This window comes from Sphingobacterium micropteri (assembly GCF_014692515.1).
GTDB classification, from domain to species: domain Bacteria; phylum Bacteroidota; class Bacteroidia; order Sphingobacteriales; family Sphingobacteriaceae; genus Sphingobacterium; species Sphingobacterium micropteri.
Genome location: NZ_JACOIK010000002.1, coordinates 1 through 57,671 on the forward strand (window position 1 = coordinate 1; position 57,671 = coordinate 57,671).

General features: G+C 43.5%; 49 protein-coding genes (1 of these 49 running past the window's edge). 34 read left to right on the plus strand and 15 right to left on the minus strand.

The annotated features are described in order from the left end of the window. Nucleotides 1-165: 165 nt before the first annotated feature. The gene (locus H8B06_RS02575) at nucleotides 166-549 is read right to left on the minus strand and encodes an SRPBCC domain-containing protein (protein WP_190992729.1); all 384 of its coding nucleotides are present in this window, start codon (nucleotides 547-549) and stop codon (nucleotides 166-168) included. 105 nt (nucleotides 550-654) lie between these two features. On the opposite strand from H8B06_RS02575, the gene H8B06_RS02580 reads away from it, so the two are divergent. Next, nucleotides 655-2,097, plus strand: a complete 1,443-nt coding sequence (locus tag H8B06_RS02580) for a methyltransferase RsmF C-terminal domain-like protein (RefSeq protein ID WP_317170831.1) — start codon at nucleotides 655-657, stop codon at nucleotides 2,095-2,097. Here H8B06_RS02580 and coaBC read toward each other — a convergent pair. Genes coaBC through H8B06_RS02595 form a run of 3 tightly spaced genes read right to left on the minus strand, consistent with a single transcriptional unit; the run spans nucleotide 2,084 to nucleotide 4,600 of the window. Continuing rightward, complete coding sequence (coaBC, locus tag H8B06_RS02585) at nucleotides 2,084-3,295, minus strand: bifunctional phosphopantothenoylcysteine decarboxylase/phosphopantothenate--cysteine ligase CoaBC (RefSeq protein ID WP_190992730.1); 1,212 nt, start codon at nucleotides 3,293-3,295, stop codon at nucleotides 2,084-2,086. The genes H8B06_RS02580 and coaBC overlap by 14 nt on opposite strands. A gap of 10 nt (nucleotides 3,296-3,305) precedes the next feature. After that, a complete protein-coding gene (locus H8B06_RS02590; RefSeq protein WP_130142819.1) occupies nucleotides 3,306-3,635 on the minus strand; it encodes a DNA-directed RNA polymerase subunit omega in 330 nt (109 codons plus the stop codon). Nucleotides 3,636-3,676: 41 nt separating this feature from the next. After that, nucleotides 3,677-4,600 (minus strand): outer membrane protein assembly factor BamD, encoded by a 924-nt coding sequence (locus tag H8B06_RS02595; RefSeq protein WP_190992731.1) that lies wholly within the window; start codon nucleotides 4,598-4,600, stop codon nucleotides 3,677-3,679. 229 nt (nucleotides 4,601-4,829) lie between these two features. Here H8B06_RS02595 and H8B06_RS02600 point away from each other — a divergent pair, with 229 nt between their 5' ends. Continuing rightward, complete coding sequence (locus H8B06_RS02600; RefSeq protein ID WP_130142817.1) at nucleotides 4,830-5,099, plus strand: NifU family protein; 270 nt, start codon at nucleotides 4,830-4,832, stop codon at nucleotides 5,097-5,099. 59 nt (nucleotides 5,100-5,158) lie between these two features. Then, nucleotides 5,159-5,806, plus strand: a complete 648-nt coding sequence (locus tag H8B06_RS02605) for a peptidase associated/transthyretin-like domain-containing protein (protein WP_130142816.1) — start codon at nucleotides 5,159-5,161, stop codon at nucleotides 5,804-5,806. Between the two features lies 1 nt (nucleotide 5,807). Here the strand turns inward: H8B06_RS02605 and H8B06_RS02610 are convergent, their stop codons facing one another. From H8B06_RS02610 to polA, 11 genes are all read right to left on the minus strand, one after another. Further along, complete coding sequence (locus H8B06_RS02610) at nucleotides 5,808-7,049, minus strand: FtsX-like permease family protein (protein WP_190992732.1); 1,242 nt, start codon at nucleotides 7,047-7,049, stop codon at nucleotides 5,808-5,810. Nucleotides 7,050-7,053: 4 nt separating this feature from the next. Beyond that, nucleotides 7,054-7,695: an MBL fold metallo-hydrolase gene (locus tag H8B06_RS02615; RefSeq protein ID WP_190992733.1), complete on the minus strand. Its 642-nt coding sequence runs from the start codon at nucleotides 7,693-7,695 to the stop codon at nucleotides 7,054-7,056. 24 nt (nucleotides 7,696-7,719) lie between these two features. After that, a complete protein-coding gene (locus H8B06_RS02620; protein WP_190992734.1) occupies nucleotides 7,720-8,469 on the minus strand; it encodes a shikimate dehydrogenase family protein in 750 nt (249 codons plus the stop codon). Beyond that, the gene (locus H8B06_RS02625; protein ID WP_190992735.1) at nucleotides 8,466-9,875 is read right to left on the minus strand and encodes a tetratricopeptide repeat protein; all 1,410 of its coding nucleotides are present in this window, start codon (nucleotides 9,873-9,875) and stop codon (nucleotides 8,466-8,468) included. Before H8B06_RS02625 ends, H8B06_RS02620 begins: the two co-directional genes overlap by 4 nt. Nucleotides 9,876-10,068: 193 nt before the next feature. Further along, entirely contained in the window at nucleotides 10,069-11,454 is a 1,386-nt protein-coding gene (locus tag H8B06_RS02630; RefSeq protein ID WP_190993053.1) for an OmpA family protein, read from the minus strand. Between the two features lie 244 nt (nucleotides 11,455-11,698). Next, nucleotides 11,699-12,709: an inorganic phosphate transporter gene (locus H8B06_RS02635; protein WP_130142840.1), complete on the minus strand. Its 1,011-nt coding sequence runs from the start codon at nucleotides 12,707-12,709 to the stop codon at nucleotides 11,699-11,701. A gap of 34 nt (nucleotides 12,710-12,743) precedes the next feature. Then, complete coding sequence (locus H8B06_RS02640) at nucleotides 12,744-13,391, minus strand: DUF47 domain-containing protein (protein ID WP_130142810.1); 648 nt, start codon at nucleotides 13,389-13,391, stop codon at nucleotides 12,744-12,746. Nucleotides 13,392-13,462: 71 nt separating this feature from the next. Further along, complete coding sequence (locus tag H8B06_RS02645) at nucleotides 13,463-14,497, minus strand: sensor histidine kinase (protein WP_190992736.1); 1,035 nt, start codon at nucleotides 14,495-14,497, stop codon at nucleotides 13,463-13,465. After that, complete coding sequence (locus H8B06_RS02650) at nucleotides 14,494-15,147, minus strand: phosphatidylserine decarboxylase family protein (RefSeq protein WP_190992737.1); 654 nt, start codon at nucleotides 15,145-15,147, stop codon at nucleotides 14,494-14,496. Before H8B06_RS02650 ends, H8B06_RS02645 begins: the two co-directional genes overlap by 4 nt. 61 nt (nucleotides 15,148-15,208) lie before the next feature. After that, nucleotides 15,209-16,327, minus strand: a complete 1,119-nt coding sequence (locus H8B06_RS02655; RefSeq protein ID WP_190992738.1) for a toxin-antitoxin system YwqK family antitoxin — start codon at nucleotides 16,325-16,327, stop codon at nucleotides 15,209-15,211. A gap of 4 nt (nucleotides 16,328-16,331) precedes the next feature. Then, nucleotides 16,332-19,133 carry a DNA polymerase I gene (gene polA, locus H8B06_RS02660; protein ID WP_190993054.1) on the minus strand — a complete coding sequence of 934 codons (2,802 nt, stop codon included), beginning with the start codon at nucleotides 19,131-19,133 and terminating at the stop codon, nucleotides 16,332-16,334. Nucleotides 19,134-19,396: 263 nt separating this feature from the next. On the opposite strand from polA, the gene rsgA reads away from it, so the two are divergent. From rsgA to H8B06_RS02820, 31 genes are all read left to right on the plus strand, one after another. Further along, the gene (rsgA, locus tag H8B06_RS02665; protein WP_190992739.1) at nucleotides 19,397-20,317 is read left to right on the plus strand and encodes a ribosome small subunit-dependent GTPase A; all 921 of its coding nucleotides are present in this window, start codon (nucleotides 19,397-19,399) and stop codon (nucleotides 20,315-20,317) included. Nucleotides 20,318-20,497: 180 nt separating this feature from the next. Beyond that, complete coding sequence (locus H8B06_RS02670) at nucleotides 20,498-22,288, plus strand: AsmA family protein (RefSeq protein ID WP_190992740.1); 1,791 nt, start codon at nucleotides 20,498-20,500, stop codon at nucleotides 22,286-22,288. Between the two features lie 37 nt (nucleotides 22,289-22,325). Next, on the plus strand, nucleotides 22,326-24,104 hold the full coding sequence (locus H8B06_RS02675) for a TrkH family potassium uptake protein (RefSeq protein WP_223857438.1): 1,779 nt from the start codon (nucleotides 22,326-22,328) through the stop codon (nucleotides 24,102-24,104). Then, nucleotides 24,104-24,790 (plus strand): potassium channel family protein, encoded by a 687-nt coding sequence (locus H8B06_RS02680; RefSeq protein ID WP_190992741.1) that lies wholly within the window; start codon nucleotides 24,104-24,106, stop codon nucleotides 24,788-24,790. Before H8B06_RS02675 ends, H8B06_RS02680 begins: the two co-directional genes overlap by 1 nt. Nucleotides 24,791-24,866: 76 nt before the next feature. Next, nucleotides 24,867-27,329 carry a YfhO family protein gene (locus tag H8B06_RS02685; RefSeq protein WP_190992742.1) on the plus strand — a complete coding sequence of 821 codons (2,463 nt, stop codon included), beginning with the start codon at nucleotides 24,867-24,869 and terminating at the stop codon, nucleotides 27,327-27,329. A 104-nt stretch (nucleotides 27,330-27,433) separates the two neighbouring features. After that, a complete protein-coding gene (locus H8B06_RS02690; RefSeq protein WP_190992743.1) occupies nucleotides 27,434-28,714 on the plus strand; it encodes a replication-associated recombination protein A in 1,281 nt (426 codons plus the stop codon). Between the two features lie 401 nt (nucleotides 28,715-29,115). Then, nucleotides 29,116-29,667, plus strand: coding sequence for a 3'-5' exonuclease (locus tag H8B06_RS02695; protein ID WP_190992744.1), 552 nt, complete (start codon nucleotides 29,116-29,118; stop codon nucleotides 29,665-29,667). A 20-nt stretch (nucleotides 29,668-29,687) separates the two neighbouring features. Then, nucleotides 29,688-30,680 (plus strand): mannose-1-phosphate guanylyltransferase, encoded by a 993-nt coding sequence (locus H8B06_RS02700; RefSeq protein ID WP_190992745.1) that lies wholly within the window; start codon nucleotides 29,688-29,690, stop codon nucleotides 30,678-30,680. Between the two features lie 140 nt (nucleotides 30,681-30,820). Continuing rightward, nucleotides 30,821-31,600: a tyrosine-protein phosphatase gene (locus H8B06_RS02705; RefSeq protein ID WP_190992746.1), complete on the plus strand. Its 780-nt coding sequence runs from the start codon at nucleotides 30,821-30,823 to the stop codon at nucleotides 31,598-31,600. Nucleotides 31,601-32,054: 454 nt separating this feature from the next. Then, a complete protein-coding gene (rfbB, locus tag H8B06_RS02710; protein ID WP_190992747.1) occupies nucleotides 32,055-33,092 on the plus strand; it encodes a dTDP-glucose 4,6-dehydratase in 1,038 nt (345 codons plus the stop codon). Nucleotides 33,093-33,290: 198 nt separating this feature from the next. Then, entirely contained in the window at nucleotides 33,291-33,641 is a 351-nt protein-coding gene (locus H8B06_RS02715; protein WP_190992748.1) for a four helix bundle protein, read from the plus strand. A gap of 42 nt (nucleotides 33,642-33,683) precedes the next feature. Next, nucleotides 33,684-35,084: a dTDP-4-dehydrorhamnose reductase gene (gene rfbD / locus H8B06_RS20875; RefSeq protein ID WP_317170832.1), complete on the plus strand. Its 1,401-nt coding sequence runs from the start codon at nucleotides 33,684-33,686 to the stop codon at nucleotides 35,082-35,084. Nucleotides 35,085-35,185: 101 nt separating this feature from the next. Continuing rightward, entirely contained in the window at nucleotides 35,186-36,052 is an 867-nt protein-coding gene (gene rfbA, locus H8B06_RS02730; RefSeq protein ID WP_190992749.1) for a glucose-1-phosphate thymidylyltransferase RfbA, read from the plus strand. 12 nt (nucleotides 36,053-36,064) lie between these two features. Further along, a complete protein-coding gene (locus tag H8B06_RS02735; protein ID WP_190992750.1) occupies nucleotides 36,065-37,924 on the plus strand; it encodes an acyltransferase family protein in 1,860 nt (619 codons plus the stop codon). A gap of 69 nt (nucleotides 37,925-37,993) precedes the next feature. Beyond that, on the plus strand, nucleotides 37,994-38,170 hold the full coding sequence (locus H8B06_RS02740; protein WP_190992751.1) for a hypothetical protein: 177 nt from the start codon (nucleotides 37,994-37,996) through the stop codon (nucleotides 38,168-38,170). 9 nt (nucleotides 38,171-38,179) lie between these two features. After that, complete coding sequence (locus H8B06_RS02745; protein ID WP_190992752.1) at nucleotides 38,180-39,127, plus strand: L-histidine N(alpha)-methyltransferase; 948 nt, start codon at nucleotides 38,180-38,182, stop codon at nucleotides 39,125-39,127. A gap of 11 nt (nucleotides 39,128-39,138) precedes the next feature. After that, nucleotides 39,139-40,332, plus strand: coding sequence for an ergothioneine biosynthesis protein EgtB (gene egtB, locus H8B06_RS02750; RefSeq protein ID WP_190992753.1), 1,194 nt, complete (start codon nucleotides 39,139-39,141; stop codon nucleotides 40,330-40,332). 635 nt (nucleotides 40,333-40,967) lie between these two features. After that, complete coding sequence (locus H8B06_RS02755) at nucleotides 40,968-42,386, plus strand: exopolysaccharide biosynthesis polyprenyl glycosylphosphotransferase (protein WP_223857439.1); 1,419 nt, start codon at nucleotides 40,968-40,970, stop codon at nucleotides 42,384-42,386. Nucleotides 42,387-42,425: 39 nt separating this feature from the next. After that, nucleotides 42,426-43,163 carry a hypothetical protein gene (locus H8B06_RS02760; RefSeq protein ID WP_190992755.1) on the plus strand — a complete coding sequence of 246 codons (738 nt, stop codon included), beginning with the start codon at nucleotides 42,426-42,428 and terminating at the stop codon, nucleotides 43,161-43,163. Nucleotides 43,164-43,189: 26 nt separating this feature from the next. Then, nucleotides 43,190-44,809 (plus strand): hypothetical protein, encoded by a 1,620-nt coding sequence (locus tag H8B06_RS02765; protein ID WP_190992756.1) that lies wholly within the window; start codon nucleotides 43,190-43,192, stop codon nucleotides 44,807-44,809. Between the two features lie 134 nt (nucleotides 44,810-44,943). After that, a complete protein-coding gene (locus H8B06_RS02770; RefSeq protein ID WP_190992757.1) occupies nucleotides 44,944-45,690 on the plus strand; it encodes a tyrosine-protein phosphatase in 747 nt (248 codons plus the stop codon). 67 nt (nucleotides 45,691-45,757) lie between these two features. Beyond that, nucleotides 45,758-46,552: a polysaccharide biosynthesis/export family protein gene (locus H8B06_RS02775; RefSeq protein ID WP_190992758.1), complete on the plus strand. Its 795-nt coding sequence runs from the start codon at nucleotides 45,758-45,760 to the stop codon at nucleotides 46,550-46,552. 55 nt (nucleotides 46,553-46,607) lie between these two features. Continuing rightward, on the plus strand, nucleotides 46,608-48,986 hold the full coding sequence (locus H8B06_RS02780; RefSeq protein WP_190992759.1) for a GumC family protein: 2,379 nt from the start codon (nucleotides 46,608-46,610) through the stop codon (nucleotides 48,984-48,986). A 43-nt stretch (nucleotides 48,987-49,029) separates the two neighbouring features. Continuing rightward, nucleotides 49,030-49,980, plus strand: coding sequence for a GDP-L-fucose synthase family protein (locus tag H8B06_RS02785; RefSeq protein WP_190992760.1), 951 nt, complete (start codon nucleotides 49,030-49,032; stop codon nucleotides 49,978-49,980). A 40-nt stretch (nucleotides 49,981-50,020) separates the two neighbouring features. Beyond that, nucleotides 50,021-51,133, plus strand: a complete 1,113-nt coding sequence (gmd, locus tag H8B06_RS02790) for a GDP-mannose 4,6-dehydratase (RefSeq protein WP_190992761.1) — start codon at nucleotides 50,021-50,023, stop codon at nucleotides 51,131-51,133. Between the two features lie 24 nt (nucleotides 51,134-51,157). Continuing rightward, on the plus strand, nucleotides 51,158-52,696 hold the full coding sequence (locus H8B06_RS02795) for an MATE family efflux transporter (RefSeq protein WP_190992762.1): 1,539 nt from the start codon (nucleotides 51,158-51,160) through the stop codon (nucleotides 52,694-52,696). Next, on the plus strand, nucleotides 52,693-53,685 hold the full coding sequence (locus H8B06_RS02800; protein WP_190992763.1) for a hypothetical protein: 993 nt from the start codon (nucleotides 52,693-52,695) through the stop codon (nucleotides 53,683-53,685). Before H8B06_RS02795 ends, H8B06_RS02800 begins: the two co-directional genes overlap by 4 nt. A gap of 20 nt (nucleotides 53,686-53,705) precedes the next feature. Further along, nucleotides 53,706-54,833 (plus strand): polysaccharide pyruvyl transferase family protein, encoded by a 1,128-nt coding sequence (locus H8B06_RS02805; protein ID WP_190992764.1) that lies wholly within the window; start codon nucleotides 53,706-53,708, stop codon nucleotides 54,831-54,833. Between the two features lie 226 nt (nucleotides 54,834-55,059). Continuing rightward, nucleotides 55,060-56,088 (plus strand): hypothetical protein, encoded by a 1,029-nt coding sequence (locus H8B06_RS02810; protein WP_223857440.1) that lies wholly within the window; start codon nucleotides 55,060-55,062, stop codon nucleotides 56,086-56,088. 4 nt (nucleotides 56,089-56,092) lie between these two features. Beyond that, nucleotides 56,093-57,280 carry a glycosyltransferase family 4 protein gene (locus tag H8B06_RS02815; RefSeq protein ID WP_190992766.1) on the plus strand — a complete coding sequence of 396 codons (1,188 nt, stop codon included), beginning with the start codon at nucleotides 56,093-56,095 and terminating at the stop codon, nucleotides 57,278-57,280. Beyond that, nucleotides 57,277-57,671, plus strand: partial view of an acyltransferase gene (locus H8B06_RS02820; protein WP_190992767.1) — the 5' portion only. 211 nt of this gene lie beyond the right edge of the window; only the first 395 of its 606 coding nucleotides appear in the window; its start codon is at nucleotides 57,277-57,279; its stop codon lies beyond the right edge, outside the window. Before H8B06_RS02815 ends, H8B06_RS02820 begins: the two co-directional genes overlap by 4 nt.

Here is a 57,671-nt window from a genome sequence, read left to right on the forward strand (position 1 = left end):
TTCCGAACAGAGCAGTCAAGCCCGCCAGAGCCGATGGTACTGCCGTAAAAGGTGGGAGAGTAGGTCGGTGCCGGTTTTTATACGGAGCCCCTGCAGTATAACTGCAGGGGCTTTTTTGTTTGTCGAGCTTAGATGACTTTTTAGTCAGATCTAGCCTTCTTTTTCTCACTCTTCACTATAAAACTCGATAAGCGATGCCATATAGGTATCATTCCAACCTTCTACAATCTCATCAAACGCTTCATCAGGAATATTGGTATGCTGTAATTCGAAAGAAGTGCCCTTTTTGTCCTCATGAAGTTTGATCGTGACAATAGAATCTTCCGCTTGTTCTCCAAAATACCATTGTTGGACAATCCTTTTATAAGGATCGAGTTGTATAAATTTTCCGGTAATGGCACCATCCCACATCGAGAATTCACCTCCCTCACGTGGATCTATCAAAACTTCATCTCCCGTCCAAAGCCGAATCGTGATTTCCGTGGTCAAGGCTTTATAAATATCCTCAGGAGGAGCGGCTACGATATAATACTTCTTAAAATTCTTCATGTATGTTCATTATCTATTTTGTGATTCCTTACTTATTGTGGTAAATTTACAGAGAAATATCCAGGTTTGATAGCATACAAATACCGGTGAGTATAACTGGGTGTAGTGAGTTCATCAAAGATAACCGAGCGTAGCGAGCTCATCAAAGATAATCTGGATATAAAATTAAGCGATAAAACGATGAGTAATTTTTTGCCGAACGAGCTAGTTAAACGATTGAATGAACAAGAAGGGTTTGATACTGAATCATTCAATAGGGTACATGAACAGGGTGATAAGATTACCTCTATCCGCTTAAATTTATGGAAACAAACGACCGTCCCATTCGAAAATGGAAAGCCTGTGCCTTGGTGTGATACAAGCTATTATCTCCCCGAAAGACCTGTTTTTACCTTAGATCCGCTGTATCATGCCGGATGTTATTATGTACAAGAAGCCTCTTCGATGTTCATTGCCCATATTTTAGCGGAAATTGGACTTAAGAACAGTGCCACAAGGGCGCTAGACCTCTGTGCCGCACCTGGAGGGAAATCGACGCTGTTAGCGAGTTATTTAGGAAGCGAAAGCCTATTGGTATCCAATGAAGTCATCAAGTCAAGAGCTAACATTTTAACCGAGAATATGGTTCGTTGGGGAACATCAAATATTGTTGTAACAAACAATGACCCGTCGGCATTTAGCCGGCTACCCGGATACTTTGATGTAGTAATGGTCGATGCACCATGTTCGGGCTCGGGCATGTTTCGTAAAGATCGAGACGCAATAGATGAATGGTCGTTAGCCAATGTAAAATTATGTAGTGACCGGCAAAAGCGGATTCTTGCTGAATCTTTAGAGACGTTGGTTACCGATGGCTATTTAATATATTCTACCTGTTCCTATTCCAGGGAGGAGAATGAAGATATAGTAGATTGGATACAAACGGAATTTACATTTGAATCGGTTCCGATTGCCCTCGAATCCGATTGGGATATTGAAGAAACAAAATCCAGCAAACATAATGCCTTCGGGTATCGTTTTTATCCCCATAAGGTGAAAGGAGAGGGTTTCTTTGTCGCTGTGCTCCAAAAAAAAGCAAAACAATCTACCTTTAATCGAAAGAAAATAAAGATCGAGAAAAATACCGCTCCTTCAAACATATTGGCAGATTGGACAGAACAGCACGCCGCACACATACCGTTTATGCATGGCGATAATATCCATATCTTCCCAAAGAAATACGAGGAAGACCTTAGGTGGTTTCAGCAAGTTTTATATATCAAACAGGCCGGAACGAATATTGGGAAATGGACTGGCCGCGAGTTATTACCGTCGCATGATTTGGCATGTAGCATACACATTAAGACAGATTTGCCTGCACAGGATGTAACACGAGATGTGGCTCTTCAATTTTTGCGAAAGGAAAGTTTAGCGATAGCAGATTTTCCAGCCGTAAACGCCGGTTGGTGTCTGGTGAGGTATAAAGGAACAAATCTGGGATGGGTTAAGGTGTTGCCCAACAGAATAAATAATTATTATCCTAAGGAAGTCCGAATTATGAATTTATAGCAGCTTGGTGAGCAATAATAACGGCGGCTATATCATTTGCAACATCTTTCTTGCTTTTTAGTTCGAATTGCTGTGTCTCGCCTTTTCTATCGATCATGGTGACTTTGTTCGTGTCTCCCCCAAAGCCCGCACCTTTGTCTTGCATCGAATTTAAAACGATATAATCTAGGTTTTTGCGTTGCAGCTTATCCTGTGCATTTTGAAGTTCGTTTTCCGTTTCCAGCGCAAACCCTACTAAGGTTTGTTTCGTCGTTTTTTTCTTTCCCAGTGTCGCCAGAATATCGGTCGTCTTTTTTAGGGCTATTTCGAGATTAGTATCTTTTTTCTTAATTTTTTGAGATGCTACAGAAACAGGGGTGTAGTCGGCGACAGCAGCACTCATCACGATAATATCTGCCGTCTCAAAATGGGAGGAGCAAGCCTCCAGCATCTCTTGTGCTGACGTGACATCGTGTCGATTAACTTTTGGAGGAGTTGGAAGTTGGGTTGGGCCACTGACGAGTGTTACGGTTGCTCCTAGCGATTGCAAAGCAGATGCAATGGCATATCCCATTTTTCCGCTGGAATGATTTCCGATAAAACGAACAGGATCAATAGCTTCGTGTGTTGGACCAGCAGTTACAAGCGCTCTCTTCCCTTCTAGCGGTAACGAATTGCTAAAGAAATGTTGGATCTGTTGCAGCATTTCCTCGGTTTCGGCAAGTCTTCCTTCGCCAATCAGTCCACTTGCGAGCTCTCCCTTTCCGGGGGCAATTAAAATATTCCCAAAGTTTAAAAGGCGGTGAACATTTTCCTGTGTAGTCGGATGCAACCACATGTCCAAATCCATTGCCGGAGCAAACATAACAGCACATTTGGCCGAAAGATAAGTCGCTAATAACAGATTGTCGCACGCTCCGTGCGCCATTTTACTGAGTGTATTGGCCGTAGCAGGAGCGATAAGTAATAAATCCGCCTGAAGACCTAGCTCTACATGATTATTCCATGTCTCCGTATGGCGATTAATATAATCAGACAGGACTGGACGTTTGGAGAGGGTCGCTAAGGTCAGTGGTGTAATAAACTCCTTGGCATCGGGTGTCATTAAAACCTGTACGTTGGCATTTTCTTTCACCAAAAGGCGGACAAGGGATGCAATTTTGTATGCGGCGATACCCCCGCATACACCAATTGCTATATTTTTGCCCTTTAACGACATTCCCGAACAGTTATTCTTGCTCTTTGGCTGGGTTTCTAAAGTAAACTTTGTCGTTTAAAAACTCGTCTACTGCCACAAGAGAAGGCTTAGGCATACGTTCGTAATGCTTAGAGATCTCGATTTGCTCACGGTTTTCAAAAACCTCCTCTAGGTTATCGCTGGTCGTTGCAAATTCTGCCAATTTCCCATTCAATTCTTCTTTCACGTCCACGGCAATCTGGTTGGCACGCTTCGCAATGACAACGATAGATTCATAAATATTATCCGTGCCTTTGTCCAGTTGTCTCAAATCCCGTGTTACTGTTGATGAAGGAAGAGAAGTGTTTTTATGTTGACTCATTGTTAAAATGTATTATAAATTTCAAACCTAAATAAACGCCATTATTGTACCGCTGGTGTGCTTTCTTGCACAGCTGCTTCTTCTTGGGTAATTCCCAATTCTCGCTCATGTTCTTCACGCATTTTGTTTATTTCGTCCATGCGTCTGACGACATAAGCAATCTGTTTTTCGGCGCCGGATCGTAGATCATCAGCGTCCTTTTTGTATTTACTTTGCGGATAGCTTTCCACAAATGATTGGTAATAGTCGAGCGCCTCATTAAACCGTGCCTCCTGCCGATAAGGCATACTATTTTGTGCAAACAGATACTGTGATTTTAAAATCAAGAACTCAATTTCTTCTGCATATCGTGTATCCGGATATTGTCTAAGCATACTTTCAAAGGCGATTACCGCCGCTCGATAATCATCCGGCTGCCCCATATCATAATACAATTTTGCATTCGCAAAAGCCTTTTGTTCCAACTTATTGCGTAAATTTTGTATTAGCTGTCCAGCCTCCTCCGCTCGCTCTCCTTCCGGGTACAGGTTGATAAATAACTGCAGCTCATCGATCGCTTTCCGTGTATTCTCTTGGTCAAGAGAAGGACGGGGAGAATCGACATAAAAGCAATATGCTGCCATAAAACGACACTCTTCCGCGCGAGGACTGTTTGGATAAGTCGTCGAAAAATTCTTGAAGTGGTACCTTGCCGACGTGTAGTCTCTTAAACGATAGGCCGTATAGGCGGTATAATAATAAAGGTCTTCCGCCTCTGCTTGCCCGCGATACTTGGTTTGTAAGTCTTCAAAAAGAATAATCGCTTTACTATACTTTTTCTTTTCATATAGTTTGACGGCCTCTTGGTATTTCATAGCAATATTATTGCTCGCGCGAAGCTTTTCAAACTTACTCTTACAGCCGCCTGCCAATACAATAAGCAGCAACCCTACCCATAAGGAAAAAATACGTCTATTTAAAAACATTTTACAAAGATACGTCAAATTCAAATAAGATTCAATTAAATTTTAGGCGGGCAATATAGCCCAATTTTGTAGGGAAACCTACTTAAACAAAGGGCTTTAACATTCTTTAACCACATTATTGTGCTCTGTCAACGAAATGTTGAATTCTTATGTATTATTATAGGATAACCACAATAATTTTAATAAATTGCCTATATTTACAACTTAAATAAAGGGTTTAAAAGCAGAAATGACATTACAAGAGCGCGTAGAGCAGGCATTGGATACCATCCGTCCGTATTTGGAAACTGATGGAGGAAACGTCGTTGTAGAAGAAATCACTCCAGACAATGTCGTTAAATTGAAGCTGTTGGGAACCTGTGCGAATTGTTCCATGAGTATTATGACGTTCAAAGCCGGGTTGGAACAAGCCATAAAAAAAGCTGTTCCAGAAATTACCAGCGTAGAAGCCATCAATTTGACGGATATGAATGATCCGAATGCCATCAGTCCAATGTAATAGGAGGAGTTAACAAAAATTAACAGCCTTCGTGGACGAAGATTGTATAAATTTGAAGCATGGCGGGAAGATTTTATTATGTATTCACCTTGATTCTCCTTCTGTCGTGGGTAACGGTATCTGCTCAAGAAAGGAAAATCGTACAATTCAGCGGATTGATAAGTTCGGTGGGAGGTGAGCTTCCTGTGCCTTTCGTTACGGTAACGAACGTCAGTTATAACAACCAAGTACACGCCGCCAACAACGAAGGTTTTTTCTCTTTCGTTGCCCATGTGGGAGATACCATTAAGTTTACATCTGTTGGTTTTGAGCCAGCGGAATTTGTGATTCCCGAAACCGCTTCCGATAAATTTACGGCGAAGATTAATATGAAAAGCTTAGTCATTGAGCTGCCGGCTGTTATGCCTTTTCCTTGGGCAAGTATAGAGGAGTTTAACATGGCATTTATGGCGTTGGACGTCAGTGACGACAATATATCCCGGATTCGGAACAGTCTATCGCCCGAGGCTCTTGCCGCATTATCCCAGGTCGTGCCAAGAAGTGCAGAAGAAATACAGACTTTTAACTCCATGCAGCGCCATATTAACATGTCTAATAAAACGATTAATCAACGTTTTGCCAATCCATTATTTAGTCCGTTTGCATGGGGCTCCTTTATAAATTCCATCGTTAAAGGGGATTATAGCCGAAAGCGGTTGGAGTATTAAGTTAATCTATCGAGCGTAGACCAGTATCTCTTTCCAACTCCCGTACACTCAGCAGAGAAGAGATGTAAGACACCAACAGGGCAACCGCCATTACCGTTACAAATACCAGTATGAAGTCCAAGATACGTATATCAACTGGATAGATATCTAAAATAGGGCTCACACCTTCGCCTGTGCGAATGATACCAAATTTTTCCTGTAATAAACAGAAGATAAACCCAATCCCGATCCCGATCAATCCACCGATAAACGCAATCATTACGCCCTCCAGAAAAAATATCCGCTGAATAAGTGTTTTGTCGGCCCCCAAACTTGCCAATATCGTCATATCCTGTTTTTTATCAATAACCAGCATGGTCAGCGAACCAATAATATTAAATATGGCAATAATGCCGATCACTGTTAAGATAAAAAAGACAATCCATTTTTCGGAGCGTACGGTTTTATAGAGCAGTGGGTTTTGCTGTTCCCGGTTTTTTACCACAAAGTCCTCACCGAGGTTCCGTTGTATCTCTTTTTGAAAGCTTGTTACCCGACTGGAATCTTTCGTATAGATCTCAACCGCCGAAACATATTCATGCTCGTTAAGCAGATCCTTTGCAAATGCAATAGGCGTAATAATAAGATCATTAAATCCGGGCTCATAATGGAGAACGCCGACAGGAGAAAGTTGACGGATGTTGATATCATCCATTGGGTTTATACTCGTCCCAGAAGCTCCTTTTCGAGGCGAGAACAGGTGGATATCGTTATCGTATCCATCAATAGAAACCCGGAGATTAGCCTGTATTTGTGCACCGATTAACGCACGGGGTATACTATCTCGGGCAATCTCCAAACTGCCCGCATAAAGCATACTTTGATGATCGGTCTCGAAGAGACTTTGCGGCTCCACACCTTTGATCTGCGCTACGAATTGTTGATTATCATACTGCACGAGAACTTTGTCTTCCAATATCTCCGAATAACTCTGTATCTTGCTGTTTTTACGTAAATCTTCAAAGACATGCTGCTTCGCATCGAATACTTTGCCCTTTGCCGGTTCTATACGGAGTTCGGGGGCAAATGTACTATATAACGAAAGGATGAGATTCTCCATGCCATTGTAAAAGGACAGAACGATCACCAGTGCCGCGCTGCTCACTAAGACACCAATAACGCTGATCCCCGATATAATATTGATCGCGTTTACCGATTTTTTGGAGAATAAGTACCGTTTTGCAAAAAAGAGAGACAGCTTCATGTTTTTATCCCCGAACAAATGGGTTTGTTTCCTTCTCAAATCCGATGGTAGTAGAAGGTCCGTGCCCCGGATAAACTACCGTTTCATCGGGTAGTGTGTACATTTTCTGCCGGATATTATCGAGCAGCTGTTCGTGATTGCCACCGGGCAGATCTGTCCGTCCTATACTGTTCCGAAAAAGTACGTCTCCGCCGATCACGAATCCTTCCTGGGCGGCATAGAAACATAAGTGTGCCGGCGAATGGCCCGGAACAAATAGGAGGCGAAGGCTGTGTGTACCGACGGTTACCGTTTGTCCTTCCACTAAAAACGTTTCCGGGATAGGTGAGGTTTCATAACGGAAGCCATACATGGGCGCCATGTTTTCTACAGCTACCAAAACAGGCACCTCTCCCTCATGAAATTGAGGAACCAATCCATATTTCTCATAAAGGAAACGATTTCCTAATACGTGATCTATATGACAGTGCGTATTATAGAGGGCAATAGGTTTTAAGCTATTTTGCTCGATAAAGGAAACCAACGTAGCCTCCTCTTTAGGATTGGACATGCCCGGATCAAAGATGGCGCATACGCCGTCCTCGTCGTATACGATATACGTGTTTTCTTGAAAAGCATTAAATACAAAAGAATGTACATGTAACATATCCACAAAAATAGAAAATAATCGCTAGCCTTCCTCGTTCCAGATTTCCCAGTTCTTTTCTGCCTGAAGAACAAGCATCTCATGGCCATTTTTAATAGCAGCACCCTGTTCTTTTCCTCTTTTCAAGAAAGCCGTTTCCTCCGGATTATAGATTAGATCATATAACAGGTGCTCCGCGCCTATCCCCGCATAAGGAATAGCAGGTGCATCCGCTATATGCGGAAATGTTCCGACAGGAGAACAGTTGATGATTAATTTATGCGAAGCGATCAAGTCTTCCGTAAGGTCCGCATACGTAAGGTCACCGTTGTTTCTACTGCGGCTAACTATTTTGAAGGAAATATCCAGCTTACGCAAGACATAAAAAACAGCTTGTGCGGCTCCCCCATTACCCAACACCAGCGCATCTGTATGTTGTGGTTTTAAATGCGGCCGTAACGACTGCTCAAATCCGAAAGCATCTGTATTAAAACCCTTGAGATAAGGTTTTCCACCCTGCCAGCGTACCTGCACACAATTTACCGCATTGATGTCTGCTGCTTCTGGTGAAAACTCATTCAAAAACCGCATCACGTTGCGTTTATGGGGAATGGTGACGTTGAATCCATAGAAACCCGGGTCGCGCTCATATAACAGCGGAAAAGCGGAAATATCCTCCATAGGATAAAGATCATAGTGAAGATCTGTGATGTTTTCGCGTTCAAACTTTTCCCTATAAAACTTTTTTGAAAAAGAATGCCCAAGCGGATAACCAATCAATCCGAGTTTCTTCATGAGTTATTTTTATACTTATTGATGATATCGACAATAATCTTGTTCCCTTGCAATTGCGGCAAATAATCGAACAAGATGTGAAATTTATCTGGATTTGTTGCCAACCCCAATTCCAAGAAGTTTAACGCTTCGTTGTATTTCCCCTGTGCAAACAAGTAGGCCACTAATCGATAATAGAGCTCCGATGCGTCTGGATTTTTCTTGATAGCGTCCGCGATAACGTCAATAGCTTCGTCATATTTACCCTGTTCAAAATAAATAGAAGAAAAGTCCAGCCAAGCTTCCACGTCTGTGGGATTGAGTTCTACCACCTTATTATAAGCAAATTCGGATTCTTCAAATTGCTTAAGTTTATACCGGGCATCTGCGATGGCAAACCAGTAATCCGGGTTACTATCGTCTAGCTCCAATGCTTTTTTATAAAAATGGAGTGACTCAAAATAGCGGTCATCAAAATCTAACGTCACGCCGATTCCAAACCACGCATCTGCCAAAAGAGGATCAAGTTTAACCGCCTTTTTATAATTTTCCCGGGCTTCATCCATCTGCTCGAGCTTCTCATAACATTCGCCTATGGCACAATAAACATCAGCCGTGGGGCGTTCGTACTCAAAAGTCTGTTTATAAACACGGATGGCCTCTGTATATTTCTGTATGTTTACCAGTACATTTCCCTTGTTAAAGTATGCCGGTACAAAAGATTCATTGATAAGGATCGCGTAATCATAAGCGTCTATAGCATCCGCAAAGTTATCCATTCGTTCATATACTAGACCCAAGTTAAACCAGGCAGCATACGAATACGGGTCGTCGTCTATATACGATTTGTAGAACGTCACACTTTCTTCCGGTCGGTCCACGATTTCATAGCAGAATGCCAAGGCATGAAGCGCATCATCATTTTCCATATTCGCCTCGAGCGACTTCTTCAGGTAGACAATGGCTTTTTCATATTCTCCTTTGATTTGATACAGTTCTGCGATCTGGAAATAGGCTTCGGCAGAATCCTCTCCTAATTCAATAGCATACAGAAAAAGTTGTTCACCCTCTTCTACATCGCCCTGCATTAGCGCTATATTTCCCTTTAAAAGGAACGCCTCGCCACTATTAGGTTCCAATATAGTGGCCTTATCTAACTCTTCCAATGCCTTTTCGAATTGACTTGTCCGCACATAAAGCTGTGCCTTCTTCAGTAAGAATGCCGATTCGTAAGGATGTTGGTTTTTGGCATATTCCGCCACTTGGAGTGCCTTTACCGGGTCGTCTTTGTCCGTGTAGTATTCAATAATACTTTCAAAAGCTTTTGCATCAAAGAAATATTGATCTTGGTTGCGAAGCATTTCCTCATATCGATCTACAGACAGTCTTTGTTCCTCAGGGGAGCCAAATTCGAAATCTTCTTCCATATCACTCCTTTCGTTTTCTATAAGTACTGTAGAAGAAATTTATGAAGAAAATGTGAGAACTAATGATTTTGTTTTCCACATTTTCACATAAAGCTCCGCAAAGATAGCGTAAATTATTGATAATAAACAGAAAAGCCGACCCTTAATAGGATCGGCTTTTATCATTGATAATTCTCTATCGAAAAAGAATTACTTATTTTACTTGGATCTCAACACGACGGTTTTTGATACGACCTTCTTCTGTTGCATTAGATGCTACAGGGTTGTCTTCACCGTAACCAGTTGCAGTAATGCTTGAAGCAGATACACCAGCGTTAACTAGGTATTGCTTAACAGCATTCGCACGGTCTTTAGATAAGTTCAAGTTATAAGCTTCAGTACCTTCAGCAGAAGCATAACCATCTAAGTTTGCAGAAGCGTTGTTATCACGCAATTCTTTAGCCAATTTATCTAAAGTAGAGTAAGATTCCGTTTTCAATACAGAGCTATCAAACTCGAATTGAATAGGTGAGTAGTAACCACCTTGAGTAGCGTTATTTTGTGCTACTGGCTCTGGGAATTTGATAGGACATCCAGAACCATCAACTGGCGTACCAGCAGGTGTGTTAGGACATTTATCGAATTTATCAGATACACCGTCACCATCAGAGTCTTTGCTCAATTGATCAACAGTACCTTCTAATGTAGATACACGTTGTTTCAATGCTTCAACTTCGTTACGTAATGAAGGATCTTTCAACTCGTCGTACAATGTAGCAACTGGGTTTGTGAACGTTAAGCTTTCTTTGTCACGAGAACCTAAAGTGAACTCTAGACCACCGTAAACATTAGAGAATTTACCTTTGTAATCCGTTCTAGCTGGTCCGTACAATCTGTTGTCATCAGTAAAGTTCATGGTGTAACCTAAGTTCAACGCAACAACTTCAGACAATTTGAATTTAACACCTAAACCAACTGGAATGAAACCACCTAATTTGTAGTCTCTGTCACCAGTAGCTTCACGATCTCCGAAGATTTCTTCACCCCATTGACCTTTTTGGTTGTAAACTTCGCTACCTGTAAAGTCGTTGTTTGCAAATTGTACAGGGTTACTTGCCATAACACCGAAACCAACTTTAGCGTAGAAGTTAACCGCATTTTCTCTTCTCAAGAAGTCGATAGTACCCAATTGGAATACACCGTTCAAGCTAGCTGCCCAGTTTACATCAACTTCTGCAGAACGAGCGCCTAAAGAGTTCTCTGTAGCAGGACCAGATACGTTGTGGTTGTATGTTTTGATACGACCGCGGTTACCTTCCAATTCTAAACCGAATAAGTGAGAGAATTGTTTACGTACGGTTAAACCGTAGTACTCACCTACTTTGTTTTGGAAATAACCCACTTTCTGACCAAATGGATTTGATCCACCTGTTAGTACGCCAGGTGCAGTAATACCACCTTGTACACCGATAGACCAAGTTCTGTATTGTGATCTTCCACCAAATACAGTTGGAGTTTGCGCTTGTGCGTGCTCAGCGAAGCCTAGTGCGGCTACTAAAGACGCTGCAACAGCTGTTTTTTTAATTGTAGAATAGTTCATACTCTTGTTTTTAAGGTTATTAAAAATTTTAAATTGTTTCCCTTTCAAATTTAACATAACATTAACAAGAACGATGCCAAAAAATCGGGCCTGTTAAAATTTTATGTCTATATTGTAAATTCGTCGTGCAACGACAAATTTGCACGCGTAAAAGTATAGATATTATTTAGAATCGCCAAATTTTTCATTTATTTTTATCCGATTATCAATAAAAGGTTACAATTTGTAGTAAAACCCTTACATCTTAGAGGATAAAGTGGATAATCGCTAGGGCTAAGCCCCCTAATACTGCACTTACCGGAATGGTCAATATCCATGCCCATAATAAGCTAATAGTAACTCCCCAACGTACTGCAGATACCCGTTTTACGACACCAACCCCGATAATCGAACCCGTAATAGTATGAGTAGTCGATACCGGGATTCCAAAATGCTCCGTTATACCGAGCGTGGCAGCACCAGCTGTTTCTGCAGCAACACCTTCCAATGGCGTCACTTTCGTAATTTTGGTACCCATGGTTTTTACGATTTTCCATCCCCCGCTCATTGTTCCCGCGGCGATTGCGGCGTAACAGGATAGTGGTACCCAAGCCGGCATGGCTTCAAAATTCGGGATTACCTGCTCTGCAATCAAGGCAGTAGCAATGATACCCATTACCTTCTGTGCGTCATTCCCCCCATGGGCAAAGCTTAATCCGGCCGAAGATATTAACTGCCCCACCTTAAACCATTTTTCCGCCGTCGCTGGTCGGGCCCTCTTCGCAATATTCATAATAATTAAGGTAATGATAACCGAGATAATCATACCGATGACGGGCGCTAAAACAATAAATGCGGCGATTGTAACGATAGCACTGTGATTTATGGCCGTAATCGGATTAGCACCCATAAACCAGGCGTAGGCCATTCCAGATCCCGCAAATCCGCCAATAAGGGTGTGTGATGAACTAGAGGGTACGCCGTAGTACCAGGTAAAAAGATTCCAAGAAATAGCGGCGACCAATCCCGCGAATATAACTTCTAGCGTAATATACTCTTCCAGGACGGTTTTGGCAATCGTGTTGGCTACTTTATGGTCTGTAAAATAGAAATAGGCGGCGAAATTCCATATCGCGGCCCATAGTACAGCCATAAAAGGTGTTAATACTTTGGTTGATACAACTGTTGCGATGGAGTTGGCTGCATCGTGGAAACCATTGATATAGTCGAATGCGATAGCCAGAATGACAACGACGATCAATAAAGTGGAAATCATCATAATATGTTATGCTTTCTTCATGCTCAGAATACTAAGCATTTTTAACTAAAATACTTTCTAATACGTTTGCTACGTCCTCACATTTGTCGGTTGCATCTTCCATAGCAGAAAGCACCTCTTTCGTTTTAATCAATGTGATGGCATCTTTTTCGTACTCGAAAAGTTCGCTAACCGCTTTATCGAAGATATAATCAGCCTTATTTTCTACACTATTAATCCGTACGCAAGAATCGGTAATGTTGCGGATATTTTTAAGATCTCTCAGCTCATTAAGCGCTTTTGCTACGTGGTCTGTCGCTTCGAGGATTAAGTCTGCAATTTCTTTCATGGCCTGGCTTGGTGTTTCCACCTTATAAAGTTCCATGCGGTTAGATGCCCCTTGAATAAAATCCGCCACGTCGTCCAAAGAACTCGCTAGCGAGTGTATATCTTCGCGGTCAAATGGTGTGATGAAATTTTTCCCCAATTCCAGGTGGATCTGGTGCGTAATATCGTCACCCCTGTGCTCAAGGTCTTCGATCTTCTTGTTCAGTGCTGCGCGTTTCGTCAAATCGGTCGTATAAACAGATTCTTGTAATGCTTTTGCCATCTCGATAAGGTTTGCGCCCGCTTGTTCAAACAAAGGGAAAAACTTTTTATCCTTTGGAACGAAATACTGAAAAATGCTATTTAAAGACATAGTGTTAGAATTTATGCAAAATTATGAATGCAATGTTAAGTTAATGTTAAGTTTGAAAAGTTTATCATATATTAACCGTGTTTGGGTTGTTCCAGCGTAAATCCGAATGTCGTGCCAATACCTTCTGTACTCCGTACGTTAACATTTTGTTCATGTGCCTCAATGATATGCTTCACAATGGCCAAACCAATTCCCGATCCCCCCACTTCGCGCGAACGGCTGGCGTCCGTCCGGAAGAAACGTTCAAACACCCGCGAGAGGTTTTTTTCATCAATACCTACCCCATTATCGGTCACTTCGACCAGCACCTGTTCGAATAGTGAAAAAATCGAAATACTCGTCATTCCACCTTTTTTACCATATTTAATGGAATTGTCTAATAAATTGATAATGACCTGTTGCACCCGTTTGCGGTCCCCTTTAACGAAGATAGGATGGTTTAACTTGCCGGTGTACCGCATGCGGATGTCATGCTGCTTAGCCTTTCCCTCTAAATCTTCCATACAGTCCTTAATCAGTGCTACGATGTCAAAAGTCTCTATCGTTAAGGAAATAATACCCATCTCCAACTTCGATATTTCGTCCAAATCCTGTATTAAATAACTGAGGCGATCCAGGTTACGGGCCGCTTTTTCCAGAAAATTTTTCGCCATTTCCGGATCATCATCGATTAGGCCGTCCTGCAATGTTTCCACATAACCCTGTGTTGCAAACAACGGTGTTTTAAATTCATGCGAAATATTGGAGAGGAACTCTTTCCGGAATTTGGCTTGTTCTCTTAATTTGTCCAGTTCAGACACCCGTTGCCTGGCCCAGTCCCGCACTTCCCGTTCCGCATCCCGGATAGGGTCGTCCGTTATTTGTTCGCCCAAGGCATCTTTAAGACCCTTGTCCAGTTTCAGGTTACGGATAAGCTTGTATACATTTCGAATCCGCTTGTAAATGAACCGTTCAAATAAGTTAAGTAAGATGGCGTAGCAGAGCAGCGCTACCGCGATAAATAGTATAGCGGCTATCGTTAGGCTTTGCCGGTGAAAATAATCGGTAGCCGCAATTAGAAGCCCAATACTGCTTGATATGAGAAGGGTGAATACACTCAGGTTCATATTTTTGCGATGATGGTTTTTCCACCCACCACTTTATCGCCGATATTCACCGTTACTTCCGTGCCCAAGGGTAAAAATAAATCCACACGCGAGCCAAATTTGATGAACCCAAACTCCGCGCCCTGTGTTACCGCATCGTTTTCTTTTACATACCATACGATACGTCGTGCCATCGCACCCGCGATCTGCCGGAATAGCACCTCTACCTGCGATTGGTTTTTGACCACAACGGTTGTTCTTTCGTTATCCGTCGACGATTTTGGGTGCCAAGCCACCAAAAATTTCCCCGGGTGGTACTTAAAATAAGATACGATCCCGCTGATCGGATTACGGTTCACGTGGACATTTATAGGCGACATAAAAATGGATACCTGTATCCGTCGATCCTGGAAGTATTCCGTTTCTTCCGTTTCTTCGATTACCACCACTTTTCCATCCGCGGGGCAAAGCACAATACCCTCATCCGGTGTAACCCGTTTGATCGGACTTCGAAAAAATTGGAGAATGGCAATAAGCAGGAATGCTGAAAGTGCGTATAGAAACCATTTTAGGTAAACGGACGCATCATAATAGTCGGCCAGTGCATTGATGACGAAAACAAACAATACCACGATTGCCAAACTCGTATATCCTTCTTTATGGAATTTCATCTCGTATAGGGTAAACTTTTTACAAACCTAAATAAAATATAGGATACTTCGGCGAAATCAGCTAAGGTTGTTTTTCCCTTACAATCCGAAAGCTATGAAAATAAAACTGTCCCGCGTCGTTAATGCTCAGGTTACCGTGCACCGTTAGGGTATCCGATACGGCATTTCCCGTTTCGTCTAACGAAGGAAAATAAAAAGGAATTTCGGGAAGGACCATTTCCAGATAACGATTTAGCTCTTTGGTCCCTAGCGAATCTTTCAGCGTCACGTCCTTCGGGTTCCCCTCCTCATCCAATGCCACCTCATAGCTAAATTTATCCTCGATGTTCGTTAACGTAGGGCTGCTGCTGAGCATAGCACTAAATTTTTCCGATAAATACGTATTGAATCCACTATGGTCATCAAAAGAGCAAGGTTTAGACAGCAGCCGCTCGGCCAGATAAAAATACGATATCGGCAGGATAGCCATGGGTGTCCGGTACCGCGCATCCAAAAAAAGATTATACCCATTGTCCAGTACACCCATATCGTTAAAAATCTCTTCCGTATACAGTATTTTCTTTTCGTTAGGGTCTATCATGTGTGTTGTCCAATAGCCCCGTGGCACACCATTCCTTATCCGTCCTTTCCGTTCAAAAAAAGGGTAACCATATTCATTATAAAAGGCAAAAGGCATCCGGAACGTATAACTACCATTTCCGTCCTTGATGCGTTGCTGGCCCCTTCTATCCCAAAAAGCCATGATACGGCCCGTCGCTTCGTCATAATTAACCGTCAGCATAGGCTTCCCATCCGGATAATAGTATTTCCAGTCCCCTATCGGTTTATCGTCCTCAAAAGTTACTTCCCACTTCAACGTGCCATCCGGGTGATAAGCCTTAAACGGACCTTCCTTTACCCCTTTATTATGGTAGCCTGTAAGTATAACCGTTCCATTCCGGTCAAAATCCCGAAAATCAGCATGGAACACGTTCTTATCCACGAGAAATTGTGATACCCGTTCAATAGATTTAAACGCACAATCTTTATCGACCAGGTAGTAATAATCATCAAAATAGAACCGAACAAGACCCATAGGCGCTTTTTCGAACAGCGTTGCCTTTCCGGTCGAGTCGGTCTGCTGGCCGCTAACAAATAGAACCGCAAATACTAAAAAAAGAAATAATCCTGTTCGCTGCATATCCCTAATGTGCTTCCAGCCAATTGCTTCCCGTTCCTGCCTCTACTTCAATAGGCACCTGAAGTTCGATCGCATTTTTCATACGCTCGGTAATGATGAACGTTAATTCGGCGACCTCTTCCTCCGGCACATCAAACACCAATTCATCATGCACCTGCATAATCATTTTTCCCGTTAACCCCTTTTCAACGATATCCTGTTGAATATTGATCATGGCAATTTTAATTAAGTCTGCCGCAGATCCCTGTATAGGAGCATTAATGGCATTTCGTTCCGCAAAGCCGCGTACGGTCATGTTTGCAGAGTTGATATCCCTTAAATAACGTCTACGTTTTAAAATAGTTTCCACATAGCCATGCTCTTTTGCAAACTCGATCGCTTTGCGCATATATTCCTGAATGCCCGTATATTGCGAGAAATATTGTTCAATGATCGCCGCCGCATCCTTTCGGGGAATGCCCAGGCTTTGGGAAAGACCAAAAGCAGACTGGCCGTATATAATCCCAAAGTTCACCGCTTTCGCATTTCTACGCTGATCGGTGGTTACCTCATCCAGTGGTATCCCATACACCCGTGCTGCGGTGGCCCGGTGAATATCATGACCCGCCGCGAAGGCGTCCAACATATTTTTATCCTCACTAAGCGACGCCATCAGACGAAGCTCGATTTGCGAATAATCGGCAGATAAGAGCACATTCCCCGCTTTTCGTGGAATAAAAGCCTTCCGGACCTCCCGTCCCCTTTCCGTACGGATCGGAATATTCTGCAAGTTCGGGTTGGTCGAGCTTAACCTTCCCGTCGCCGCAACAGCTTGGTTGTAAGACGTGTGTATTAATTCGGTTTCGGGATGAATAAGACCGGGCAGTGCATCCACATAAGTCGACTTCAGCTTCTGCAACTGTCTGAAATCGAGTATATCCTGTACGATGTCCGATTTATAGGCCAGCGCCAGCAGCACTTCCTCCCCGGTTTTGTATTGGCCGGTTTTGGTTTTTTTAGCCTTCGGGTCGAGGTGTAGCTTGTCGAAGAGCACTTCCCCCAATTGTTTGGGCGAGGCGATGTTAAATTGCACCCCCGCCTTCTCGTATATATCTCTTTCCAGTCGTTTAATGTCCTCCTCGAGCAATAAAGAAAACGTTTTTAGGGTGTTCACGTCGATTTTTACACCATTTTTTTCGACTTCCGCCAGCACATAGATCAGCGGGAATTCGACCTCCTCCGCAAGACGCAGCGTATGCGTTTCCGCCAGCAAAGGCTTTAATACCTCGTGTAGCTGCCACGTGATATCGGCATCTTCACCTGCATATTCCACCACCTTTTCGATTGCTACATCCCGCATGTTGGCCTGTTTTTTACCCCTCGGACCAATGAGTTCGGTAATCGATACCGGTGTATATCCCAAATAGTTTTCAGCCAAGATATCCATATTATGGCGTGTATCCGGGTCAATGAGATAATGGGCAATCATGGTGTCAAAAAGTGGTCCCTGTACACGAACCCCATAGCGCGATAACAGCAGGATATCATATTTCAGGTTTTGTCCCACTTTTTCAATACGCGGATTTTCAAATACCTCCTTAAAAATGGCGACGATTGCCTGCGCAGCAACCCGATCTGCCGGCGTCGGCACATAATAAGCTTTCCCTTTTTCAAAAGCGAAAGAAAATCCCACGATATCAGCAGCCAGCGCGTCGACAGAGGTGGTTTCCGTATCGAAGCAAAATTTCGACAATGCCGCCAATTGCTCCGCGAGCTGTCGCTGTTGTTCTTCGGTATCCACCAAAATATATTCATGTGGTGTGTTGTGGATGTTCAATCCCGCTACGAGCGGCTCCGTGGGGGCCACGGCAGAGATTACCGCCGTTTCGGATGGTGCCGCGGCAAATAAATCCATTTGGCCAGACGGATTTTTGGCAGCACTGTCCACCACGTTGTATTCCTCGCCAAAAACCCTTTTACCGAGTGTACGAAATTCCAGTTCCGCAAACAGCGGTTCCAATGCGACCCTGTCAGGATCTTCAATTTCCAGCTGCTTTTCATCCAGCTCCACCGGTACATCCAGTAGGATGGTTGCCAGTTTTTTGGAGATCAAGCCCTGTTCCGCGAAATTTTCGACATTTTCCCGTTGCTTCCCTTTCAGTTCATGGCTATGCGCGATCAGTTGCTCCACCGAACCATACTGCTGCACGAGTTTCTTTGCTGTCTTTTCCCCTATGCCGGGTATGCCCGGAATGTTATCTACCGCATCTCCCCAAAGCCCCAGGATGTCAATTACCTGCGATACATCCGTTATTTCCCACTTTTCCAAAATCTCCGGTACACCCAGTACCTCCGCACCGTTGCCCATGCGGGCCGGTTTGTAAATAAAGATGTTCTCCGATACCAATTGGCCGAAATCTTTATCCGGTGTCATGCAATACACCGTGAAACCGTCGGTTTCCGCTTTTTTCGCCAATGTCCCGATAATATCATCCGCTTCATAGCCATCTTTCGTAATAATAGGGATGTTAAACCCCTCGATAAGCCGAAAAATATATGGAATCGATTTTGCCAGATCCTCCGGCATAGCCTCCCGCTGTGCTTTGTAAGCCTCAAATTCCAAGTGGCGGTTAGTCGGTGCCTCGGTATCAAATACCACCGCCATATGTGTCGGCTTCTGGTTCTTCAACACTTCCAATAAGGTGTTTGTGAAGCCCATAACAGCACCTGTATTCAATCCGTAAGAAGTCAAGCGAGGTACTTTGCTCAGCGCGAAGTATGCCCTGTATATCAAGGCCATGCCATCTAGCAGAAATAATTTTTTCACCATTTAACAAATATAGTCTTCTTCTCCTTTTTTTTCCGCAAAAAAAGGAAGCAAAAAAACTCGTCGCTTCGGATATTTGAAATAATGGATAGCGCAAAGGGGAGATTCCTACCTACTTCAAACATCCGTATGCGACCTTTGAATGTTAATAGGGGATCGTACAATTGTATAGCGTGTTAAGATTTTTTGCCACCTTTTTTATCAAGAAAAAAGGGGAATAAAAAGTATCTTTGCTTTATGGCATCTAAACATATTTTATAATTATGCGTGGCTTGGTAACGAAATCAACCGGAAGTTGGTATTTGGTAGAGAGCGAAGCGGGCAAGCGTATACAATGCCGTATCAAAGGTAAGTTCCGTACCAAAGGCATTAAAACCACCAATCCCATTGCCGTAGGCGACTGGGTGCATTATGAATATGAACCCGATCAAGATAGTGCCATTATCACGGCCTTAGAGCCGCGTAAAAATTACATCATCCGTCGGTCTATCAACCTGTCTAAGCAAGCCCAGATTATCGGGGCCAATCTGGACCAGGCCCTGCTCGTCGTTACCTTGGCGTCGCCACCTACCTCGTTGGGGTTTATCGATCGTTTTTTAGTTACGGCCGAGGCCTATGATATCCCTGCCGTTTTAGTGTTCAACAAGCTGGATCTGTTTTCCGAAGAAGGTTTGGAAATACTAGAAGATTACATGGCCATCTACGAGCAGATCGGTTATCCCTGTTATGCCGTGTCTGCCCGGGAAAAGACCAACATGGCGGAGGTCCGCCAGCTGCTGAAAGATAAGACCACGTTGGTGTCTGGCCATTCCGGTGTCGGAAAATCGACGTTCATCAACGCTATCGAACCCTCGGTCGAATTAAAAACAGGCGAAATATCCGATTGGTCCGACAAGGGAAAACATACCACCACATTCGCCGAAATGATCGATCTCTCCTTCGGCGGAAAACTGATCGATACACCCGGTATAAGGGAGTTAGGGATTGTGGATATTGAAAAGGCCGAATTGGCCCATTTTTTTCCGGAGATGCGTGCGCGTTTAAATGAATGCCGTTTTCACAACTGCCGGCATATCAATGAGCCAGGGTGTGTTGTGCTCGAAGCCGTTGAAAACGGCGAAATCGAATCCTCCCGTTACGATAGCTATTTAAGTATATACCATAATCAGGATACTAGGAATTAAAGGTTAGATAGTTATTGAGGTTAGATAGTTAGTAAGGTTAGATAGTTAGTAAGGTTAGATAGTTAGATAAGGTTAGGAAGTTAGACTTTCTAACCCTTTAACATTTTAACTTTCTAACTCCTTAACTTTCTAACTTTTTAACAATATATTTACAGGAGATAATTTAGAACTAGGCAACATATGAAACCAATTTGGAAATGGGTCATCGGCATTCTCGTATTGATTGTGGTGGCTTTAGCGGGAGTATCTTGGTATCTTTCGCGCAACTGGAAACCTATTGTGGAGGAACAATTAAAAGAACTGGTTAAAAGCTCTACAGATAGTTTATACCGGTTAACGTATGAAGATCTGGACATGACCGTTGCTTTGGGGAATGTTACACTAAAAAATGTCCTCTTAAAACCCGATACACAAGTATATGCCCGTATGGAAGCGGCTGAGCTTGCGCCAGACAATCTGTACGACATCGAGATTAAAGAGCTGAAAGTAAAGCGCTTCGGTATCCTGGATATGCTCCGTAACCGGGAGCTGCATATCAAATCCATCGACTTAACCGAACCCCGCATTCATTTGACGAATAAATACCACGCCTACAACGACACGATCGCTACCGAGAAGCCCAAAAAGAGTCTATACGAAAGTATAAAAGGCGTGTTGAACGCCGTGAATATTGGACGGATTGATATCGAGCGTGCCGCATTCCGTCTCACCAAGCTAAACGAAGATAGCGTGTCGACAAGCTTTGGTTTAGACAGCCTGCAAATCCGCGCGGAAGATATTTTAATAGATGAACATGCGCAGGCAGATACCTCCCGTCTTTATTATACCAAGTTGATTGAAGCCTTTATACCCGGCTTTGAATATACCTTTTCGGATGGATTTTACAAGGCCCGGTTTGAGGCATTGCAAATCAATACACAAGCACAAACCCTCTTGTTAACCCAAGTGGATTTCAGGCCTGCGCTGGATAAAGCCGCTTTTTACAAGAAACATGGCAAAAACGTCACACGCGCCGACTTACATTTTGATACGCTCTACGTGGAGAAGCTAGATTTCAAGAAATTGATTGAAGAGCAGCAGACCATCGCCCAGCGGGTATCTGTAAAAAACGGACATGCCACGTTGTATGGCGATAAACGATATCCCAAGCAGCCCGTTAACCAAATCGGCCAGGCACCTCATCAGAAATTGATGCGGGTTAAAAAACGGATCTCGGTAGATACCGTCTTTGTAAAAAACATCGATGTCGTGTATGGCGAAATGAGCGGCAAGTATCATCGGGAAGGCGAGATCAGCTTCAATGGAACCACGGGAACGATCAGCAATGTGACAAATGACACCGTCATCTTATCGCAAGACAAATACATGCGGGCCGATCTACGGGCGAAGGTCATGGGGCGGGGCAATCTGCACGCGAAGTTCACGTTTGATATGCTGAGCAAAACCGGCGAACATACCTACAACGGTACACTCGGAGCCATGAGCGCAACCGCGTTCAACCGTATCCTGGATCCGTTGTTGAACGTCGGCATCCGATCCGGCAATATCCGGGGTATCCGGTTTAATATCAGCGGAACCGACTACCGAAGCCGGGGCGACTTCCATTTCGATTACGACAACCTCAAAATCGATTTAAAAGCCGATCCCGGTAAGCCACGGAAGAAAAGATCCCTCAAGATCGCCTCGTTTCTGGTTAATCAGCTCATTATAAACGATAGTAACCCCGATGCCAACGAAAAATATCACGTGGGCAGCGTAAACCATCGCCGTGTTCCGGAACATACGTTTTTCAAGAACCTGTGGGAGAGTTTACTGGATGGTATCAAACAAACCGCCGGCATCAGCAAAGAACGCGAGCAAAAATGGAAAGAGCGGGCAGAAGTGGCAAAAGAAGCCGTTGAACGCACAAAGGAAACCACCCAGCAAACAAAAGGATTCTTTAGAGGTTTATTCAAAAAGAAAGAAGAATAGACCAGCGCAGGAGCTAGAGGAGAGAAGAACGTCAAGCATGGATGCAATCATTGGTTTTTTTAGATTTTTACTAAAATATCGGCACAAATTAGTAGATCGTACCATGTTCTACCTGAGCATGGTATGTGCTATCATGACTCTTGCCCATATCGGTTACATCACCGACAAACAATTGGCAGAAACCTCAGCAGATACCGTTATCGGGATGTTCTATTTCCTGTTTATACTCGGTACCCTCCGCACCGTAGCTGCGATTCTGGCCGAGCGGAAGATTAACGTCTCCCACATTTCCGGATTGGTGTTGTTCGTCTATTTCCTGCTCATTAGTGTCTCCCGGCTGACAGGCTGGGCATACTTCGCGAAAATGGAGTGGTTATATCTCGGTATCGCATTGGTTTTCCTATCCGAATTATCGCGGAATAGCCTCTTTTTTGATAACTTCTATTTCAACCCTACGATCCTGTTTGTGATCAGTTTCCTCGCGCTTATTCTGCTGGGAACCGTGTTATTGATGTTGCCGCGTACGACGCTTCTCGCGCCGCTAAGTTTTGTTGACGCACTGTTTATGGCCACGAGTGCCGTGTGTATCACCGGTCTTACTGTTACCGATATCTCCACAAACTTCTCTGTATTCGGGCAGAGCGTCATCATGCTGCTCATCCAGATCGGCGGATTGGGTATCATGACCTTCACGGGCTTTTTCGGTTACTTTTTTTCGGGCGGATTTTCCTATAAAAACCAGCTGATGTTTGGCGAAATATTGGGTGAGAATAAACTGAACTCCGTCATTTCCACCCTCCTCACGATTATCTTTATTACCCTCTTTTTTGAACTGATCGGTGGTATTTTTATCTTTTTTTCGTTGGATGCCGCTTTGTTTAAATCAGTGGGCGATCGCATATTCTTCTCCGCCTTTCACGCCATCTCTTCGTTCTGTAACGCGGGGTTCACGATCCTGCCCGACGATATTGGGCATGATATTTACCGATTCAATCACGGTTTCCAAATGATCATCGCCTGTTCCTTTATATTGGGTGGGCTAGGGTTCGGCACCGTGTACAATTTTTATACCTTCTTAAAGCAAAAAGCAAAACAAGTCGTATATCGGCTGTTCCTTCGCCGGCCGTACATCCACAAGCCGCGTGCGTTTACGTTCAATACGCGCTTTATCTTGTTTTGTAACGCGATTGTGTTGGTCGTGGCCACCCTATCGTATTATATCCTGGAGCAGCGCCATACCCTTGCAGAAGAATCCTCCGTCATCGGCGATTGGGTGACCTCTTTCTTTATGGCCAATTCGGCACGGTCCGCCGGATTTGATAACGTGAACATCAATTTTGTAGCGACACCCACCCTTATTATGATGGTTACCTTGATGTGGATGGGCGCCTCTCCAGGTTCCACAGGAGGTGGCGTAAAGATCACCACCGTAGCCCTGGCTATCATGAATATCATCGCGCTGGCCCGCGGCAAAGAATCTATCGAGATTTATAAGCGCCGGATAGCGGTAGAATCCGTCAACAAAGCCTTTGCCATCATCGTACTTTCTGTGCTCACCATTACACTGAGCTTTGTATTGATGAATTTCGCAGATCCCCAGCAAGAAATGAAAGCCCTACTTTTTGAAGTTGTCTCGGCCTATTCCACCTGTGGGCTAAGCCTGGGTATCACCCCTTCCTTGTCCGCAACAGGCAAGATTATTGTGGCGGTTACCATGTTTGTCGGTCGGGTAGGTACCTTAACATTATTGGTGGCTTTTATTAAGAACACCAGAAACAAAAGCTATATTTATCCGACAGAAAAGATATTGTTTTAATGAAGTACATCATTTTAGGACTCGGACACTTTGGAAAATCGTTGGCGGTACATCTAACGGAGTTAGGCCATGAGGTCATTGCGGTCGATAAAAAGTTAGCCATCGTCGAGCAGCTTAAAGATCGGATTACCCATACCGTATGTATGGATACCACCGATAGGGAAGCCATGACGTCACTTCCGCTCAAAGATTCCCATGCCGTTATTGTCGCGATCGGCGAAGACGAGGGCGCTTCTTTGCTCACCACAGCCCTGCTGAAGCAGCTGAACGTCAAACGGATCATCGGGCGTGTCGTCTCCGAATTGCAGAAAACCGTGCTCGAAGCAATGCAGATCGGCGATTATATCATGCCCGAAGAAGAAGCTGCCGAGCGGTTGGCCATGCGGCTGGACAATGTAGATATTATCGACTCCTTTAAGATCTCCGACCGATACAGCATAGTGGAAACACGTGTGCCTTCCAAATATGTGGGCATGACCTTAAAAGAGGCCAACCTCACCAACCAATATAAAGTGATCGTCTTGACCACCGTGAAATCCTACGAAGAGAAAGTAGGGGGAAAAACCGTGCTTCGCAATGAAGCATCCGGAATTGCCGGATCAGAAACAAAATTAGCCGAAGGCGATCTGTTGGTGGTGTTCGGAGAGCTCTCCAACATTCAGCGTTTAATACAAAAAACCGATTAATAGCCTGCGGATTCCAATTATTTATATATTTTTGGCATTGCGCAAAAACAATTTAAGAGATATTATAAACAAACATATGAAGCAGTGGTTTAAGGAGAATACAACGCACTTTATCATTATCGCGATATGTATCGCCTTGGTGTTTTTTTATTTTTCACCAATTTTCGGCGGTAAAACGTTGGTTCAGTCGGATGTTGTACAGGCAGTAGGTAGTCAAAAGGAGCTTTTCGATTACAAAGAAAAAGATGGACACGCGCCCAACTGGACAAACGCGATGTTCGGCGGTATGCCGACTTACCAGATCTGGTACGAGCATGCCAACAATATAACCACGTATATTAACAGAGGCATCAGCCGTATTTTCCCGGCACCTACCGACATTGTCCTGCTTTATCTTTTGGGCGGTTATTTCCTGTTTTCGGTATTGCGCATCAAACCCTGGCTGGCTGCCGTTGGTGCCGTAGCGCTGGCGTTTACGTCCTACAACTTTATTTATATAGAGGCCGGCCACCTCAATAAAGCATACGCTATTGCCTATCTAGCACCTATTATCGGTGCGATACTATTGTGTTATCGCGGTAGCAGGCTGTGGGGTCCGGTATTGCTTACCCTGTTCCTTGCGTTGGAAATCCGTGCGAACCACATCCAGATGACCTATTATTTGTTCCTTGCGCTGCTCGTGCTTGTCGGGTTTGAGCTCTATCATACCATTCGGAACAAACAATGGAAGCCTTTTTTGCAAGCGTCCGCATTTCAGCTTGGCGCGGCGGTAATAGCCGTCTTGGTCAATGCATCCGTCCTGTTTCCTACCTATGAATACAGCAAGCTCACGATTCGTGGAAAAGCCAATATCCAGAAAGTAGACGATACCAGCGGAAACGCCAGCGGTCTCGACAAGCAATACGCCTACGAATGGAGCCAAGGGGTGGGTGAAAATATCACATTCCTGATTCCAAATGCCTATGGCGGTCGTAGCGGAGGTGTGTTAGACGGCAAATCGGAAGTAGCCAAAACCATGACTGGTCTCGGCATCCCGGAAGCGCAAGCCGCCCAGTTTGCCGGTCAACTGCCCACCTATTGGGGCGAGAAGATGTTTACCTCCGGTCCTTGGTATTTTGGGGCTGCCGTTATATTCCTGTTTATTCTGGGGTTAGTTATCGTTAAAGACCGCCTAAAATGGTGGATCCTTACCGCGACCATCCTCACGATCTTGTTGGCCTTCGGACGCCATTTTCCGTTAGTGTCCGATCTGTTTTTCGACTATTTCCCGATGTACAATAAGTTTCGGGCGGTCGAGTCGATCCTGATTATCCCGGCGATCCTGATCCCGCTTCTGGCGATTCTGACTGTCAACGAATTGTTTACACGCGCCGATCAGATTCCACAGCTCGATAAGAAAGTCTTGTATACCTTTATCGGGGTAGGCGGGTTCTGTCTACTCATCGCTTTTCTGCCAAGTCTGTTTTTGGATTTCCGAAACAGCCAGCATCAACAGCTGGTTTCGTCGCTGGAGCAGGCGTTTGGGGATAAACAAGCAGCCGGACAGGTAGCTAGCGCATTGGTGAAAGACCGGGCAGCACTCGCTACCGCAGATGCCTACCGATCTTTTTTCATCGTTCTGATTACCTTTGGGCTGATCTGGTTCTATAGCAAGAAGAAACTCAGCATGCCGCTGTTTATCGGTATATTAGGGGTTGTTATCCTTGCCGATCTGTGGTCGGTTGATAAGCGCTATCTCAACGACGACTCCTTCGTGGACAAACGTACCTCCAATACCCGGATTCCCGAGCGGGAAGTGGATCAATTGATTCGGATGGATAAAGATTTGAGTTACCGGGTCATTGATTTAACCACCAATCCGTTTTCCGATGCCCGCGCATCTTTCTATCACAAAAGTCTGGGCGGCTACCATGCCGCTAAGTTGATGCGGTTCCAGGAAGTATTGGAACATCAGTTCAATGGCGCCATGAACGAAGATGTATTGGATATGTTCAATGTGCGCTACCTGATTACGCAAAATGCACAAAACGGTGCTGAACAGATTAAACGTCGAAGTACAGCTGCCGGCAATGCCTGGTTTGTAGACCGCGTGACCTTTGTCAACAGCAACGCCCAGGAGATGCAGGCCATCAGCAGCTTCGATCCGCATAAAGAAGCCTTTGTGCATGAAGAATTTAAGAATAAGCTGAATATCTCCCGTCTGGGAAAATCTGAAAGTGCCGAAATCAAACTGGTGTCGTACCATCCGGATACGTTACAATACGAATATACCTCACCTACTGATGCGTTTGCCGTTTTCTCCGAGGTATTTTATGACAAAGGCTGGAAAGCCTATATCGATGGCGAAGAGGTTCCCATTATCCGGGCAGATTATATTCTCCGCGCATTACAGGTACCCGGCGGAAACCATACCATCTCGTTTGTTTTTGCACCTAAAACCATGCAGGTCAGCAGTATTATTTCGTTGATCGCATCTATTATATTGGTATTGGGCTTTGGGTTTGCTATATGGAGGGGTGTGAGGAAGTTAGAGAGTTAAGAAGTTAGAGGGGTTAAGAAGTTAAGAAGTTAAGAAGTTAGAGAGGTCGATTTTCTAACTTTCTAACCTTCCCTAACTTTCTAACTATTTCCTAACTTTACAAAATGGCAACATCGATACCTTTAGCAGAGCGGATGCGCCCCAAGGGCCTTGCCGATTATATTGGACAGCGGCATATCATCGGCGAAGGCGCTGTCCTTCGGAACGCCGTAGAGCAGAAAAACATACCCTCCATGATCTTTTGGGGGCCGCCGGGTGTTGGTAAAACCAGCCTGGCCCTGCTGATTGCCCGCGAGCTCGGCCGACCGTTTTTCTCGCTGAGCGCCATCCAATCGGGGGTCAAGGATATCCGGGAGGTGATTGACAAAGCCGATAAATTATACCAGTTCAATCAAGAGCAACCGATCCTCTTTATCGATGAGATCCATCGCTTTTCCAAATCGCAACAAGATTCGCTGCTCGGGGCCGTGGAGCGCGGACTGGTGACGCTCATCGGCGCTACCACCGAAAATCCCTCCTTCGAGGTGATTTCCGCCCTGCTCTCCCGTTGCCAGGTGTACGTATTGGAGCATCTCTCCGAGCAGGAATTGACCGCTATTTTGGAGCAGGCTATCGCGCAGGATAGTTATCTGCAGGAGCATCCCGTCCAGATCGAAGAATACGAAGCCTTGTTCCGCCTTTCCGGCGGAGACGCCCGCAAACTGCTCAATGTATTCGAGCTCGTGGTGCATGCTGCCCATGCGCAAAAGCAGCCCATCACCAATGCCTTTGTACTCAAACAAGTGCAGCAGAATATGGCGTTATATGATAAAACCGGTGAGCAGCATTACGATATCATTTCGGCTTTTATCAAGTCTATCCGGGGGAGCGACCCCAATGCGGCGGTGTATTGGCTTGCACGTATGGTAGAAGGGGGAGAAGACCCTTCTTTTATTGCCCGTCGCTTGCTCATCCTCGCATCCGAAGATATCGGCAATGCCAATCCGAACGCCCTGTTGTTAGCCAACAATTGTTTTCAGGCGGTCAACGTGATCGGCTGGCCCGAATCCCGTATTATTTTAGCACAGACCGTAACCTATCTGGCCTCGTCGGCTAAGAGCAATGCCGCCTATGAAGCCATCGGCAAAGCCCAGGCCCTTGTACGGCAAACCGGCGATCTTCCTGTACCGTTACACCTGCGCAACGCCCCAACCAAGTTGATGAAGGAACTGGATTACGGTACAAAATACAAATATGCACACAGCTACCCCGGCAACTTTGTCGAACAGGAGTTCTTTCCAGATAAAATCAGCGGCACCGTGCTCTACGATCCCGGAAACAACACTGCAGAAAATAAGATAAGGGAGTCGCTTCGCGCCAAATGGCGGGAGCGGTATCGCTACTAATTTTCTTTTTTTCCCTCAAAAAAAGAAACAAAAAAACTCGTCGCTTCAGATATTTGAGATAGTGGATAGTACTAAGGATGGATTTCTACAGCCCTCAAATATCTGGATGCGACACCAAAGGTTAATAGGGGATTGTGCAATGGGAAACATAAGCGATCACTATTGACCAACGATTCCGCGGATTAAAACGACCTCGCATTGTTCCGCGGCCAGCTTTACGTAGGATATTCCGTTAAAAACAAAATACTGTTTGAGCGCAGCGAGTTTATTTTGTTTAGGAATAGACAAGTAAAGGTAGCGGAACCATGCAAGTCTTGACTTTTTTGTTTCTTTTTTTGTCAAGAAAAAAAGAAAAAGAGAATGGTTATCTTTGTAAACTTTACAACAAATAATAAAAAAGGATGACCTTTACAGCAATAGATTTTGAACTCGCTACTGCAGCTTACACCAGCGTGTGTGCGGTCGGTATTGTAAAGGTGGAAAACGGTCAGGTTGTCGATCAGTTTCACAGTTTGGTGCGCCCACCGGGCAACCAATACATGTGGCAGACCACGAGAGTGCATGGTATCAAACCGAAAGATACCTTGACTGCGCCGACGTTTTTGGAACTTTTCCCGACGATAGCGCAATACCTTAAAGGTAGCCACATGGTCGCACACAACGAAAAATTTGACAGGGAAGTGCTGATGAAGACGATGAAGCTTTACCAGCTCGATTATAATATTTTGCAGCTTTCACCTACCTGGGAATGTACCAGCGAGATCTATCGGCAAAAAGGATTTAAACGAACCAAGCTGAGCATCTGTTGCCGTATTATGGATATTGAGCTTCACCATCATGATCCCCTGTCCGATGCCATGGCGAGTGCACAGCTTTACCTTAAGCGGGATCAGATTACCCATGCTTTAATAGAAAAGCACTTTCAAACACAAGAACAATCAGAACAACAATAACAACCCGAGATGTAACCATTATGGGAAAAATAGTAAACGTTATCCTATCCGGCGGAGTAGGTTCCAGGCTGTGGCCACTATCGCGGAAGTCGAAACCCAAGCAATATCTGCCTATTTTTAACGAGAAATCCTTGTTTAAACTTACGATAGAGCGAAACCAAGCCGTGTGCGAGCACGTCGTTTTGGTAGGCTCCGTGCAGAATATCGACCTGGCGAAAGAAGATTTGAAAGCGGTGTCACACGATATTATCGTGGAGACCGTACCCCGGAATACAGCCGCTGCGATCGCGTTTGCGGCGCTATCACGCGCGCCGGATGACATCCTGATCGTTACCCCCTCCGACCACCTGATCGAAGGAGACGAGCAGTATTTACAGGCCATCAAGCGCGGGATCGAGTTTGCCAAAGCGGGTGCCCTCGTCACCTTCGGGATAAACCCTACCCGGCCAGAGACGGGTTACGGGTATATTGAATCTGAAGGCAATAATGTGCTGTCCTTTCGGGAAAAACCCAACTACGATACGGCAAAAGATTTCCTGAAAAGCGGGAACTTCCTCTGGAATTCCGGTATATTCTGTTTTAAGGCATCCGCCTATCTGCAGGAGCTGGAACGTTTCGATCCCAAGGTGTACACAGCCTCAAAAGCCGCTTTTGTTGCCGCAAAAGACGGCGTGTTAGACGAGGAGCTGTCGCGCAAGATCCCCTCGAAGAGTGTGGATTACGCTATTATGGAACGGAGTGATAGCATCAATGTCGTGCCATCCTTTTTCCATTGGTCAGATATGGGCTCTTTTGATTCCTTATACGATTATCTCATTTCGAAAGGACATCCACAAGATGAGCATGGCAATATTGTTATTGGGGAAAGCCATAAACATACAGTCTTTCTTGGTGTACAGAACTGTGTAGTCGTTAATACAGCCGATGCGGTTTTGGTTTTGGACAAGGCATTTGCGCAAGATGTGAAACATGTTTACGAGCTATTAGAAAAAGAAAATTCTCCATTAATTTAAATATTTTTAATTAATAGTAGCGTTTAAGTGACAATAATCGTTTCGTATTTTACAATATTGGCTGTATTATTGCAGCGTGATATCGTATATGATAAAGAGAGACGATCACCAGGGGAAATGTGTAAACAAAATTATTAATAATGTCTTTTTGGAAAAATTTATTCAAACGGAATACAAAACAACATGAGTCTATTGGCCGATTAGCATGGATAGGGGTAGATATGCACAACCATATCCTACCGGGTATTGATGACGGTAGCGAGAGCATAGAACAATCCTTGAAACTTATCCAGGGATTAAAAGAATTGGGGATTCAGAAAAGCATAGCTACACCGCACGTGATGCATAGTGTATACGATAACACACCGGCCACCATCAAAGATGCCCATACTAAACTAAAACAAGCCCTTACCGATAGCGGGATGAAGTTTGATCTTCAATATGCTGCGGAATACATGATTGATGATCAATTGGGAACATTAGTCCAGAACGAAAACCTTTGTCCGCTGCCGAATAGACATGTCCTAATCGAAATGTCCTATTTAGCAGAATCCAAAGCACTTTTTCAGACAATTAAAGATATTCAGGAAAAAGGCTACCAACCCATCTTAGCACACCCCGAGCGTTATAACTATTACCACCAGAATTTTAAAGTATATAAAGAAATTAAAGACGCAGGCTGCCTATTACAGCTTAATCTGCTGTCCATTTCCCGTTATTACGGAGAACCCGTGAAATCCATCGCCCTTACGCTGATTAAATCAGGAATGTATGATTTAGTCGGTACCGATATGCACCATGAGAAGCATCTCCATGCCCTTAAAATGGTCGCCGCGAAATACGATACCTTCGATTTGTTGAAAGACAACCCTATAAAAAACGCCACGATATTCGAGGATAGCCAAAAGCTAGCTATTTAGTTTTTTCTTTTTTACCTCAAAAAAGAAACAAAAAAATCGTCACTTCGAATCTTTGAGAAGAGGGATAGTACTAAGAATGAGTTTTTACATGTCTCAAAAATTCGGATGTGACCTTTAGTGTTAATTAGGGGTGGTGCAATAATGTATAGCGTGTTAACGCTTCTTTATCATGATAAAATTATAGAATTCTTTCCATTTCGAAAGCACGTACTAAATAAGGATATAAGATAGCACGGATGTAGACACCTACGCACGCGGCACGCGGGCAATAAGGGCCTTGCATTTTTTCGCGGTCATTTTTCAGAAGGCTATTCCGTTAAAACAGCATGATGTTTGAGCGCAGCGAGTTTCATGCTGTTTAGGAAGAGCGGATGAAAAATAGCGAAAACATGCTCAGCCTTGATTTTTGTCCCCTTTTTATCAAGAAAAAGGGGAAAACAACTATCTTAGTAAAATGAAAAAAACTATTTTCATTACCGGCGGAGCCGGCTTCATCGGCTCCCATGTAGTTCGTGAATTTGTCAACAAATATCCCGATTACCATATCGTCAATGTGGATGCGTTGACCTATGCGGGCAATCTGGAGAACCTGAAAGACGTCGAGCACAAGCCGAATTATACTTTCGTCAAGCAAGACATCTGCGATGCGGCAGGGATATTGGCGTTATTCCAGCGCTACCAGCCCGATGGCGTGATCCATTTGGCGGCCGAGTCGCACGTCGACAGGTCTATTACGTCGCCAACCGATTTTGTCATGACCAATGTGGTGGGTACGGTGAACCTGTTAAATGCTGCACGTGAAACATGGAAAGAACAGCCTGAAGGCAAACGCTTCCATCACGTGTCTACCGATGAGGTGTATGGCACATTGGGGGAGACCGGCCTGTTTACCGAGGACACTCCCTATGATCCGCATTCACCCTATTCTGCGTCCAAGGCCTCTTCCGATCATTTCGTGCGCGCTTACCACGATACCTACGGCCTGCCTATCGTGATCACCAACTGTTCCAATAACTACGGACCTAATCACTTCCCCGAGAAGCTGATTCCACTTTGTATCCTCAACATCCTGCACGATAAACCCCTGCCAATTTACGGTGATGGGAAATACACGCGCGACTGGCTGTTTGTGGTTGATCATGCCCGCGGCATCGACCTCGTTTTCCATGAAGGGAAAAACGGTTCTTCCTATAATATCGGCGGCTTCAACGAATGGCAGAACATCGATCTGGTTCACGAACTGTGCCGGCAAATGGATGAAAAACTCGGTAGGGCGCCCGGTACCGCTGCCCAGCTGATCACCTACGTCAAAGACCGCCCCGGGCACGACTTGCGCTATGCCATCGACGCCACGAAGATCAATACCGAACTTGGCTACGAGCCCTCGGTCACCTTCGAAGAAGGGCTATCGCAAACGATCGATTGGTTTCTGAATAACCAGGCCTGGTTGGAGCGTGTAAACTCGGGGGCGTATAGGGGGTTAGAAAGTTAGAAAGTTAGGGGTGTTAGAAAGTTAGGGGGGTTAGAAAGTTAGGGAGGTTAGGGGGTTAGAAAGTTAGAAAGTTAGGGGTGTTAGAAAGTTAGAAAGTTAGGGGGGTTAGAAAGTTAGGGAGGTTAGGGGGTTAGAAAATGTGGTCAAGTGTGAAAGATAATTTGTATATTCGAGCGTAACCATTTATAATTTCATACCATGATCCGATCACATAAAGATTTAATCGTTTACCAGCTTTCTATGGAACTCGTCATTGATGTATATCGTATAACCGAGGCTTTTCCCAAAGAAGAATTGTATGGTTTGACGGCTCAAATAAAAAGAGCTTGTGTATCTGTTCCATCAAACATTGCCGAGGGAGCTGGGCGCAGGGGAAAAGCAGAATTCACTAGATTTCTTTATATTGCAATGGGGTCTTTAAGCGAAGTTGACACACAGTTGGAGATCGCAGGTAGGCTGTCATTCTTTAAAGCAGATGAAAGTGTTTTTAAGAAAATTAATTTGATAAAAAATATGATTGCAAAATTAATAAAGAGTCTTGGAGAGTAGACGATTAACTTTATAACTTCTTAACTCTCTAACATTATACAAATGAAAATAATAGAAACAAAACTCTCCGGTTGTTTTATCATAGAGCCGGCTATATATGGCGACAGCCGAGGCTATTTCTTTGAAAGCTTTAACGAACGGACCTTTCAGGAACACACCGGAACGACCACACGCTTTGTGCAAGACAACCAATCGTTTTCGACCAAAGGCGTACTCCGTGGTCTGCATGCCCAGCGCGGCGAACAGGCACAAGCCAAGCTGGTGCGCGTATTGCAAGGACGTGTGCTCGATGTCATGGTCGATGCCCGTCCCGATTCTCCTACATTCGGCCAGTACGAAACCGTCGAACTCAGCGCGGAAAACAATCGACAAGTCTTTATTCCCCGCGGGTTCCTGCATGGCTTTGTCGTTCTCTCCGATACCGCCACTTTTTTTTATAAATGCGATAACTTTTATCATAAAGAAGCCGAGTGGGGGGTGCGCTACGACGATCCCACGCTCGCGATCGACTGGCGGCTTTCACAGGAAGAACTGATCATATCCGATAAGGACCAAGCATTGCCTTTCTGGGATGTTATATCTTTTAAAACGCCCCGAATCCTAATCACCGGCGGGAGCGGACAAGTCGGCCGGGCACTGCAAAAGCAGCTGGCAGGCGAAAACTTCGACACCTTCTTTCTGGATAGCAAGCAGCTGCCGCTGGAGCAGACGATGATTATCCACGATATGCTGGGCATGTATGAGCCTGATATCATCATCCACGCTGCCGCCTATACCGCGGTCGATAAAGCCGAAAGTGAACCCGATCGTGCGGATGCTATCAATCACCTGGCCAGCGAAGAAATCGCCCAATACTGCCGTCTGCATGGTGCCAAATTGTTGGCGATTTCGACCGACTACGTCTTCGATGGCCAATCCAGCGAACCGCTGTCCGAAGATGCGCCCACCGGGCCGTTGAATGTTTACGGGTTGACCAAGCTTAAAGGCGAGCAAGCCATACAGAAGTGGGCGCCGGAAAGTATCATCATCCGTACCTCCTGGGTGTATGCCGAGCAAGGCCATAACTTTGTAAACACCATGCTGCGGCTCCTGCGCGAACGCGAAGAAGTGTCCGTCGTGAGCGATCAGATCGGTTCGCCCACCTATGCCGGCGATCTGGCCCAAGCTATCGTCGATATCCTCAAAGCCGACACCTGGCAGCCCGGTATCTACCACTACGCTAACGAAGGTCAAGTGTCGTGGTACGATTTCGCCGTAGCCATCCGCGAGCAGATCGGCGCCAGTTGCCACATCACACCCATCCCGACCGCCCAATACCCCACACCAGCCCAACGCCCCGCTTATTCGCTGTTGGATAAAAGTAAGATAAAGCGTATATTCGGTGTAGATGTTCCCTATTGGAGGGATTCGTTGGGGAAAGTTGTTAGGGAGTTAGGGGGTTAGGAAGTTAGGGAGTTAAGGAGTTAGAAAGTTAAGGAGTTAGACTTTCTAACTCTCTAACCTCATTTAACTCTCTAACCTTATTTAACAAAAAAACACAAAAAATGAAAGGTATTATATTAGCCGGCGGTTCCGGCACCCGTTTACACCCCTTAACCCTTGCCGTGTCCAAGCAGCTGATGCCGGTATACGATAAGCCGATGATCTATTATCCGCTTTCTACATTGATGCTGGCGGGTATCAGCGACATCCTGCTGATTTCCACACCGCAAGATTTGCCGAATTTTCAAAAGCTTCTAGGGGACGGCACGCAGATCGGCTGCCAGATTTCCTATAAAGAGCAACCCAGTCCGGACGGGCTGGCGCAAGCCTTCCTGTTAGGCGAAGACTTTATCGGTCAAGACAAGGTTGCCCTTATTCTGGGCGACAATATCTTCTATGGTTCAGGAATGTCCAAATTATTGCAAGACTGTTCCAATCCGGATGGCGGTGTGGTATTCGCCTATCCGGTACACGATCCAGAAAGATATGGCGTTGTAGCATTCGACGAGCAGAAGAATGTGGTATCCATTGAAGAGAAGCCCACTGTACCCAAATCAAACTACGCCGTTCCGGGACTCTATTTTTATGATAACGGTGTGGTAAATATCGCCAAAAATATAAAGCCCTCTGCAAGAGGAGAATTAGAAATAACCGATATCAATAAAGAATACCTCCGCCAGGGTAAGCTGAAAGTCGGTGTGTTCGACCGGGGCACCGCCTGGCTGGATACCGGTACGATCCAATCCCTCATGCAAGCCGGCCAGTTTATACAAGTCATCGAAGAGCGGCAGGGGATGAAGATCGGTGCTATTGAGGAAGTTGCTTATCGTATGGGCTACATCGATAAACAACAACTACTACGACTTGCAGAACCTTTGGTTAAGTCCGGTTATGGAGAATATTTAAAGCATATTGCCGCAGGCAGATAGCCAGAAAGCCGTATGGATTTCCGATATGATATAGCGTTTCTACGCGCCATTGCCATCCTATCCGTCGTGCTCTACCATCTGGGGCTGCCGCAATTTAGAGATGGCTATATTGGAGTCGATATATTTTTCGTGCTATCTGGTTACCTGATGACCAAGATAATTTTGACACAGATGGATCGAGATAACTTTGGTCTAATCCACTTCTATCGGCGTCGATTGATCCGGATCTTACCCGCTTTATTGGTATTGATTCTATTTTTTTTTATTGTCCTCTACTTCGTGTTGGGGGTAAAGCTTTACGACTTCAGTCGATTTGCACTGTCCAGCAGTATCTTCGTTTCCAATATTTATTATTATTTATCGTCCGGCTATTTTCAGCCCGCTTCCCAACTCAACTTCCTGCTTCATACCTGGTCGTTATCCATCGAATGGCAATTTTATATCCTATATCCACTGTTGCTTATGGGGCTCAGACGGCTAACAAATAATCATGCGCGATACGATCTGTATTTTCTTTGCGGTCTGGCGCTCATATCGATTTGTTGCATGTATTATGCCGCACAAGCCAATCAATCGTTTACCTTTTATATGTTTCATACACGGGCGTGGGAGCTTGTTGCAGGCGGGATCGTGTTTCTGTGCGAGAAATCCTTTCGCGAAAAAATCCCGCAACGTTTGCGGAATGTCATGGCTATCCTTTGTGTCTTTTTACTAATGGTATCGGTAACCGGTTTGTTGAACATGCGATCAGCCGGTTGGCCCTCCCTTTTCACTATAGTTCCGGTATTCGCAACCGGTCTGCTTATTTTGGCACAGTGTAATCTCCGGCTATTCCAATTTTCAGCTGTTAAATTTGTTGCAGATATTTCCTATTCCTGGTATCTGTGGCATTGGCCGCTTATTGTGCTAGGTACCTATTTTTCACTTCCACGCCACTGGTCGTATCTTTTGGCGGTTTTCCTGCTATCTTTTGCATTGGGAGCATTGTCCTATCGATTGGTCGAAATTCGGAGTTTTTTGCGTACACCCAAATGGCTGTTAGTGGCGGCAGTTTCGGTTATAGCGACCACGTTCATGGCCACGCAACTGCCCCTTTATAGATTTTTTCCAAATCCACAAGAAGCCCATCTCGTCGCTTTTCATTATCAATATCCGCGCGAGCGCGCGGCAGCACAATATGGGTTCGGAGAATCCCATCTATTATCACGTTCCCGATTTGAGGACTTTGATACCACGCGCCTTCTCCAATTTTCCAACGACCAACGCAACTATCTCTTGTTGGGCGACTGCCATGCCGGTATGTTTGCCCACACCTTACATCGATTAGCTCGCGAAAACAATGTCAATCTATTGCAAGCGACCGGCGATGATGTCTTTCCCGCACCGGGTGTAAAGCCTATATTTGCAGGCCCCACGGACCTGATGTATTATATTTACGACCGCTATCTTCCCCGATATCACGATAAGATCGATAAAGTCATCTTGTCAGCCAATTACGCCTCCTATAGTAAACACCAACTAGAAGACTACCTCCATGCAATCGAGGAATACTTCGGCGAAAAGGGCATACCGCTGGTATATATTGGACAAACCGAAAGCTATACGGTGGAGTATCCAGCCATAGAAATGCTACACTTGAAATTCGGAATCGACCCAGAGAATTATCTGCAGACCTATCGCGCCCGCGCAAACCAGTTTCTTAAAACATCGAAAATCGCTGACAAATACATAGACGTGTACCACTCCTCCGCGATAAAAAGTACAAACGGAGTCGAAAGCTATATGTACGATGCCGACCATTTCTCCATCTTTGGTACTGCGCAATATAGATCGATTTTCAGCAAAAAAATATTCCGCAGCGACCCCTATTAGCATACCAACGGCTCGTAGAAAACAAAACTTTTTAATACACCAGTTGTTCTTCTAAATAAAACAATTATTATGGGAAGATTATTGCAAATTTCGATGTTAGCCTATGTCACCATGCTTCTGAGTAGCTGTGGTATTGTAGAAGGAATTTTCAAAGCCGGTATGTGGACAGGCTTTCTTATCGTGGGTGCCGTCATTGCGCTTGTTATCTGGATCATCGTAAAAATAGCTGGCGGGGGCAAACGGTAAACAGCGCTTATGGATAAATTAGAAAGCTTCCAGGAAGATGTTTTACACGGGCTGAAAGACTATCCCAAGCGGTTACAGTCAAAATATTTCTATGATGAAAAGGGCGCAGCGTTGTTCCAGCGCATTATGGATATGCCAGCCTACTATCTGACCGCTTGTGAGTTAGAGATTTTTCGTGACAAAACAACGGAACTGGCGGAGGTATTGCGCGTCCAGCAGGAACCATTCGATCTCATCGAGCTTGGGGCCGGCGACGCGATGAAATCCAGTTTCCTGCTCGAACATCTTGTCCGGGAACAGGTAGATTTCACGTATATGCCTATTGATATCTGTGAGCCCGTACTGCTCACGCTTCGTGATCGACTTCAGCAAGATCTTCCCGGTTTGGAGGTCATCCCATGGCACGGCGAAAATCTGGAGATGTTACGCAAAGCTACCGAGCAATCGGATCGCCGCAAGATCGTTTTGTTTCTCGGAAGCAATATCGGCAATATGGAGCTCGACGAGGCACACGGCTTCTGCAGGTCGGTGAGTCGACGGCTGAAAGCAGACGATATGATGTTAATCGGCTTCGATTTGCAAAAAAATCCACATACAGTTCTCGAGGCATACAATGACAAAGAGGGAATTACGGGCGCGTTTAATCTCAATTTGCTCGAACGAATTAACCGGGAGTTGCATGCTGATTTTAACACAACCGCGTTTCAGCATTATCAGGCATACGATCCTATTGATGGCGGTTGCCGCAGCTATTTAGTAAGCCTGACCGATCAAAAGGTACATATCGGCGAAGAATGTATCCCATTTGTGGTCAACGAACCAATTGCCGTCGAAATTTCCCGAAAATATACAACAACTGAAATCGACCGGATGGCTATCGAATGCGGCTTTGCGCCCATAGCGCAGATCGCCGACCGTAAAAATTGGTTTGTAGATGCTATCTGGCACATCAATTAAGAAAGACAGATATGGAACAAGCTACCGCTACCTATATACCCGAAGACCTATTAACACAATATACCACGGTACGGAATTATACCCAATTCCTATGTGAACCGCTGGAAGTAGAGGACTACGTCGTGCAGCCCGTTTCACATGTCAGTCCGCCCAAATGGCATTTAGGGCATACTACCTGGTTTTTCGAGACCTTTATACTTAGCGCGTACGCGTCAGGCTATCAAGTCTTTAATGACCAATATAACTATGTGTTCAATAGTTATTATGAAACCGTTGGCGCCCGGGTCGTGCGGACGGACAGAGGTAACCTGAGCCGACCGTCCGTAGCGGATATATACCGGTACCGTGCCTATGTGGACGAGCAGATGGAAGCTTTTCTACACCAAGGGACGCTCGCCGAAGAGGTCGCCGAGCTGCTGGTGCTGGGGCTAAACCATGAACAGCAGCATCAGGAACTGTTGCTTACCGATATCAAGTATATATTAGGGCACAATCCACTTTTTCCACGGTATGGAGAAGGTTTGGAGCGTGAGAAAGTTTCTGCCAAAGAGCTTGTTATGCTTCCGGTGCGGGGAGGACAGTATGAAATTGGCTTTCAGGGCAGCGGATTTTGTTACGATAACGAATGTAATCGGCATACCATGTATCTTCAAGATTACATGATCGCTAACCGCTTAGTTACCAACGGAGAATATCTGGAATTTATAGCAGACGGCGGTTATCAGGATTTCAGCTACTGGCATGCCGACGGTTGGGATTGGGTCAAAGCACAAGGAGCCAAAGCGCCACTATATTGGCATCTGTTGGATGGGCAGCATATGTATTATACACTGCAGGGATTAGCACCCGTGAATCCAGATGCAGCCGTTTGCCACATCAATTTCTACGAAGCCTCCGCCTACGCAGCGTGGAGAGGCATGCGCCTTCCCACCGAAGCGGAATGGGAAGTTGCTTCCCGTCAATTCGAATGGGGAGAGCGATGGGAATGGACAGGTAGCGCCTATTTGCCCTATCCCGGTTTTAAAAAAGCAGCAGGTGCAGTGGGCGAATACAACGGAAAGTTTATGGTCAACCAAATGGTATTGCGAGGTGCTTCCATTGCCACATCCCCCGGCCATAGCAGACCTACCTACCGAAATTTCTTCCAAGCCGAACATCAATGGCAGTTCACCGGAATCCGTTTATGTGCGTCTCCATCCGTTTGATGACAAAATTTTTATATTTAATTTTCTGGTTATCAGCTTTTAATGCGGTGTCCCTCATTTGTCCCCTACTATTTTTGGCAATCTTTTTAAAAATTCTGTCCTTTGCAGCTTCATAAAAATACCCAATAGTAGGTATTTTTGTTTACAATAAAACGTCGTAATTTAGCGGCGCAATTAAGGTTATGGAAGACAAAGTTAAGAACGACGGAACGTTAATAAACAAACATTTAATGTAAAATTAACATGAGGTACTTTTGATTTGTAAAAAAATAACTACTTTTGTGATCTACAATCTACAATCTATGCACTTGAGGCAGACAGTTTTTGGTTATTAACTGAATTAAAGTTGTGAAGGTGACTGTTTGCATATTTAAAAGTGAAAAACAAAAAAAGGATTAACTTAAACAAAAATTAAAGGAAAGAAAAAACTACTCGGTTCATTATTAACCCCGCAGGCTACAGCTTGTTTGAGCGTTTACATGTCATGTAAATAGCATTAAAAAATGCTTACAAGATTTTGTATGTTCGTTATTTATCGTATTAAGATAATAACGTCCCTAGTATGCTATTTCCCAATCTTTTTGATTTAAACTAATCCTTTTAGGTATTAATATGAAGAACTAATTTAAAAAGGTATGCATAGGTATGTCCAAAATCGCGTGCTGGTTTATTTAAAGACGTTGCTCGTCTTAACCGACGCGCTCTGCTTAAACATCATTTTTATGACCGCCTTTTGGGTCGTCACAACAGCAGGCTGGGTTAATGCACAAGAGGTTATCTCCAGCAATTATTATTCTTTATGGACGACGTTCAACCTCGTCGCCATTGTTTCTTCTCTCTACTTTCGCTTGTATGAGAACAACACCATCGAGCGTCTGGAAAATGTTTTCCGGCAAACGTTCCGTACGGTAATGATTCTGCTCCTGGCGTTTGCTGTCTGCGTGCTTATCGGACATCATTTTGCCGGCGTCTGGTATTTTCTGGGGGCTATTGTATTGCTACTGACGGTCTATGTCGGTCTTTCCCGTTTTGTCCTCACGTATGTGTATACTGTATTGCCGAAGCGCTTCCGCTGGAGTAAAAATATCGCCTTGATCGGGCATAACGACTATCTGGCTGCGGTACAAGGCAGCTTTGGGCTGGATCATGCCTTTTACCATGTCAATACGATCAAATACTACGACGAAGTAGAACAGCGGACCAAAGAAGAGAAAGTGGCCCAGTTTCGCCGCTACTTCGAAGAAGTTTCTAAACTCGGCATACACGATGTGTTTTTGGTCAGTACGCCTGATGTCAATACCTATAGCAAGGAGTTGATTATGGAGGCGAACCATCAGTGTGTACAGCTCAATTTTGTACCCGCCGTTACGGCGACCCTCTCATACGGGAGTACAAAGAACGAAGCCATAAACGTAGACCTTCCGGTCATCCGCTCGCACGAGGACTCCCTTTCCACCATGGAAAACCGCATCAAAAAGCGCATCGTCGACCTATTGATCTCTGGTTTCGTACTGGTATTTATCCTGAGCTGGATGGTGCCGCTTATCGGGTTGATCATTAAGCTACAAAGCCCCGGGCCTATTTTCTTTAAGCAACCCCGGTCCGGTCGGAACAACGAAACCTTTGGCTGTTATAAATTCCGCAGTATGGTCGTTAATAAAGATTCCGATAAGGCACAGGCCAGCAAAGATGATAAGCGGATTACGCCCATTGGCAAGTTTCTACGGAAAACCAACCTAGACGAATTTCCACAGTTTATCAATGTCTTTATGGGACAGATGACCGTTGTGGGGCCACGCCCGCATATGCTCTCCCATACCGAGCATTATAGTAAGCTGATCCAGCATTATATGGTACGCCATTTTGTAAAACCCGGTATCACCGGTTGGGCACAGGTTAACGGCTATCGGGGTGAAACGAAAGACCCCAAATTGATGGCTAAACGCGTTGAATACGATTTAGAATATATTACGAACTGGTCCAGCATGTTGGACTTCAAAATTGTTTTCATGACCGCCTTGAATATGTTACGAGGTGAAAAGAATGCTTATTAATTAATATATGTTTTTACTCTACAGCACAAAATAAAAATTATGAAAGTCAGATTTATCCAAGTTTTCGTGATGCTCAGCAGTTTTTTCACGTTAGCCCTACTCTCTGGAGCACAGGCTGGCGAACAGCGTGACAGCATCCCTGAGTCAGCCTATTCACATGGCTATCCTTATCCCGTAGCACTAGGTGTCCACATGGGAACCACCGGTGTGGGTGTACATCTTTACCAGCCACTAGGGCCCAAGTTTGGCCTGCGTGTGGGTGCCAGCTACATGCCGTTCAATACACAGATTGCCGGTACGTACAACAATTACGCGACGCGCAGTGATGTCAAGGCCAAGTCCGGCAATGTATCGCTGACTTTCGGTTGGACGCCGTTTGCACAAGGCAGTGGATTTTTCCGCAGCTTCAACATTCAGGCCGGCGGTGCTTACTTCTATAAGCTGGATGGCGAGCTGACCACCCGTTTGCGTGATCCGTATAAGTTCGGTGAAATCAACGTACACCCCGATCATGTGGGAACGATTACCACCGATGTAGAATGGAAAAAAACGGTCAATCCCTATGCCGGTATCGGCTGGAGCAACATCGTGATCGATAGCCGCTTCTCGATGCACATCGATCTGGGCTGCTACTACCTCTCGAAGCCAAGCGTGTCTATGCAAGCCACCGGACTGTTGGAGGAGAACGTCAGCAATGCCGCTACAATTGAGCGTAATATGAAGAATTACCGGTATTTACCACGCGTAGAGTTTGGTTTCAGTTATCGGTTTTGGTAGGGATAAACAAGAAAAATAGCAAGACGATGAAAATGAAGAAATTAGCAATATATACCTTAATGGTAGCCCTTTTTGGCGGTGTTTCCTCCTGCGAGAACCCGTTAAAAGATTTTAACCTGCAGATCAGTACGGAGGTTATTGAGAACTATGTCACGTTGCGCGTCGTAGACGCCGACGGTGCCAACGTATCTGGTGTCTCTGTATCCCTTGTTTCCGGCGATACCCAGGATATCTACAATATGAACGGGTACAAGGATTTTAAACTGACCGATAACCTACTTGTTCTTGGCGTCGATCCGGCGCGTACACCAACGGCCAACAGCCCGATCCGCTTCCGCGTGCAATTCAGCGCGCCCGGCTATACCACACAGACCGTCCCTGTAGCCATTACCGATGCTTCGGCTGGTATACAAACGGTGGTACTTACCAAGCCTACCGAAGTACCTGATGGTGCAGAAGAAGTGGTGGAAAACGTGGACTTGAATCCGGATGGATCGACCGCTGCCGAAACAACGATAGATTTGCCTTCCGCAACGGGCACCGGCGATATGACGCTGACCATTCCAAGTGGTACCCAATTTAAAGACGCGAACGGTACGGTGATTACCGGTACCAACGTACAGATTGTCGTGACCAGTATCGATGCCGATAACGAAGATGCCGTGGTGCTTTTACCAGAAGGTAGCCTACGTGCCGAGCAAGTCGTGCTAGAAGGCGGTGCTACCGCATCGGGAACATTCAGCCCTGCCGCCGTTGCCGATATCAAGATGTTAGTGAATGGCACGCAAGTACGGCAGTTCAGCCATCCGTTGGTGGTGAGCATGCCGGTTCCTGCGAACTATGTAAGCCCGATCACCGGACAGCCGCTAGCTGCGGGAATGGTATTCCAAATCTTCAGTAACAGCGGTGATGGCGTATGGCGTTATGAGCAAACCAGTGCCGTTACCGGTTCTGCGGCTACGGGTTACCGCGTGCCTTTTGAGATCGACCACTTAACCTTCTATATGGCCGCTGAGTTTGGCCAAGCTTGTCCGGCTGCACGTCTCGTCAGCTTCTCGGGCGACTGGATGACGAACGGTACTACTGCTGCCATTAAGGTCGATGCGGTATGGGGTGGAAAAGTTGTCTACACCGGCGATTATTCGATCACCCGAGGAGACAGCATTATTGCCTTGATGAATTTGCCGGTATCGGGCGTTAAGCTTGTCATACGTAAAGGAGATGGCAACATCTTGGCCGAAAGTGATTTGGCAGCCTGTGGCCAAACAACGGCGATACAGTTACCAGATCCAAGTGATGCAACAAGCACCACCTCTACATTACAGCTGTATGTACGTTGTCCGGGACAAGCAAACGTGATTACGTTATTACCTACGTTCCAAATGTTTTATCGTGAAGTTGGTACAACCGAATTTAAGTATTTAGGATCGGTGAGCAACGGATACCTGCGCACGACTTTGTTGAAAACCGATGGCACAAAATACGACTTCAAAGCCATCTGGAACGAACGCGTGAAGATCGTGAATGACCATGCCGTCACCGAAGACAATAGTGCTACGGTCGGTACAGCACCTGGCGATATCTTGGGTGACCATGCGGCTATGACCAACTTGGCGATATTGTCCCAAGAATGTGATAATCTTTAAAAAATAAGAAGATGTTGAAGAGCTCAAGTGTAAGCTTGTGATTGTAGGGAAATACTCCGGCCGGGCGAGCTGGCCGGGTATTTCTATTTTAGTCATAACTTTCTAACCCTCTCTAACAACAACAAACAAAAGAAATGTGGACTATTTTTAACCGAAAACGTCAATACCCTGATCTGGAATGGATGCATGTGGATATGCACTCGCATATTTTGCCGGGTATCGATGATGGTTGTGAAAACGTGGAGCAGAGCGTAGCCTTGCTTCGCCGGTTGGAGCAACTTGGGTTAAGAAAATTCTATTTCACACCGCATATCCTACACGATATGTATCCCAATACAGCGGAAACCATTGGTACCGCTTTCCATGCCCTACGGCAAGAAGGTGTGGAGCAGCTTGCGGCAGGCTATGCGGCAGAATATATGGTTGATAGCGCCTTTGATCAGCAAATTGCGAACGATCCGCGTCATCTGCTCTGTTTACCCGGTGGGCACGTATTAATCGAGATGTCCTATATGGAGGAAAGTAAACTGATCGAAAAAGTGGCGTTCGATCTGCAGATGGAGGGGTATATTCCCATTCTAGCACATCCCGAGCGGTATCTCTTTTACCATCGCGATCCCAAAAAAATTGAACGCTTTCAGGATATCGGCTGCTTGTTGCAGCTTAACCTATTATCGTTATTGGGCTATTACGGGCGCAACGAACGCCGGGTAGCAAAATATTTGCTGGAGAAAGGAATGATTAATCTTGTCGGTACCGATGTGCATCATGAGCGTCATGTACGTGCGTTAGAAGTGGGATTGCAACAAGAAGATATCCGCAGCCACTTTAAACACTGCGAGATAGTAAACAAAGAACTTTTTAGTGGGGTAACCACCTAAAAATGAATACAAAAACAACAATACAACTACAATCTACAATCAACAAGTTTAAATAATGAAAAAATTAATGAAAAGACCAACCTTTTCGCGGTGGGGATTCTTCCCGCTCGTACTATTGCTGCTGATCAGCAGTTGTTCGGTCAAGAAGATTGTTTATTTCAACGATCTTCCTGCTGATACCACCCGTATCCTGAAACAAGCCGCTGCCTTTACGGAGCCCGTTATCCAATCTGATGATATCCTGAATATCTCTATTCAAACATTGGACCCCACTACGGCAGCAGTAGCTAATCAGTCGATGGCAGTACAGGCAGTAGGCGCAAGTTCGGCTGCCAATGTAGGTAACCAAGTGATTTCTGGTTTTTTGGTGGATAAAGACGGGTATGTGAATATGACGTTGCTTGGTAAGGTGAAAGTCGCAGGGTTCACTACTTATCAAGCGCGTGAGAAAATCACCTCACTTGCCTCCCAATATTACAAAGAGCCTACTGTACAAGTCCGGTTCGCGAATTTTAAGGTCACGGTGTTAGGTGAAGTGACTCGTCCCGCGACCTATACAGTCCCGAATGAGAAGGTCACGGTGTTGGATGCCTTGGGTTTAGCAGGTGATATGACGATCTATGGTAAACGGGAAAATGTATTGCTCGTTCGCGACCAAGGCAAGGAAAAGGAATTGGTAAGATTGAATCTCAACGATAGCAAAGTTTTTGAATCTCCCTATTTCTATCTTCGCCAGAACGATGTGATTTATGTTGAACCAGGTAAGGCAAAGTCAGCGGCAAATAATGCCGCGCGTACACAGACGTTTGCGATTATTGGTACGCTTGTGTCATTGTTAACGGTTATCATCACACGCTTTTAAAGAAAATTGTCTTAGTATAGATTTATAGCGCGGGTATTTCCGCAATTTATTAAAAATGAGTAAAGAAAATATAGATTGGGAAGAGCAGTTCGATTTCGATAGTCGAAAGTCTGACAATAAGGATGTTCTCCGGTTCATTGGTCGTATTATAAGAAATTGGTATTGGTTTATACTATGTGGTTTTCTAGGTTTTTTAGGAGCGCATCTATATCTGCGTTACAGCATCCCAGTGTATAAAGTGCATGCGAAGTTATTGATTTCTGATGAAAAAAAAGGTGGAGGAATGTTGTCCTCATCCGCTTTAGGCGATCTTTCGGGACTTATGGGTGCGAAGAATTCTGTAGATAACGAAGTAGAAGTATTGAAAACAACCGACTTAATGCGGAGAATGGTGCTTGCAGAAGATGCTTATATTACCTACTTCAATAAGGGTCGGGTTCACGATGTTCCGCTGTCAACAGCTCCTTTTTATGTGGAACTATTGACAGATCCTGATTCTATCACGCGCTCATATACATTGGATGTAAAGCTTATAGAAGATAATAAGATAGAGTTATCAAATACTGACACTGTGTTTCAAGTACTTTTAAGAATGCCCTTCAAATTATCCGGAGTAGGTTTATTAAAAGTAAATAAAGTCATGGATCCCCCATTGCAGGAAAGTTATGGTTTTCGAATCATGCCTCTACGAGCAGTCACAGCATCTTTTAGCGCAAGACTTTCGGTAGGTGTGACCAACAAGTACGTATCGACTATTGATCTTGTTTTAGAGCATACCTCACCGAAACGGGGGGAACAACTGTTAAATACATTAATCGATAAATATGTAGAATTGAATTTACATGATAAAAATGTAATCGCTGATTCCACTTTAGCCTTTATCAATGCCCGTTTACGAAAAATAACCGATGAATTAGCGGGCGTAGAAGACCAGATTTCGGGATACAAAAGACGGAATCAATTAGCTGATATTTCGGAACAGGGAAAGGTGCTTATCGAAAGTTCCGCTAATTTCACGAAGAGTCTGGCCGAGGTCGAGACACAATTAGCTGCATTAGATGCGGTCGCCAGCTATTTAAAAGATACACAACATCCGCGTGTAGTTCCTTCAGCGGTTATCCAGCAGGATATTGGTTTCAATGCTTTAATTCAGCGGTATAATGAATTGGTTTTGCAGCGGGAGCGTTTGTTACTAGCCAACACGGAGGACAATCCACTGGTTCAGAATATTACCTCTCAAATTGCTGGTGTAAGGCAAGATATGATTGCGAATGTAGCGTCCGCCCGTCGTCAACTGGAACTTACGAAAGAAAGTCAACAAGAACTAGCCAATAGCGTGTCCTCACAAATTACACAGGTACCTACTATAGAACGAGGTTATATCGATCTGGCTCGTTTGCAACAGATTAAACAAGCCCAATATATCTTCTTACAGGAAAAGTGGGAAGAAACGGCGATTGGTCGTACAGCCAACGTATCAAACTCCAAAGTCATTGATTCTCCGAAGGCAGAAACTAACCCATTTTCACCAAAAGGAAAAATCATTTACGGTATCGGGTTGTTTATTGGGCTGTTTATTCCTCTTGCTTTTATGTATCTCAAAGGATTATTCAATGTTCGTGTACAAGGAATGGAGGATATTGAACGATTGAATCAGTTGCCTATTTTAGGTATGATTGCGCATTCGACTGAAGAAGAGCAGGTCGTAGTAACGAAAACATCCCGGTCACCCATTGCCGAGCAGTTTCGTGCGATGCGAACAAACCTAGAATTCGCTTTAAATGGAGGTAAACGTATCCTCTTTACTTCCTCCATGTCTGGTGAGGGGAAATCATATGTAGCGTTAAATTTAGCGGTATCCCTCGCATTATTGGATAAGAAAGTGTTATTAATGGAGCTCGATTTACGGAAGCCTTCGATAACCGCTAAACTGGGGCTTCCGGTAGGAAAGGGATTCTCACATTACGTGGTTCGATCCGAGATGCAAGTAGACGAAATTATTATGCCATCGGGGGTACATGAAAACGTGGATTTGGTTCAGGCGGGGGCTATTCCTCCTAATCCGGCGGAATTGTTGATCCATCCCCGAGCCAACAAACTGATGGAAGTTTTAGCAGAACGATATGATTATATCTTGATGGATGCTCCACCGGTGGGTATGGTGACAGATGCACAGCTTTTGTCACGTTATGCGGATTGCTGCTTGTATCTTGTTCGACAAGGTTATACATATAAAGAGCAGATACGGATACCCAACGATCTCGTATCTACCGAAAAAATCAAGCCCATCCAATTGATCGTGAACGATATTCAGTCTAAGAAGGGTGGTTATTATAGTAATTATGGTTATGGTTACGGCTACGGTTACGGCTACGGTTATGGGGAGTATGGACAAAAGAGGACGAGGAGATGGTGGCAATTTTGGAGAAAATAGGGCAAAGTAAGCTTTTAGACACTGCGAAATAAAATGATAATGTATGGATAAACAGACAAAAATTTTTATCGCTGGCCATCGAGGTATGGTCGGCAGCGCGATTAGGCGTACACTAGATCAGAAGGGATATCAGAATCTGATTATAGCTACATCGTCTGAATTGGATCTTCGAGATCAACAATCGGTATATACTTTTTTTTCGTCTGAAAAGCCGGAAGTTGTTATAGATGCTGCGGCACGTGTTGGGGGAATTTTGGCAAACAATGATTATCCTTATCAATTCCTGATGGAAAACATGCAGATACAGAATAACCTGATTGATGCGTCCTTGCAAAACGATGTTTCCAAGTTTATCTTTTTAGGTTCCTCTTGTATATACCCCAAGCTTGCTGCACAGCCATTAAAAGAAGAATATCTATTAACGGATAGTTTGGAGCCGACGAACGAATGGTATGCGATTGCAAAAATAACAGGTGTCAAAGCATGTCAGGCGATACGAAAGCAATTTGGGAAGGACTATGTCAGCTTGATGCCGACTAATCTATACGGCACACACGATAACTTCGATTTGAATACGTCACACGTCTTGCCGGCTATGATCCGGAAATTCCATGAAGCGAAAGAAAATGGACATGTTCCTGTCACGTTGTGGGGATCGGGAACGCCTATGCGGGAATTTCTGTATGTAGATGATCTGGCGGAGGCAGTTGCTTTTGTGTTGGATAATTTATTACCGGAATATCTTTATAATGTCGGTACGGGAGAAGATCTAACTATCAAACAACTGGCAGAAACAATAAAAAATGTAGTTGGACACCAAGGCGAGATTGTTTGGGACAGTAGTAAACCTGATGGTACACCGCGTAAGCTAATGGATATTTCGAAGATGCACGCACTAGGCTGGCGTCATCAGATAGAACTTCACGAGGGTATAGAAAAGACGTACGGGTGGTTCTTGGAAAATCAACAACATTACAAAGAAGTGAAACTATAGGAGAGAACATCATTCTCTTATTAACAAAAAAAATTATACTATGAAAACAGCTTTAATCACCGGTATTACAGGCCAAGATGGATCTTATTTGGCCGAGTTACTTTTAGAAAAGGGATATATGGTGCACGGTATCAAGCGTCGGGCATCCTCCTTTAATACAAAACGTATCGACCACTTGTATATTGATCAGCACGAACAACATGTTAATTTCAAATTGCATTATGGCGATTTAACGGACTCCACCAATTTGATTCGGATTATTCAAGAGACACAACCGGATGAGATTTACAATCTAGGAGCAATGTCTCACGTGAAAGTTTCATTCGACTCACCTGAATATGTAGCCAATGTAGATGGTATGGGTACTCTACGAATTTTGGAGGCAGTACGTATTTTGGGCCTAGAAAAGAAAACACGTATCTATCAAGCATCTACTTCCGAGTTATATGGTGGGTTAGAGGAAAATAAGAATGACAAAGGTTTTTATGATGAAAACTCTCCATTTTATCCGCGCTCACCGTATGGCGTTGCTAAGATTTACGGATTCTGGATTACAAAGAACTATCGTGAGGCTTATAATATGTATGCTTGTAATGGAATTTTGTTTAATCATGAGTCACCTAGACGAGGAGAGACATTTGTCACCCGTAAAATTACTATGGCGACAGCAGCTATTGCGTTGGGAAAACAAGAGTGCTTGTACTTGGGTAATCTGAATGCCTTACGGGATTGGGGACATGCCAAAGATTACGTGGAGGCAATGTGGCGAATCTTACAGCAAGAAGAGCCAGAAGATTATGTCATTGCAACCGGGGTAACAACATCTGTAAGAGACTTTGTGCGTTTGGCTTTTGCTGAGGTAGGGGTTGAATTGACATTTGAAGGGGAAGCGGAAAAAGAGGTGGCTAAAGTGACAGCCTGTAACAACTCAGCCTTTCAATTGGAAATTGGAAAGATAGTCGTACAGATCGATCCAAGGTATTATCGCCCCACAGAGGTAGATTTATTACTAGGTGATCCGACTAAATCCAAGACAAAGCTTGGTTGGGAACCGAAATATGATTTGGTGGCGTTGGTAAAAGAAATGGTTGTTTCGGATGTGGAACTGGTGCGAAGAGATTATAACGCTCAGTGGGAGCATATCGTGGGATAAACCAGATTAATTATCCGGATTTAAATGAGTACAGCCAATAGGGTTTTAAAAAACACGGGATTTCTTTACGCCAAGATGGGTATTACCGTATTTGTATCCTTATATACAACCCGACTTATATTAAATGCGTTGGGTGCCTCTGACTTTGGTATATTTAGTATTGTAGGTGGTGCAATTGCTATGCTCGGTTTTTTGAATGCCTCTATGGCTTCTGCGACGCAACGCTTTATGTCTTATGCAGAGGGAGAGGGGAATAAGGAGAAGCAAAAGAAAGTGTTCAACATCAGTTTTGTTCTTCATATTTTGATTGCTTGTCTACTTGGTATAATATTGTTAGTTGCTGGCTATTTCTTTTTTAATGGTGTGCTTAATATTGAGGAAAATCGTATTTACGCAGCCAAAATTGTTTATGCTAGCCTAGTTGTGAGTACCATGTTTACCGTGATGAGTGTTCCTTACGATGCTATATTGAATGCGCATGAAAATATGCTTTATTATAGTTTAGTTGGAGTGATAGAATCTTTTCTGAAACTTGCTGTGGCTCTTATAGTAGTTAGTTATGTTGGTGACAAGCTTATTCTATATGGTATTTTGATGGCTGTTATTCCCTTAATTGTATTGACCATCATGCGAATATACTGTCATAATAAATACGACGAATGCACGATCGGTCTAAAAAAGCACTGGGATAAAGACTTAATGAAGAAAATGAGTGGTTTTGCGGGATGGAGTTTTTTGACCAGTTCGACAGGAATAGTTAGCCAATATGGAATGGGAATTGTTTTGAATGTTTTCTTTGGAACCGTTTTAAATGCCGCTCAAGGAATTGCCAATCAGATTTCAGGCCAATTAATGACTTTTGCTCATGTTGTCTTAAGAGCTTTGAATCCCGTGATAGTAAAAAGCGAAGGTAGCGGTGATAGGCAGAAAGCTTTTTTTGCAACTTTTAGTGGATGTAAACTTTCTTTCTTGTTGTTTTCCTTTTTTGCTCTCCCTTTTATTTTGGAAGCCCCATTTCTGTTAAAGGTTTGGTTAATCAATGTACCGGAATGGGCTGTGGTATTTTGCCGTCTTCAATTACTACGGATATTGATGGAACAGCTAACAATTTCAATTGGCAGCATGATATTAGCTCAGGGGGATATTAGTAACTATACAAAGTTTAAGTCAGTATTTAACGTAATGCCCATTATTTTGACTTGGTTGTTTTTCTATTTTGGAATGCCTCCTTATATGCTGTATGTTGGTTGGATAATTTGTTGGAGTATATTAGGAGGAGGAGTTGCTTTGTTTTTTGCACAAAGGAATTGTGGTCTTCCGCTTTCGGATTATTTCAAATTTGTTTTTTTTCCCTGTGTTACGATTGCGTTGTTAAATTTTGTTAGTCTTTCATTTGTTGTTTACGTTTTTAGTGAAGGTTGGTTGAGATTGATTTTTGTTTTAATCATTTCCTTGATTCTTAACATCCTATTAGTATTTAGGGTTGGGATGAATATTCATGAAAGATCTTTGGTTCGGAAAATGATTAAACAAAAGAGTAATTTTTTTAGAAGCTATTTATGAATAAAATAAACTCCGTCGTGCTGAAAGCGATGAGAAAGGTCTACGGAAGTGTTTTTGAAGTGAGCACATTGAAAAAGCCTGCTTGCGAAAAGAATCCAAAAGAGGTTTCTCAGATTTTATATGAGAGCTTGGTAGATGATAAACCATGTATGATTGCAAGGTTTGGAGCCTTTGAATTAAGTACAGTTGTTAATTATTTAAATATAAAAGAAAAGCCGAATAGCTGGGAATATATTAGAGGAGAGAAAGGGCAATGGTGGTGGGACGACAATCTTCTACGTTACATGCATAAGAATGCTGGCTTTTTTCCAATCGATAAAGATAGTATTTCGCGATTTTGTGATTTGATGATTAATGATTCGAAGGATATTGATGTTTTGGGAAGCTGGCTTGTTAATGAAAATTACCTAGATAATTTTCTTCCAGTGAATTGTCAAAAGGTTTGGAGGATTTTTATAGATCCTTTTTGGACTGATTTTCCGTGGACAAGAGCTTTAGCAGGAAAAAGGGTTCTAGTTGTCCATCCATTTGCTGAAATTATTGAACAGCAATATAGGTTTAAGCGAAAGGAATTGTTTAGAAATGAACATATATTGCCAGACTTCGAATTAAAATTAATTAAGGCCGTGCAGAGTATTGGAGGTAATACGAGTGGCTTCAAAAATTGGTTTGAGGCACTAGATTTTATGAAAATGCAAATAGAAAATGTTGAATTTGACATCTGTTTGTTGGGGTGTGGTGCATATGGTTTTCCTCTAGCTGCTCATGTTAAGCGAATGGGTAAAAAAGCGGTCCATTGGGGAGGCTCGTTACAACTCTACTTTGGTATAATAGGAAAAAGGTGGGAAAATGCGAATTATGGAACCAAAGAAGCAAAAAGTTATTGTCCAGAAATAAACTATCCAAATCTTATTAACGAGCACTGGGTAAGACCGGAGTCTGCTAAAGTTCCTAAAGCAGATGACATCGAAGGGGGCTGTTATTGGTGATTTTATAATTTTTATGCTTTATGATTATACAGGTTGATGGTATTAATACCAAAAATAAAGGAGCAGAACTAATGCTGATCGCTGTTTTAGAAGAGTTAGAGAGTAGATTTCCGAATGCAACGGTGTATTTGAATGCAAATGGCGATCTCAATTTACAGTTACTGCCCGATTTTAAATTAGATTTAAGAAAGCGTTTCTTTTTGGGAAAGGCTAAAACTTTGGTGAAGGCACTTAGAAAGCTGCACCTACCTTATAAATACTTTACACATTTTTATGCAAAAAGAGGTATTGATTTAATGGTTGATGCTAGTGGATTTCAATATTCAGACCAGTGGAAACATTCTGTGGATCAGTTGGAGAGTAGAAATTTTTATTATAGAAAGTTAAAAAGCTATGGAACGAAGCTAGTGATGTTGCCTCAAGCTTTTGGTCCTTTTCAAACCAACAATGGTAAAAGATCAGTAGATATAATAAGTGATTCATTTGACTTAATTTTCGCAAGAGAACAACAATCTTATGATTATTTGGTTAAGGCAGGAGCAAAAGAAGATATAGTTAAAAGATCATGTGATTTTACTTTTAAAGTTACTGGTAGGTTTGATGATCAAGTTGCCAGGTATACTGATCATGTCTGTATTATACCTAATAAGAAAATGATTACCCATACCAATGCAGGTTCAAGCTACTTGGAGTTAATGAATAGAATTATTGATTCTGTAGAAGAGTTGGGAAAGAAAGCCTTTTTATTAAATCACGAAGGATGTGAAGATGAAAAATTATGTCATGAAATTAATTTGTTGCGAAAGGAGAAGTTACCAATTCTGACTGGGCTTTCAGCCAAAGAAGTAAAGGGAGTTATAGGTAACTCTTATTTAGTAATTTCTTCACGTTTTCATGGAGTGGCGAGTGCTTTAAGTCAAGCCATTCCTTGCTTAGCAACAAGTTGGAATCATAAATATGAAATGCTTTTTAAAGATTTCGGGCAAACTAATACCATAATTCGCGTTGAAGATAATTGGTCTATAAATGCTCAGAAAATTTCAAAGCTAATAGGAAATAGAGAAAACGTGATTAATATCTTGAAGTCTCGTAAACATGAATTAGTTAACGAAATAGATAGCATGTGGGACACTACATTTGAAAATTAAGATTTATTGAATGACCAAGAAGCAAATAATTTATACATTGCCCATACTGGTCTTAATGATTGGAATAGTCTCTCCTAATCAGTGGAGTACCTTTCCCATTGGAAATACAGTAATGGTATGGTTATTAAGCTTTCTGCTAGTTTTTTCAGTTCTTTGGTATAAGGACAAATTTTTTAGGCCGAATAACAGGGAAGATTATAGGGTGATCTCGTTATATTTTATATGGATGATTATAGGGAGTATACGAGGGATGTTTGTCGCTGAAAACTATTGGGAATGGAAACAACTGATTGGTGGCATCTTAGCTTTAAGTTTGCCTGTTTTTGTTTACGTCTTTTCAATTCCATGGATTTTAAAAAATACAATCCGCATTTGGCTGTGGTTTGGTCTTCCTTTGTTTTTTGTCTTTTTCATTTTTGTTTTAAAGCGAGGAGCATATCATTTTTATTTAGGACCTGTTTTGCTTTTTTCCTGCTTTTTGCCAGTATTAAAAAGAGGATGGCAAGCCGTATTTTTTATGCTGATATTGTTAATGATGTTTGTAGATTTTGGGGCGAGAAGCCAAGTTATTAAAGCGGCTGTGGCCTTATTTATCAGTTTCGGTTATTACCTGATTTATTTTAGATCCAGAAAAATATTGAAAATCATTCATTGGTTCTTCTATATTTTACCTGCAGTACTTCTGGCTTTAGGAATAAGCGGAACATTTAATATTTTTCAAGATTTAAGTAAAAATGAAGGTATATATAAAGAGAAAAAAGTCGTAGGCGGAGAAATGATAGAAGAAGATATATCTGCTGATACACGAACCTTTATATACAAGGAGGTTATAGAATCTGCTATACGAAATGACTATTGGATTTTGGGAAGAACACCAGCGAGAGGTAACGATTCTGACTATTTTGGAGATTTCATGGCAGAGGAACTTAACACGGGGAAGTATGAGCGACATAAAAACGAACTATGTTTTCCTAATGTGTTTACATGGCTAGGCATTGTTGGGATGATATTATACTGTCTGATCTACCTCAAAGCTTCTTATTTGGCAGTTTATAAATCAAGGAATATTTTTATGAAGCTACTAGGGGTTTTTATTGCTTTTCGTTTTACGTACGGATGGGTAGAAGATTTTAATAGCTTTAGTATTATGAATATAGCACTTTGGATGATAATTGCAATGGGCTTTTCTGATTCATTTCGAAAAATGACGAATAGAGAGTTTAAGTATTGGATTTATAAAACGGTAAGATTTTAGACTCATGAAGATAGGGATTTTATCACCGGTTAATATTAAAGATTTTGATGTGTACTTTGATGAGGGAAAGCAAATCCTTTATGATAATTGCATTCCAAGCATGGCCTCTGCGGTTCATACTTTAATTCACGGATTTTTAGCTGAGAATCATGATGTAAAGATTTTTACATTGAGTAAGCACGAGGATTTTGTTTTAAAAAGTGGACATTTGGAAATCGTTGGAGTTTCTCGTGAAAATCGCTACCCGATTAAATATCTGTGGGGAATTTTCAATAATTCAAAAAGACTCTCGGGGAAATTGGATGAGTATATACAAGAGCTTGATGTATTACATGCTCATTGGACTTATACTTATGCACATGCTGCTTCCGTTGTAACAAAAGAAATTCCTGTCTTTTGCACTGTCCGTGACTGGGCACCATATATTTGGAAAATAGAATCCATTAAAAATAAAATAAGTTGGAGTTTTCGTCTATTAATGAACAATTTAGTCTTCAGAAATAGGAAGATACATTTCATAGCCAATTCTCCTTATACCCAATCTCTTATTAAGAAAAAATATAAGATAGATGTTCCTTTCATTCCGAATCCTATTAAAGGCTCGTTTATTAAATATAATGAAAGAGTGTTACCAAGTAGTTTAGAGTTGATATGTATTTCTTCTAGTAACGATAGGCGTAAAAATGTAGTTGTATTATTAAATGCTTTTCGTATTCTTTTATCTAGATATCCTCAGGCACATTTATCTATAATAGGTGCTCCTTTTGTTACATCGAATGAAATTATTGGCCGGTGGAAAAAAGAAAAACTTCTTGATCAGGTTTCACTGTTAGGTAGTGTTGCGCATCACGATTTGCACAACTATTTAGATCGATCAAGAATCTTTGTAGCACCATCATTGGAAGAAACTTTTGGAAATACTTTAATAGAAGCTATGGCTAGAAAAGTGCCTGTTGTCGGCGGAAAAGATTCTGGCGCAGTACCGTATGTATTACAGGAAGGAGAGGCTGGTTTTTTATGTGACGTAACAGATGCTCTCGACTTGGCTAATACCATAGAGAAGGTCTATATAAATCCTGAATTAGCAAAATTAAAGACGGAAAAAGCATTTGATATTCTAACGATGGAATATCTTGATCGAGTAGTTTTAAATAAACATCTGGAATTGTATAAAAAGATTTTAAAATCATGATCGTTTTTTTTTATAAATCTATCAGAAAAGTTCTCAATAAACTATTAGAATTTTTAGAAAAGTTGATCACAGTAGTTGTTCTATCAGGTAACGGAGTCCATTTTGGAGCATTTCGAACGCATGGAATCCCGTATATAGTGGTGGCAGGCGGTGCAGAGTTTTACCTTGGCAACAAATTTACGATGAATAATGGAATAAGAGGCAATCCAATCGGTTGTTACGATAAATGTACATTTTTTGTGGATCGAGGTGCCAAGCTTGTAATTGGTGATAATGTAGGAATTTCACAAGCAGCAATAGTTTGCCATAAAAGTATCGTAGTTCAAGATAATGTAAAGATAGGTGGAGGTGTAAAAATTTATGATACTGATTTTCATTCTTTGGACCCGAG

Coding starts and splice junctions, on each gene's coding strand:
- H8B06_RS02575 (WP_190992729.1), bottom strand. CDS start 549: ATGAAGAATTTTAAGAAGTATTATATCGTAGCCGCTCCTCCTGAGGAT.
- coaBC (WP_190992730.1), bottom strand. CDS start 3,295: ATGTCGTTAAAGGGCAAAAATATAGCAATTGGTGTATGCGGGGGTATC.
- H8B06_RS02590 (WP_130142819.1), bottom strand. CDS start 3,635: ATGAGTCAACATAAAAACACTTCTCTTCCTTCATCAACAGTAACACGG.
- H8B06_RS02595 (WP_190992731.1), bottom strand. CDS start 4,600: ATGTTTTTAAATAGACGTATTTTTTCCTTATGGGTAGGGTTGCTGCTT.
- H8B06_RS02600 (WP_130142817.1), top strand. CDS start 4,830: ATGACATTACAAGAGCGCGTAGAGCAGGCATTGGATACCATCCGTCCG.
- H8B06_RS02605 (WP_130142816.1), top strand. CDS start 5,159: ATGGCGGGAAGATTTTATTATGTATTCACCTTGATTCTCCTTCTGTCG.
- H8B06_RS02610 (WP_190992732.1), bottom strand. CDS start 7,049: ATGAAGCTGTCTCTCTTTTTTGCAAAACGGTACTTATTCTCCAAAAAA.
- H8B06_RS02615 (WP_190992733.1), bottom strand. CDS start 7,695: ATGTTACATGTACATTCTTTTGTATTTAATGCTTTTCAAGAAAACACG.
- H8B06_RS02620 (WP_190992734.1), bottom strand. CDS start 8,469: ATGAAGAAACTCGGATTGATTGGTTATCCGCTTGGGCATTCTTTTTCA.
- H8B06_RS02625 (WP_190992735.1), bottom strand. CDS start 9,875: ATGGAAGAAGATTTCGAATTTGGCTCCCCTGAGGAACAAAGACTGTCT.
- H8B06_RS02630 (WP_190993053.1), bottom strand. CDS start 11,454: ATGAACTATTCTACAATTAAAAAAACAGCTGTTGCAGCGTCTTTAGTA.
- H8B06_RS02635 (WP_130142840.1), bottom strand. CDS start 12,709: ATGATTTCCACTTTATTGATCGTCGTTGTCATTCTGGCTATCGCATTC.
- H8B06_RS02640 (WP_130142810.1), bottom strand. CDS start 13,391: ATGTCTTTAAATAGCATTTTTCAGTATTTCGTTCCAAAGGATAAAAAG.
- H8B06_RS02645 (WP_190992736.1), bottom strand. CDS start 14,497: ATGAACCTGAGTGTATTCACCCTTCTCATATCAAGCAGTATTGGGCTT.
- H8B06_RS02650 (WP_190992737.1), bottom strand. CDS start 15,147: ATGAAATTCCATAAAGAAGGATATACGAGTTTGGCAATCGTGGTATTG.
- H8B06_RS02655 (WP_190992738.1), bottom strand. CDS start 16,327: ATGCAGCGAACAGGATTATTTCTTTTTTTAGTATTTGCGGTTCTATTT.
- rsgA (WP_190992739.1), top strand. CDS start 19,397: ATGCGTGGCTTGGTAACGAAATCAACCGGAAGTTGGTATTTGGTAGAG.
- H8B06_RS02670 (WP_190992740.1), top strand. CDS start 20,498: ATGAAACCAATTTGGAAATGGGTCATCGGCATTCTCGTATTGATTGTG.
- H8B06_RS02675 (WP_223857438.1), top strand. CDS start 22,326: ATGGATGCAATCATTGGTTTTTTTAGATTTTTACTAAAATATCGGCAC.
- H8B06_RS02680 (WP_190992741.1), top strand. CDS start 24,104: ATGAAGTACATCATTTTAGGACTCGGACACTTTGGAAAATCGTTGGCG.
- H8B06_RS02685 (WP_190992742.1), top strand. CDS start 24,867: ATGAAGCAGTGGTTTAAGGAGAATACAACGCACTTTATCATTATCGCG.
- H8B06_RS02690 (WP_190992743.1), top strand. CDS start 27,434: ATGGCAACATCGATACCTTTAGCAGAGCGGATGCGCCCCAAGGGCCTT.
- H8B06_RS02695 (WP_190992744.1), top strand. CDS start 29,116: ATGACCTTTACAGCAATAGATTTTGAACTCGCTACTGCAGCTTACACC.
- H8B06_RS02700 (WP_190992745.1), top strand. CDS start 29,688: ATGGGAAAAATAGTAAACGTTATCCTATCCGGCGGAGTAGGTTCCAGG.
- H8B06_RS02705 (WP_190992746.1), top strand. CDS start 30,821: ATGTCTTTTTGGAAAAATTTATTCAAACGGAATACAAAACAACATGAG.
- rfbB (WP_190992747.1), top strand. CDS start 32,055: ATGAAAAAAACTATTTTCATTACCGGCGGAGCCGGCTTCATCGGCTCC.
- H8B06_RS02715 (WP_190992748.1), top strand. CDS start 33,291: ATGATCCGATCACATAAAGATTTAATCGTTTACCAGCTTTCTATGGAA.
- rfbD (WP_317170832.1), top strand. CDS start 33,684: ATGAAAATAATAGAAACAAAACTCTCCGGTTGTTTTATCATAGAGCCG.
- rfbA (WP_190992749.1), top strand. CDS start 35,186: ATGAAAGGTATTATATTAGCCGGCGGTTCCGGCACCCGTTTACACCCC.
- H8B06_RS02735 (WP_190992750.1), top strand. CDS start 36,065: ATGGATTTCCGATATGATATAGCGTTTCTACGCGCCATTGCCATCCTA.
- H8B06_RS02740 (WP_190992751.1), top strand. CDS start 37,994: ATGGGAAGATTATTGCAAATTTCGATGTTAGCCTATGTCACCATGCTT.
- H8B06_RS02745 (WP_190992752.1), top strand. CDS start 38,180: ATGGATAAATTAGAAAGCTTCCAGGAAGATGTTTTACACGGGCTGAAA.
- egtB (WP_190992753.1), top strand. CDS start 39,139: ATGGAACAAGCTACCGCTACCTATATACCCGAAGACCTATTAACACAA.
- H8B06_RS02755 (WP_223857439.1), top strand. CDS start 40,968: ATGCATAGGTATGTCCAAAATCGCGTGCTGGTTTATTTAAAGACGTTG.
- H8B06_RS02760 (WP_190992755.1), top strand. CDS start 42,426: ATGAAAGTCAGATTTATCCAAGTTTTCGTGATGCTCAGCAGTTTTTTC.
- H8B06_RS02765 (WP_190992756.1), top strand. CDS start 43,190: ATGAAAATGAAGAAATTAGCAATATATACCTTAATGGTAGCCCTTTTT.
- H8B06_RS02770 (WP_190992757.1), top strand. CDS start 44,944: ATGTGGACTATTTTTAACCGAAAACGTCAATACCCTGATCTGGAATGG.
- H8B06_RS02775 (WP_190992758.1), top strand. CDS start 45,758: ATGAAAAGACCAACCTTTTCGCGGTGGGGATTCTTCCCGCTCGTACTA.
- H8B06_RS02780 (WP_190992759.1), top strand. CDS start 46,608: ATGAGTAAAGAAAATATAGATTGGGAAGAGCAGTTCGATTTCGATAGT.
- H8B06_RS02785 (WP_190992760.1), top strand. CDS start 49,030: ATGGATAAACAGACAAAAATTTTTATCGCTGGCCATCGAGGTATGGTC.
- gmd (WP_190992761.1), top strand. CDS start 50,021: ATGAAAACAGCTTTAATCACCGGTATTACAGGCCAAGATGGATCTTAT.
- H8B06_RS02795 (WP_190992762.1), top strand. CDS start 51,158: ATGAGTACAGCCAATAGGGTTTTAAAAAACACGGGATTTCTTTACGCC.
- H8B06_RS02800 (WP_190992763.1), top strand. CDS start 52,693: ATGAATAAAATAAACTCCGTCGTGCTGAAAGCGATGAGAAAGGTCTAC.
- H8B06_RS02805 (WP_190992764.1), top strand. CDS start 53,706: ATGATTATACAGGTTGATGGTATTAATACCAAAAATAAAGGAGCAGAA.
- H8B06_RS02810 (WP_223857440.1), top strand. CDS start 55,060: ATGATTATAGGGAGTATACGAGGGATGTTTGTCGCTGAAAACTATTGG.
- H8B06_RS02815 (WP_190992766.1), top strand. CDS start 56,093: ATGAAGATAGGGATTTTATCACCGGTTAATATTAAAGATTTTGATGTG.